This window comes from Amycolatopsis sp. NPDC005003, from assembly GCF_053600695.1.
Map to the genome: position 1 here is coordinate 55,803 of NZ_JBSGAI010000034.1, position 54,881 is coordinate 110,683.

The following is a 54,881-nucleotide window of genomic DNA, read 5'->3' on the forward strand; positions in this document are numbered from 1 at the left end:
TGGCTGTCCAGCGTCCCGTTCCAGCGCGCGGACATGCCCGAGATGCTCGGCCCGATCGGCGCGCGCTACGCGTTCGCGGACGACGCGGACGGCGCCCGCGTGGTGATCACCCAGGAGCTGGTCGACGCGGCGGACCAGCTGGGCGGCGACGTCGGCGTGGCCTGGCTGGAGAACGAGTGGGTCCTGGCGAGCGTGGTCCCGACGGCCGGGCCGTCGCGGCTGGAGCGCCTGCTGCGCGACCTCGGCGAGATCGCGGACATCGTCGACCCGTTCGACGAGGACTACGACGCGGGCCGCCACCAGGCGAGCGCCCCGGTCCCGTCCGAGGCCACGGCGCCGGCCGCCCCCGGCACCCCGGCGGCCGGGACGCCGGTCCAGCAGCCTGCGGACACCGAGCCCAAGCCGAGCGAGGACTAGAGGCCGAGCACCGGCCGGTCGAGGGCGCTGAGTGACGCCGACCGGTCGAGCTTGCCGCGCACCGACGTCGTGCCGCCTTCGGCGTGGACCACGTGGTCCACGTCCAGGTCGCCGCGGATCGACCCCGCCGGTCCGGCCGGCCCCAGTGACTCGCTCGTCGTCACCAGGCTCCAGGCCGGGCCCAGCTCACCGCCCACTTCGTGCGTCTGGCCGACATCCAGGACGCCGGTGATCTGGCCGGTCGCGTGCTGCTCGGACGTCGTGCCGACCGCGCCGAGCCGGCCGAGGTCGACGACCTGGCCCGAGGACCGGCGGGCCGACAGCGCGCCTTGGAGGTCGCCGGTGAAGCTGCCGTGCAGGCCGCTGTCGAGCTGCTCCGCGTTCTGGCTCAGCACGTCGACCCCGTCGGCGAGCCAGACGCCGTGGCCCGTGCTTTCGCCGAGGCCGATCCGGCGCCCGGCGTCACCTTCGAACGGGGACAGCGACAGGTTCCGGGACGCGCCTTGGCCGAGCCGCTGGGTGTTTTCGGTGGCCGCGCGGACGCCGCCGAGGCGCAAGGTGTGCCGTCCGGCGCGGGCGAGCGACTCGGATTCCTGCGCCGCCGCCGACGTCTCCGACTGCCGTTCGTCACGGCTGGTCGTCGCGGACTCGGTGAGGTCGTTGGTGACGACCGCGCCGGCGACCTCCTTCGCGAGGAAGTCGTGGCGGGTCGCCGCCACGGTCTCGCGGACCACCGACGAGCCGTCTTCGCCCGACGTCGAGACGTCGCGGCGGAACGTGCTGTCTTCGCGGTGGTCGAGCGGCAGGGTCAGCTCGGCCGGGCTCGCCAGCGCCGCGGCGGGGGCCGCGAAGAGCAGCGCGACGGGCGCCGCGCCCGCGGCGACCTTGGGCAGATAGCCGCTTTTGCGCCTGCTGTGCTTACCCATGCGGCGGACGATACTTCCCCGCCGAATCGAACGCACGTCCGCCCGTGACCAGCGGGTATGTTCACCCACATGACCACCACCGCTCTCATCACCGGTGCCACGGCGGGCATCGGCGCGCAGTTCGCGCGCACGCTCGCCGCCGAGAAGTACGACCTGGTGCTCGTCGCCCGCGATGCCGCGCGGCTGGAGGCCTACGCCGCTGAGCTGCGGGAAAAGCACGGCGTGGCGGTCGAGGTGCTGCCCGCCGATCTGTCCGAAGTGGACGGCCGGACGGCGGTCGAGGAGCGGCTCGCCGCCGGTCCGGTCGACCTCTTGGTGAACAACGCCGGGTTCGGGCTGAACGGCGACTTCTGGACGATCCCGCCGGACGCGCTGCAGCGTCAGCTCGACGTCAACGTCACCGCGGTCCTGCGGTTCACCCGGGCCGTGCTGCCGGGCATGATCGAACGCGGTCAGGGCGAAATCATCCAGGTCAGCAGCGTCGCGGGCTTCTTCAGCGGCCGCGGTTCGACATACACGGCGAGCAAAAACTGGGTCACGTCGTTCACCGAAGGCATCGCCGCTTCGCTGCCCAAGGGCATCCGGATGATGGCGCTCTGCCCCGGGTTCACGGCGACCGAGTTCCACGAACGGGCCGGCATCGGCAAACCCGGTCCGAAAATCGCCTGGTTGGGTGTCGAACAGGTGGTCAACGAAGCCCTGGCGGACCTGCGGCGCGGCAAGGTGATCTCCGTGCCGAGCCTGCAGTACAAGGTCGTCGTCGCGATCGGCGGCCTCTTGCCGCGTGCGGTGCTGCGCCGGATCAGCGGCGGCCGCGGCCGCACCTGAGGGTGGGGTTTACCCCACCTGAAGACTGCGGTGCTCTTCAATGTGCCGGAAGCCGCGCCGCCCTAGCGTCTTGAGCATGACGACTGAGGCGGTTCGGCTCGAGGCCGTGCGCAAGGAGTACGGCGGTGTGGTCGCGCTGGACGGGGTCTCGATCTCCTTCCCCCGCGGCGGGTTCACCGCGGTGATGGGCCCGTCCGGCTCGGGCAAGAGCACCTTCCTGCACTGCGCGGCCGGGCTCGACCGGCCCACGTCCGGCCGGGTCGTGCTCGACGGCCAGGACCTCGACGGCAAGAACGAGACTTACCTGACGAAGCTGCGGCGCGACCGCGTCGGCTTCGTCTTCCAGGCATTCAACCTGCTCCCGGCGCTGACGGTCGAGCAGAACGTCGTGCTGCCGCTGCAGCTGGCCGGCAAGCGCCCGGACAAGCGGCTGGTGGCGCGGATCCTCGCGCACGTCGGGCTCGACGGGCGCCGCAAGCACCTGCCCGGGCAGCTCTCCGGCGGCCAGCAGCAGCGCGTCGCGATCGCCCGCGCCCTGGTCACCGACCCCGCCGTGCTGTTCGCCGACGAGCCGACCGGCGCCCTCGACACCCGCACCGCCGCCGAGGTGCTCGGCCTGCTGCGCGACTCCGTCCGGGCGTCGGGCCAGACGGTGATCATGGTGACGCACGACCCGGTCGCCGCCTCCTACGCCGACGAGGTCGTGTTCCTGGCCGACGGCCGGATCGCCGGCCGGCTGGCCCGGCCGACCGCGGAAGCCGTCGCCGAGCGGATGACCCACCTCGGGGCCTGGGGCCGGGTGGCTGCCTGATGTTCAAGCTGGCACTGCGGACCCTCCGCCTGCGCAAGGGCGGCTTCCTGGCGACGTTCGTCGCCGTGTTCTTCGGCGCGCTGGTCGTCTCGGCGTGCGGTGGCCTGATGGAGACCGGCATCCGGTCCGAGACGCCGGTGCAGCGGCTGGCCGCGGCGCCGATCGTGGTCGGCGCGCAGCAGACGCTCAAGCTGCCGGAGGACGACCCGGCGACCCTCGAGCCCGACGACAAGCACAAGTTCGAGAACGCGACTCTCCCCGAGCGCGTCCGGCTGGACGCGGCACTCGCTGAGCGCCTGCGCGCGGTTCCGGGCGTCACGAACGTGGTCGGCGAGGTCAGCTTCCCCGCGCAGATCGGGGCCGCGAGCGCGCTGGGCCACGCCTGGGATTCCGCCGCGTTGACGCCGTACGCGCTGCAGGGCACCGCCCCGAAGCCGGGCGAGGTCGTCGTCGACGCCGGGCTCGGGCTCGCCGTCGGGGACACGCTGCCGATCGCCGCGCACGGCAGCGTCAGCCCGTTCCGGATCTCCGGGATCGCCGAGGCGCGGCAGGCCATGCGGGACGCGGCCGTGTTCTTCGCGGCTTCGGACGCGGAACGGTTGTCCGGGCACCCGGGCCGCTTCGACACCATCGGCGTCTTCGGTGGCGAGGTCGCCGCCGTGACCGCGGCCGTCGGCGACGCCGGTGTCGTGGCGACCGGTGCCGACCGCGGTGCCTTCGAGTTCCCCGAGACCGGCAAGAGCGGCGAGAACCTGATCGTGCTGGCCGCCGTGTCCGGCGGGCTCTCGGCGATGGTCATGGTGTTCGTCGTGGCGGGCACGCTGACGCTGTCGACGCAGCAGCGCCAGCGCGAACTCGCGCTGCTGCGCGCGGTCGGCACGACCCCGCGCCAGCTGCGTCGGATGGTGCTCGGCGAGGCGCTGGTCGTCGGGCTGCTCGCGGTCGGCGTCGCGGTGGTGCTCGGCCCGGTGCTCGGCCAGTGGCTGTTCGATCAGCTCGTGGAGCACGACGTCGTCCCCGACGTGCTGCGGTTCGCGCAGGGCTGGGTCCCGGCCGTGGTCGCCGCGGGCGCGTCGCTGCTGGCCGTCGTGGGCGCCTCCTTCGTGGCGGGACGCCGTGCTTCGCGGATCCGCCCCACCGAGGCGCTCGCCGAAGCCGCCGTCGAGCGGCGCTGGCTGACGCCGATCCGGCTGGTCACCGCGATCCTGTGCTTCGGCGGCGGGACGGCGCTGGGCATCGTCACGGTCGCCGTGATGACCGGCCCGGTCGCGGCCAGCACGGCCGGCCCGGCGGTGATGCTGTGGGCGTTCGGGCTCGCGGCGATCAGCCCGGGCGTGACGAAGCTGATGGCCACGCTGCTGCGCTGGCCGGTGGCGGCGCTGACCGGCGTCAACGGCCGGGTCGCGCTGCGCAACACCCGCGTCGGCGCGGTGCGGGCGGCCGGCGCGGTCACCCCGATCATGCTCGCGGTCGGCATCGCGACCGCCAACATCTACCTGCAGACCACCCAGGAAGCCGTCTCGAACCAGGCTTACACCGAGGACCTGCACGCGGACGCCGTCGTGGCCGGCCCGAGCGGGCTCGATCCGGCCGTGCTGGGGCGGGTGCGCGCCACCCCTGGTGTCACCAGCGCGTCGGAGTACGTCACCAGCACGGTGTTCGTCGAGAAGCCGTTCGACCCGGGCCAGCACGACGACGGCCGGCCCGCGCTGGGCGTCAGCGAGCTGACCGGCAACGCCGTCGAGGTGCCTTCGACGCTCGGCCACCGCGTCGGCGACACGCTGTCGCTGCGGCTCGGCGACGGCACGCCGGTGGACGTTCGGGTCACCGCTGTCGTCGACCAGCGCCCCGGCTTCGAACGGCTCGTGCTGCCCGCGGACCTGCTGGCCCCGCACACGACGCTCGGGCTCGCCCCGCAGCTGCTGGTGCGCGCCGCTCCCGGGGTCGACAGCGCGACGCTGACTTCGCGCCTTCGCGAGGCGACCGCCGGCCTGCCGGTGTTCGTCGGCGACCGCGGCACGCTGCTCGCGGCGCACGCGAAGGGCAACGAGGTGGGTGCCTGGGTCAACTACCTGCTCGTCGGGATGATCCTCGCGTACACGGTGATCTCCGTGGTGAACACGCTGGTGACGGCCACCGCACGGCGGCGCCGCGAGTTCGGGGTGCAGCGGCTCAGCGGCTTCACCCGCGGCCAGGTGCTGCGCATGGCCGGTGTCGAAGGCGGCCTGATCGCGACCATCGCGGTGCTGCTCGGGACACTCGTCGCGGCCGGCGCGATCGTGCCGTTCTGCCTGGTGGTGACCGGGTCGGTGCTGCCGTCGGGCCCGGTGACGATCTACCTGGCCGTGCTCGCCATCGCCGTGGTGCTCTCGCTGGTGGCGATCTTGGTCCCGGCCTGGGCCGCGACGCGCGGGCGTGCGGTCGACGCCACATCCGTCGGTGAGTGAACCCGGCCGTGTGTAAGACTCACGGCCGTGGCGAACCCCGGGTTGGATCAAGCGGCGAAACTCGAACTGGCCAGGCTGGTCACCGATCTTTCCGTGGTGCACGGAAAAGTGACCCTGGCGTCCGGCAAGGAAGCCGACTACTACATCGACCTCCGGCGGGCGACGCTGCACCACGCGGCCGCGCCGCTGATCGGCAAGCTCCTGCGCCAGCTCACGGCGGACTGGGACTACGTGGCGGCCGGCGGCCTGACGCTCGGCGCCGACCCGGTGGCGCTGGCGATGCTGCACTCGGCGGCGAACGACGGGGTCGTGCTGGACGCGTTCGTCGTCCGCAAGTCGGTCAAGCAACACGGCATGCAGCGGCGCATCGAGGGCATGGAGGTCCGCGGCCAGCGCGTGCTGGCGGTCGAGGACACCTCCACGACGGGCGGCAGCGTGCTCGAAGCGGTCGCGGCCCTGCGTGAGGCGGGCGCGAACGTGATCGGCGTGGTGACGGTCGTCGACCGCGACACCGGCGCGCGCGAGGCGATCGAGAAGGAAGGCCTGGAGTACCGGTACGTCCTCGGCAAGGACGACCTCGGCCTGGACTGAAACGGAGACCGGGGCGGATCGCGTGGATTCGCCCCGGTGACCACCGTCACCCAGAATCAGCGCGTGACGTTTTCCGCCCGCCGGTGTCCTCCGCCCGAGGAGGTGCCGTGACGACGACTACGCCGCTGGACGACGTGACTCTCGTCAGCCGCGCGCGGGACGGCGACGTCCGGGCGTACGAGCAGCTCGTGCTGCGCTACCAGGGGCCGATGTTCCGGCTCGCCGTCAAGGTGCTCGCCCACCGCGGCGACGCCGAGGACGTCGTGCAGGAAGTCTTCCTCAACGCCTGGCGCAAGCTCGGCCAGCTCACCGACGACGCCGCGTTCGTCGGCTGGCTCTACCGGGCCACCACGAACCGCTGCCTCAACGCGATCCGCTCGCGCAAGCCCCAGGCCGACGTCGATCTCGACACCGCCGAGTCGCCGCGGGGCGATCTTCAGCCGGAGCGGGCCGCCCAGGTGAGCGGCCAGCTCGCGGCGTTGAACGCGGCGCTGGAGCAGCTGACGCCCGAACAACGAGCGTGCTGGCTGCTGCGCGAAGTGCACGGCCGGTCCTACGACGAGATCGGCGAAATCGTCGGTGTGACCGCGACCGCGGTCCGCGGCCGGATCGCGCGCGCCCGGGCTCAGCTGGCGGAGGTGATGAAGCCGTGGCGATGACGGACTACGAGCTGCCCTGCGAGCGCGATGTCGAGCGGGTGTGGGAGCGGCTGGACGCGGTAGCCGACGAACACGAGCTGACCTGCCCGCACTGCCGGGCCGCGCGCGAAAGCCTGCTGGCCCTGCGGGAGGCCACGGCCGAGCTGGCGGCCGAGGAGGACGCGCCGTCGCCGGACCTGTTCGGGCGGATCATGTCGGCCGTGCGGGCCGAGGTGCGGCGCGGCTCGATGGTGCCGCTGCCGACCCCGGAACCCGGGTTCGTCGAGATCAGCGAGCAGGCGGTGGCGGCGGTGCTGCGGTACGCGGCGGACACCGTCGACGGCGTCCGGGCGCGGCGCTGCCGGGTGCGGACCGGGCCGGACGGCGTCGAGGTGGAACTCACCCTCGCGGTGAGCCTGCGGAACGTCGCGGGCGGCGAAGCGTTGGCGAAGGTGCGGGAGCGGGTGACCGCGGCAGCCGCGGCCCGGGTGGGCCTGACACCGGCGAAGCTCGACCTGCTCGTGGAGGACGTGTGGGAATGAGCGTTGACTACGTGGTCGCCGACCCGGTGATCGCGAGCGTGGCGGCGCGGGCGGCGATCACCACACCGGGGGTGGTGCGCCTCGAACCGGGGTTGCGCGGCCTGGTGACGGCGTGGACGCGCGCGGCCCGGCAACGCTGGAAGGGCCTCGACCCGGCACCCTCGGACGGCGTCCGGGTGCGCACCACCGACGGCCGGGTGACCGTCCGGATCGACCTCGTCGCGTCGGCGGCCGACCAGGCGGCGGCGGTGGGCCGGGCGGTCCAGCGCGCGGTGACGCGGTTCGTGGCCGAGCAGACCGGCCTGGTCGTCGACGAGGTGTCGGTGTCCATTATGGACATCGAGCCGGCAGTCCGGTGACCGCGAAGGAAGCCGCCGAGAAGATCGTCGGCGCGCTCGCGGCGGTGGACGGCCTGCGCCCGGCGGTCCCGTCGTTGCCGGTGGAGCGGGACGGCCTGGCGGTGGACCTGAGCCGGGAGGTGGTCCGGATCCGCCTGATCGCGACCCGGCTGCCGATCCCGCCGTTGCTGGACCGGGCGGCCGAAGCCGTCCGCACGGTGCTGGTGGGCACGGAGTGGGAGAACGCGCTGCTGCGCTTGGAGGTCACCGATCTCGACGGCGCCGCGTTCGCGAGACCCACGTCACAGTGAGTGCCTCCTGTCCTTTGTGTCCTTGACTACGAACGAGGCGGAAAGCCTTGTCCCGCAGGACATCCAGGGAGGAAGCCATGACGGAGACCGCGCTCGTCACCAAGCAGGGCACCACGACCATCGCCGACACGGTGGTCCAGAAGATCGCCGGCCTCGCCGCTCGCGAGGTGCCTGGCGTGCACGACCTCGGCGGCGGTGCGGCCCGGGCGTTCGGCGCCCTCCGCGACCGCATCCCGGGCGCGTCGGCCAGCGTCGGCCAGGGCGTCTCGGTCGAGGTCGGCGAGAAGCAGGCCGCGGTGGACCTGCAGGTGCTCGTCGAATACGGCGTCGCCATCGCGGAGCTGGCCCGCTCGGTGCGCCGCAGCGTGGTGACGGCGATCGAGCGGATGACCGGGCTGCAGGTCGTCGAGGTGAACATCAACGTCACCGACGTCCACCTCCCGGAGGACGACGAGCCGGCCGTCAGCGATCGCGTTGAGTGAAATCCGGCTGACCGGGACGTGGTCCGGGCGTACCGTCGGGGTATGGAAGAGCCGCCGGAACCGCAGCGGCCGGCCGACCCGAACCGGACGAAACCGGACGGTGCGCCCGACCAGTACCCGCACGAGGAGCCGACGCAGTACCCCGCGAAGCGGCCGCCGGAATTCCCACCGGGTGTAACTCCTCCGTCACCGCCCAGGTGACGGGGCTGCTCCGCTGGGTTAAAAATCACGGGCCGGGGCACTCTTGGGGGCGGCCGAATCCGCGCAGCGGAGTAAAGTCGCTGGTAGGGGGATCGGTGGAGGGGGTGCGATGGCGAAGTTCCTGGCCGACGTGACCGTCGTGGTGCACATCCTGGCCTTGGTGCTCATCGGCTTGGGCGGCTTCCTCGCCTGGCGGTGGCCGAAGCTGATCTTCGTCCACTTCTTCGCCGCGGCCTGGGGCGTCCTGGTGAACGTCACGCCGGTGCCGTGCCCGCTCACCGCGCTGGAGAACTACTTCCGGCACCAGCAGGGCCTCGGCGACCTGCCGGGCGGGTTCAACGCCTACTACCTCTACGGCACGGTCTTCCCGCAGTCGTGGCTGCCGGCGATCGGGATCATCGCGATCGTGCTGGTCGCGTACTCCTACGCCGGCGTCTACCACCGGTGGCGCCACCGCCACGACGAGGAAACCCACGTGCGCCCGGTCCACCTCGGTTAGGCGACAATCGGCGGGTGAGCACAGTACCCGGACCCACCGAGTGGGTGAGCCGCGAAGAGGTCGGCGTCGGCCCGTGGCCGGGTGAGTGGCCCGCGGACGAGCGGTACGACCCCGAGCTGCTGCGGGACGGCGACCGCCGCAACGTCGTCGACGCCTACCGCTACTGGCGCCGCGAGGCCATCGTGTCCGATGTGGACAGCCGGCGGCACCCGTTCCACGTCGCGATCGAGAACTTCCAGCACGACCACAACATCGGCACCGTGGTCCGCACGGCCAACGCCTTCGCCGCGGCCGAGGTGCACATCGTCGGCCGCCGCCGCTGGAACCGGCGCGGGGCCATGGTGACCGACCGCTACCAGCACCTGCGCCACCACGACGATGTCGCAACCCTGGTCGCCTTCGCGACCGAGCAGGGGCTCGCCGTCGTCGCGGTGGACAACACCCCGGGCTCCCAGCCGGTCGAGACGGCCGAGATCCCGCGCGAGTGCGTCCTGCTGTTCGGCCAGGAAGGGCCCGGGCTTTCGCAGCCTGCGCAGGACGCCGCGTCGCTGGTGGTCTCGATCGCCCAGTTCGGCACGACCCGCTCGATCAACGCCGGGGTCGCGGCCGGGATCGTCATGCACGCCTGGATCCGGCAGCACGCCGATCTCGGCCGCGCCTGGTGACGCCTACAGGCCCCACCCCCAGCGCAGCTGGACCACGCCGGACGCGTTGTTGGTCTCCAGACCGCTGCCGCTCTGCCGCGTGATCGAGTACGTGTCGCCGGACCGCAGGCCGGGCCAGTAGACGACACCGATCTGCCGCGACCGCGCCAGGTCCGTGGTGGCGGCGAAGTACGCGGTGAAGTTGTTGCCGTCCTGGTGCCCGGCCGAGTAGTCGAGTCCGGTCGTCATCGGGGCGCCGGCCTCGTCGATGATCGTCCGTGACGAATACGAGCCGAGCCGGTTGCTGAGGTTCGCGGTCCACGCCGAGCGGGTCGTGTCCGAGGCCCAGTAGCCGTAGAAGTGCAGTGAGAGGAGGGTGCCGTTCAATGCGCTCGCCGCGCCGACGCCCGTCACGTTGTCGTTGTAACCGGTGCCGCTGATCAGCACCCGGCCGCGCGGGATGTTCGAATGCCGGGACAGCCAGGTCGAGCAGAGCGACACCCAGTCGTCGAGGCGGTAGCCGAACGGCTCGTTCATCGGCTCGAAGTAGACGTCCCCGTTGCCGCCGTAGTCGGCGGTCACCTTGTCCCACATGGTGTTCCAGGCGTTCGGGTCGTCGACGAGCCCGTCCTTGTTCGCTTCCCAGTAGCCGAAGATGACCTTCATGCCGTGGGACAGGGCCGAGTCGGCGGCGCCCTTGTACCGCCCCCACCAGTCCGAACTGACGCTCTGCGGGTTGATCGGCAGCCGCACGGTGTTCGCGCCGAGCTTCTGCTGGAAGCCGGTGATGATGCCGTCGGCCTTGCCGCGGACGCTGTCGTAGCTGTCCCCGGCGGTGAGGCCGGTCGGGATCACCCAGCCGTCGACGTAGTTGTCGCGGGCGTCCGCCCAGTTGACGCCGCGGAACGCGTTGGTGGCGGCGAAAGCGCTTTCCGGAACGGCGAAGAGAGGAACGAGCAGCAGGACGAGCAGGCATTGACGAAGAAGACGGGCCATGCGAACTCCGATGTTCACGTAAACATGCCGCGTCGAGAATCCTCGACCGCCCGCCGGACGTCAAGGGTCAGACGGGGGTGACCTCGACCGGGATTCCGTTCAACACCGACGTTCCGGACGGAACGTCCAGCAGCGTCTCGTCGGCGACCAGGTTCGAATTGACGCCGGGGTTCGCGCGGGCCACCCGCGTCCGCGAGCCGTCGACGTCGTGGCCCCAGCCGTGCGGGATGCTGACCACGCCGGGCCGGATCTCGTCGGTGACCTCGACCGGGACCTGCAGTTTTCCGGCGCGGGACGTCACCGAAGCGAGGCCGCCGTCGGTGAGGCCCAGGCGGGTCGCGTCGGCCGGGTGGATCTGGACCGTGCACCGGTTGCCGCCGCGGATCAGCGGTTCGAGGTTGTGCATCCACGAGTTGTTCGAGCTCAGGTGCCGCCGCCCGATCAGCACGAGGCCGTCTTCCGCGGGTTTCGCGAGTTCTTCCCGCAACCGCGGAACGTCGGCGACGACCGGTTCGGGCGCGAGTTCGATCCGGCCGGACGCCGTGCACAGCACCTCGGGGATCCGCGGCTGCAGCGGCCCGAAGTCCATCCCGTGCGGCGCGGCTTCGAGGTCGGCCAGCGTGACGTCGTAGGGGCCGGCGCGCAGCAGCAGGTCGACCAGCCGCGCGGGCCCGGTGCGCTCGCCGGCGACGGCGACGTCGAGCCCGTTGCGGCGTGCGGTCTCCCCGGCGACGAAGTCGTCCAGCGCCGCGACGTCGGCTTCCGGGCCCTGACCGGCGACGATGCCGGTCAGCCGCAGCATGGTCTCCCACTCCTGCGGCAGCGCCGACGGCAGGGTGGCGGGGGTCCAGTTGGCGATGTTGCGGATGGACAGCTGGTAGAAGGCCAGGTCGAAGTGCGGGCGCTCGAGCGGCGACGGGCCGGGCAGGATGACGTCGGCGTGGCGGGACGTCTCGTTGAGGTAGACGTCGACCGAGATCATGAAGTCGAGGCTTTCGAGGGCCGCGGCCAGCCGGCCGGCGTTCGGTGTGCTGAGGCAGGGGTTGCCGCTGACCGTGATCAGCGCCCGGACCTGGCCCTCGCCCGGGGTTTCGATCTCGTCGGCGAGCGTCGCGACCGGCAGTTCGCCGACGACCTCGGGCAGGCCGCGCACGCGGCTGCGCCAGCGCCCGACGGCGAACGGCCGCCGGTTCCCGGTGGGCTGGCACGCGGCCAGCGGGAACATCGCGCCGCCCGGCTCGTCGAGGTGGCCGGTGAGCACGTTGAGGACGTCGACCAGCCAGCTCGCGATGGTGCCGAACACCTGGGTCGTGGTGCCGATCCGGCCGTAGACCACGGCGTTTTCCGCGTCGGCCAGCTCGCGCGCGAGCCGGCGGATCTCCTCGGCGTCGATGCCGGTGCGCGGGGCGACGGCTTCCGGGGTGAACGGCTCGGCCAGGGCGCGGACGTCGTCGAGGCCGTTGAGGTGTTCTCCGAGGCGTCCGGGACTGACCCGGTCTTCCGCGAACAGGACGTGGACCAGCGCGAACAGCAGCAGCGCGTCGGTGCCGGGCCGGATGGCGTGGTGCTCGTCGGCGAACGCGGCGGTGCGCGTGCGGCGCGGGTCGACGACGACGATCTTGCCGCCGCGCTCGCGGATCCCGCGCAGCCGCCCGCGGATGTCCGGCGCGGTCATCAGGCTGCCGTTGGAGACGAGCGGGTTGGCGCCGAGGATCAGCAGGTGCCGCGTCCGGTCGAGATCGGGCACCGGGATGGCGAGCGGGTCGCCGAACATGGTGCCGGCGGAGTAGTGCTTCGGCAGCTGGTCGACGGAGGTGGCGCTGTAGAAGTTCCTGGTGCCCAAGGCTTTGTAGAGCACGCGGCCGTAGAGCGTCAGCGCGATGTTGTGCACGCCGGGGTTGCCCGCGTACACCGCGACGGCGTCCCGGCCGTGCTCCTCGAGGATCGGCGGGAGGCGGCGGGCGATCTCGTCGTAGGCCTCCTGCCAGCTGACCTCGACGAACTCGCCGTCGCGCTTGAGCAGCGGGGCGGTCAGCCGGTCGGGGTCGTGGTGCAGCGCGCCGAGCGACGCGCCCTTCGGGCAGATGTAGCCCCTCGAGAAGACGTCCTTCTCGTCACCTTGGACGCGCGTGACCTGCTGGTTCGCGTCGAGCGTCACTTCGAGCCCGCAGGTGGCTTCGCACAGCGGGCAGGTGACGTGGGCCGTCGTCATGACCACTGAACATACCGAGCGGTATGTGGATGGGCAAGGCACGATTGCGACATGGACGTTTCGGCCGCGGAACACGCGGTGACTTCGCGGCACCTGCGCCGGGTGTGGGCGCTGCCCGGCACGGTCCTGGGTCGCAGCCGCTGGCCGGCTTCGGCGGACCAGCGGCTGCACTGGCACTGGAACTACTGGTGGCAGGCCCACTTGCTGGACACACTCGTCGACGCCCAGCTGCGCGCGCCTTCCCCTGCGCGCCTGGCGTCGATCCGGTCTTTCGTGCGCTCGGTCCGGCTGCGCAACTTCGGCAAGTGGACGAACGACTACTACGACGACATCGCGTGGCTCGGCCTTGCGCTGCAACGGGTTTCGGCGTTGGGTATCGACGTCGGCCCGGCACTGGCGGCGATCGACGCGCAGTTGCTGTCGGGCTGGACGGCGGCCGCGGGCGGCGGAATCTGGTGGCGCCGAGGTGACGACTTCAAGAACGCCCCGGCCAACGGCCCGGCGGCGATCTTCCACGCCCGGTCCGGGAACCTCTCCCGCGCTCGCGAGCTGACCTCGTGGCTGACGTCCACATTGGTCGATCCGGCGTCCGGTTTGGTCTGGGACGGGGTCCGGGCGGACACGGGCGAGCTGGTGAAGCACATCTACACGTACTGCCAAGGGGTGTACCTCGGCGCGTGCCTGGAATTGTCCTCAATGGACGACGCGGCCCGGACCGTGCGGGCGGTGGCGGAGCACCTCGCGCCGGGAGGTGTCATCCGCGGCCAAGGCGGCGGCGACGGCGGGTTGTTCGCGGCGATCCTGGCCAGGTACCTGGCCTTGGCGGCTCGTTCGCTGCCGGATCCGGAAGCCTCGACGGCCCGGTCGCTGGTCCTCATGTCGGCGGAGGCGTGCTGGGCGGGCGCCGCCGAGGGGCCGTTGTTCAGCGCGTATTGGGACCGTCCGGCACCCTGGCCGTTGCCGGAGGACGCCCCGGAGCGGGACCTGTCGGTCCAGGTGGGCGGCTGGATGCTCCTCGAAGCCGCGGCGACGCTGTCGTGAGTGGTAATTCGGGTTAGAACCCTAATTACCACTCACGACGTCAGCAGCCGCAGGAGGCGCCGTGGAGGAATTTCGGGGTCAGCCACACCGACTCCGGCGGCCGGTCCGGGTCCGCCATGCGGGACATCAGCAGCTGTACCGCCCGCCGGCCCATGTCCGCGATCGGCTGGACCAGGGTCGTCACCGCCGGGCTCACGCGGCGGGCCCAGTCCATGTCGCCGTAGCCGACCACCGCGAGCTCCGAGCCGATCCGGATGCCCCGGCGGTGGGCCTCGTACTGGACGCCCACCAGCATCGACTCGTCCGCCACCACGAGCGCCGTCGGGGATGGCCAGCCGTCCAGGAGCTTGGCCGCGGCCCGGGCCGCGCCGCCCGAGTGCGAAAACCCGCTCTCCACCAGCTCGCGGTTGAACCGCAGCCCCGCCTGCTCCAGCCCCAGCCGGTAGCCGCGGATGCGCTCGCGGCTGACCTCCATGCCCTCGTCGCCAGAGACCAGGCCGATCTTGCGGTGGCGGCGGTCGGTCAGGTGGCGGACCAGCGACGCCACCGCGTGCACGTTCTCCGTGCCCACCTGGTCGACGTCGTTGCGCGCGGCCACCCGGTCCACCAGTACCGTCGGCACGCCCATCCGCACCAGGCCGTTGATCACCGCTTCGTCGCCGGCCGAAGGCACCAGCAGCACGCCGTCCACCAGGTCCGCGCGCAGCGCACGGACCACTTCGGCTTCCTCGCCCGCGGTGTTCTCGGTGTCCGCCAGCACGACGTCGCAGCCCGCCTGCGCCGCGGCCGCCCTGATCGCGCGCAGCAGCTCACCGGAGTACGGGTGCGCGTGCACACCCATCGCGACGCCGATCCGGTAGGTGACCGGGGGGTCCCACAACCGGAGGTCCGGCGAAAGTGCGGTCATAAGCCCTCGCAGACGCTCAGCCGGAAACGTATCCGCTGAACGGCCGCGCGGAGGTATCAGGAACCCAGATTCACTGAAGTGAGTGAACCGGTGGGCAGCCGCACGACTCGCGGTGACGCAGAGTGGGTGGCAGCCGGACCGTTTCGGCCTTGCGCCCGGGGTCGTTGATCCGGGCCAGCAGCAGCCGCACGGCCTGCCGGCCGATCTCCTCGATCGGCTGTGCCATCGTCGTCAGCGGCGGGTCGACCAGGTCGGCCCACTCCACGTCGTCGTAGACCACCACCGGCAGGTCGCGCCCGATCCGCAGCCCGCGCCGCCGCGCCTCGTGCAGCACGCCGACCATCATGCTGTCGTTGCCGACCACCAGCGCCGTCGGCGGCTCGGGCAGCGCCAGCAGCGTGCTCAACGCCAGCGCGCCGCCCTCGCGCGAGGAGTTTCCGCAGGCCACGAGGTCGGACGACCAGGTGAGCCCGGACCGGCCGAGTCCCAGCCGGTACCCGAGCACCCGCTCCTCGCTCGTCGACAGCCCGGGCACGCCGCTGATCATCCCGATCCGCCGGTGCCCGAGCGTGGCCAGGTGCGCGGTCAGCGCCGACGTCGCCTGGATGTTCTCCGAGCCGACCTGGTCGACGTCGGTACGGGTGGACAGCCGGTCGATCAGCACGGTCGGCACGTCGAGGGACACCAGCTCGCCGATCACCGGGCCGTCGCCGGGCGCCGGGGTGATCAGCAGGCCGTCGACGCGACGGGAGCGCAGCGCCCGCACGGTGTCACGTTCCGTGTCCGCCGCGTCGTGCGTGTCGGCCAGCAGGACGGTGTAGCCGTGCGCCGACGCCTCCCGCTCGATCGCCTGCATCAGCGTCGCGAAGTACGGGTTCGCCACCAGGGAGATCGCCATCCCGATCGACCGCGTCCCGCCGGTGACCAGCGAACGCGCGATCGCGTCGCCGGTGTAGCCGGTCGTCTCGATCGCCCGCAGCACCGCCGCCTTGGTGTCCTCGGCGACCGCGCGCGTCCCGTTCACGACGTGCGAGACGGTCGTGATCGACACGCCCGCGAGCTCGGCGATGTCCCGCTGGGTCGGCCGCGAAGACTTCGATTGGGGCATACCCATCCTTTCCGGCAAGCGTTTGCGCAAACGCTTGCGCGCAAAGGGCAGTCTGTCTACCTTCCCGACCATCGGCAAGCCTCGACACGAACAAAGGCTGGAATCCATGAGACACCGAAGTCTCACCGCAGTCGTGCTGGCCGCCGTCCTCGCCGCGACGACCGGGTGCACGGTCGAACGCCACTGGGGCGGCAACACCAACACGGGCGGGAGCGGCAAGGCGAAGGTCGGCCTGGTCACCAAGACCGACACCAACCCCTACTTCGTGGAACTCCGCAACGCCGCCAGAGCGGCCGCGCAGGCCAACGGCGCCGACTTCAGCGCGCTCGCCGGCCAGTTCGACGGCGACAACGACGGCCAGGTCCGCGCCATCGAGAACCTCCGCCAGCAGGGCGCGAACACCATCCTGATCACGCCGAGCTCCTCCACCGGCGTGCTCAAGGCGATCAAGGACGCCCGCGACGCCGGGGTCCTGGTGATCGCCCTCGACACCGCCACCGAACCGGCCGACGCCGTCGACGCCACCTTCGCCACCGACAACTTCGCGGCGGGCGAGCAGCAGGGCGCCTACGTCAAGGCCGCGCTGGCCGGCACCCCGCCCAAGCTGCTCATGGTCGACGGCACGGCGGGCAGCACGGTCGACACCCAGCGCCACGGCGGCTTCCTCAAGGGCATCGGGCTCACCGACGGCTCGCCGGAGATCAAGGGCCACACCGCGGCCAACGGCGACCAGAGCCTCGCCCAGCAGGGCATGGAGAACCTGCTGCAGCGCAGCACCGACATCAACGCCGTCTACTCGATGAACGAGCCGATGGGCCGCGGCGCTTATGCGGCGCTGAAGGCGCGCGGGCTCACCGGGCAGATCGTCATGGGCTCGATCGACGGCGGCTGCGAAGGCGTCCAGAACGTCAAGGACGGCCAGTTCGCCGCCACCGTCATGCAGTTCCCCAAGAAAATGGCCGAGCAGGGCGTGCTCGCCGCCGTCGAGTACGCCAAGACCGGCAAGAAGCCGTCCGGCTTCGTGAACACCGGGTCCGCCGTGATCACCGACAAGCCCCTGCCCGGCATCGAGAGCCACGACTCGGCCTGGGGCCTGCAGAACTGCTGGGGAGGCAACAAATGACCACGGCAGTGGCCACGAAGGAACGTGAGTCCCTCGGCGAGTTCCTCCTCCGCGCCCCCGCGGTCGGCCCGGCGCTCGCGCTGGTCGTCGCGATCGTGGTGTTCTCGCTGGCCACGGACACGTTCTTCGACCTCGACAACCTGTCCACAGTGGTCCAGCAGTCCCTGGTCGTCGGGACGCTCGCGCTGGGCCAGACGCTCGTCATCCTCATCGCGGGCATCGACCTCTCCAACGCGGCCTCGATGGTCGTCGCGACGCTGATCATGGCCAAGCTCGCCGCGGCGGGCACGAACGGCTTCGTCGCGCTGCTCGCCGGCGTGGTGCTGACGATCATCGTCGGTATCTTCATCGGCGGGCTGGCCACGAGGATCAAGCTCCCGGCGTTCATCATCACGCTCGGCACGTTCACCATGCTCACCGCGGTGTCCAAGCTGATCGCCGGCGGCCAGGCCGTGCCGGTGACCGACGGGCTGCTGCAGTGGCTCGGCACCAAGCGCTACCTCTTCGGCGGCATCCCGATCACCTACGGCATGACGCTGGCGCTGCTGATGTACCTCGGCATCTGGTACGCGCTGACGAAAACCGCGTGGGGCAAGCACGTCTACGCGGTCGGCAACGCGCCGGAGTCCGCGCGGCTGTCCGGCATCAAGGTCAACCGCACGGTGCTGTCGGTGTACATCGTGGCCGGGCTGACCTTCGGCATCGCCGCGTGGCAGGCGCTCGGCCGGACGCCGAACGCCGACCCGAACCAGTTCCAGCTCGGCAACCTCGACTCGATCACCGCGGTCGTCCTCGGCGGGACGAGCCTCTTCGGCGGCCGCGGCTCGGTGCTCGGCACGCTGATGGGCGCGCTGGTCGTGGCGGTGCTGCGGTCGGGGCTGACGCAGATGAACGTCGACGGCAACTACCAGGACCTCGCCACCGGCGCCCTGCTCATCGCCGCCGTCGTGGTGGACCGGATCGCGAGGAGGCAGCAGCAGTCATGACCGAACCGATCCTTTCCGCGAGGGGACTCGTCAAGCGCTACGGCCGGGTGACCGCCATCGACGGCGCCGACTTCGACCTGTTGCCCGGCGAAGTGCTCGCCGTGGTCGGTGACAACGGTGCCGGGAAGTCGTCGCTCATCAAAGCCCTGTCCGGGGCGGTGATCCCGGACGATGGTGAGATCAAAGTGGACGGACAGGCCGTCCACTTCAAGTCTCCTTTGGACGCTCGGCACTACGGCATCGAGACGGTGTACCAGGACCTCGCCGTCGCGCCCGCGCTCGACATCGCGTCGAACATGTTCCTGGGCCGGGAAAAGCGGCTCAAGGGGCCGCTCGGGCTGTTCCGCAAGCTCGACACCGGCACCATGCGGGCCGAGGCGCAGCGGATCCTCGACGAGCTGGGCATCAACATCAAGTCGATCAGCCAGCCCGTCGAGACGCTCTCCGGTGGTCAGCGCCAGGGTGTCGCGGTGGCCCGCGCGGCCGCCTTCGGCACCAAGGCCGTGATCATGGACGAGCCCACCGCCGCCCTCGGCGTCGCCGAGTCCGGCAAGGTGCTCGACCTGATCGGCCGGATCCGCGACCGCGGCCTGCCGGTGGTGCTGATCAGCCACAACATGCCGCACGTCTTCGACATCGCCGACCGCATCCACGTGCACCGCCTCGGCAAGCGCGTCGCGGTCGTCTCGCCGAAGACGCACACGATGAACCAGGTCGTCGGCCTGCTCACCGGTGCCCTGCGGCTCAACGAAAACGGTGAAGTGGAAGAAGCCGCCGCCGCGACGCACGTGGCCGGTTTGAGTTGAGAGTGCTGCTGGCGGGCTTGTGCACCGTGGACCTGGTGCAGCGGGTCGAGGAGCTGCCGGCGCCGGGCGAGAAGGTGCAGTCGCTGCAGGTGGACGTCGCCGCGGGTGGGCCCGCGACGAACGCCGCGGTGACGGCGGCCGCGCTCGGCGCCGAAGCCACCCTGCTGACCGTCCTCGGCGCACACCCGCTGGCGGCGCTCGCCCGCGCCGACCTCGAAGCCCACGGGGTCCGGGTCGTCGACCTCGACCCCGGCCGGGCCGCGCCACCGGCGGTCAGCGCTGTCGCCGTCCGGGACCGGGACGGCGAGCGCACGGTCGTCTCGCGCAACGCGGCCGGGTCCGAAGCCACCTGGAGCGGCACGGTCGACGCGGACGTGGTGCTCGTCGACGGCCACCACCCGAACCTCGCGCTGTCGGTCGCCCGTGCGGCCGGGGACCTCCCGGTCGTGCTCGACGCCGGCAGCTGGAAGCCCGTGCTCGACGAGCTGCTGCCCCTGGTCGACGTGGCCGCCTGCTCCGCGCACTTCAGCGCGCCTGGACCCGGCCTGCACGAGCGCGGCGTGCCGACCGTGATCACCACCGCGGGGGCGCACCCGGTGCGCTGGTCCACTGCGGACGGCGGCTCGGGTGAGGTGCCTGTCGCGGACGTGGAAGCGCGGGACACACTAGGGGCGGGCGACGTCTGGCACGGCGCGCTCGCTGTAGCCGTGGTGCGCGAACCGACGGTGACGGACCGGATCCGCTTCGCCAACGAGGTGGCCGCCGAACGGGTGCGGCATGTGGGACCGCGGTCGTGGACGACCGCGATCGCAGGAAGGAACAGGACATGACGGCGTTCGACGACCTGCTGGCCAGGGCCGAGGGGCTGACCGTGCGCGGGCAGCGCAACGTGCTCGGCATCATCGGCTCGCCCGCGTCCGGCAAGACCACGCTCGCCTGGGCGCTGGCCAACGCGCTCGGCTCACGCGCGGCCGTGGTCGGCATGGACGGCTTCCACCTCGCGCAGGTCGAACTGCGCCGGCTGGGCCGCACCGAGCGCAAGGGCGCCCCGGACACGTTCGACGCCGCGGGCTACTACCACCTGATCCGCCGCCTGGCCGAAGGCCGCGAAACGGTGTACGCGCCGGAGTTCCGCCGCGAGATCGAGGAGCCGATCGCCGGGGCGGTCGCGGTGCCGCCGGAGGTCCAGCTGGTGATCACCGAGGGCAACTACCTGCTGCTCCCGGACGACCCGTGGAGCGCGATCCGGCCCCTGCTCACCGAGGCCTGGTTCCTCGCGCCGGACGAGCCCGAGCGCATCGAGCGGCTCGTGTCGCGCCACCGCCGCTACGGCCGTTCGCTGGTCGAGGCCCGGCAGCGGGCCCTCGGCTCGGACCAGCGCAACGCCGACCTCATCTCGCAGACGCGGGACCGGGCCGACCTGGTGCTGGAGAACCTGCCGCTGGCGAACTTCGCGATTTGACCCTCATCGTCACGGGCGGCAGCCGCGGGATCGGCGCGGCGATCTGCGAGCTGGCCGCCCACCGCGGTTACGACGTCGTGGTCAACTTCTCCGGCGATCCCGCGCCCGCTCGCGAGGTGGCCGAGCGGGTGCGCGCGGCGGGACAGCGGGCGCTGCCCTTCCGCGCGGACGTCTCCAGCGAGGAGGACGTCCGCGCCCTGTTCGACGCGGCGGCCGAGCTGGGTCCGGTCACCGCGCTGGTCAACAACGCGGCCATCGTCGGCAACACCCCCGGCCGGCTCGAGGACTACGAGGTCGACGTCGTCCGGCGCACCCTCGACGTCAACGTCACCGGGGTGTTCCTGTGCTGCCGGGAGGCGGTCCGCCGGATGTCGGTCCGCCACGGCGGCGATGGCGGCGCCATCGTGAACATCTCCTCGACGGCCGCGCGCACCGGCTCGGCCGGGGAGTGGGTGCACTACGCCGCGTCGAAGGCGGCCGTGGACACGCTGACCTTCGGGCTGGCGCAGGAAGTCGCGGCCGAGGGGATCCGCGTCAACGCGGTGCGGCCGGGCATGATCCACACCGGGCTGCACGCGGCCGCGGGCCTCCCGGACCGGATGGCGAAGTACGCACGGCAGATTCCGATGCGGCGGGCGGGGCAGCCGACGGAAATCGCAGAAGCGGTGTTGTTCCTGCTCTCGGAGGCGTCGTCGTTCACGACGGGCGCGGTCCTCGACGTCGGTGGCGGCCGCTGATCCTTGTGAACCGGCATTTCCCGGCTTTCGTGTGGTGAGCGTTCCCGGAACCGCGCGAAAGGTGAACAACAATGCGTACCTTCGAGCTGCCCGAATCGGTGGGCGGGGCGACAGTCGATCGGATACTGGGCAGACAGCTGGTCCGGACCTGGGAGGAAGACGGGATCTTCCAGGTCGCCGCCACGCCGGAGCAGGCCCGGATCACCGGCGAAGCGCTCGCCGAAAGCCGCCGGTTTTTCGCGAAATCCCTGCCCGAGAAAGCGAAGTTCGTCAGCGACCTGACCTACAGCGGTTACATCGCCTCCGGTGAGGAAGTGACCGCGGGCGAAGCCGACTATTCCGAGATCTTCACGGTGTGCCCGGACATCCCGCGCACCGACAGCCGCGTCACCGAAGGCATGCCGTGCCACGGACCGGTCCCGTGGCCGGACGAGGGCTACCGGACGGCGATGGAAGCCCACCTCCGCGAGGTCGGCGAGATCGGTGAGAAGCTCCTGCGGCTCGTCGCGCTCGGGCTGGGCGAGGAGATCGACCGGCTGACCACGCTCACCCGGGACGGCTGGCACCACATGCGCGTGCTGCGGTTCCCGGCCCGGTCCGCGACGACCGAGCGCGGGATCGGCGCGCACACCGACTACGGCCTGCTCGTGATCGCCGCGCAGGACGACGTCGGCGGGCTCTTCATCCGGCCGCCGGTGCCCGGCGAGCCGCGCCGCCGCAACTGGCTGCCGGACGAGAGCACGGCCGGGATGTACCAGGACGACGAACCGTGGCACTTCGTCGAACCCGAGCCGGCGGTGTTCACCGTCTTCCCCGGCGACATCCTGCAGTTCCTCACCGGCGGCCGGCTCCTGTCGACGCCGCACAAGGTCCGGCTCGCGGACCGGGAGCGGTACACGCTGGCGTACTTCCACGAGCCGTCGTTCACCGCCACCGTCCGCCCGCTGGCCGGCGGCGACGAGCACATCCACTACGGCACGCACTTCACGAACATGTTCATGCGCTGCTACCCGGACCGGGTGACGACCAAGCGCATCCACGAGGAAGGCCGGTTGCGGCTGCTCGACCAGTGAGAATCACCGGCGGTCACCACCTGTAAGACGGGCGTGACCGCCGGTAGGTTCCGTCCGCCTGCTGGGACGGCCGGAGACGGCGAGATCACGATTGGCCGGGGAATTGGTCACCTCGGTTTCGGCGGTCGAACGCTGTGCAACTCTGGGGAGCCGCACCGAGAAAGGACGGCTTCGGAAGCCATGGCGAAACTGATGTCCGTGCACCACCTCGCGCTCACCGTGACCGACGTGGACCGCAGCGTGCCGTGGTACGTGCGTGTCCTCGACCTCGAGGAGGTCACCCGGCGCGAAGAGCCGGACACGGGGCTGCGCAAGGTCGTGCTGCGGTCCGCCGGGGACGAGTTCTCGGTGGTCCTGGTGCAGCACGCGGACACCGGGCGGCGCGGGTTCGACGAGCGCCGGACCGGCCTCGACCACGTCGCCTTCCGGGTGCACTCGGCCGCCGAGCTGGCGGAATGGGAGTGCCGGCTGCAGGAGTTCGGGGTGTCGTACACGCCGGTCGCGCCGTCACGCACCTTCGAAGGCTCGCGCGTGATCGTGTTCCGCGACCCGGACGGCATCCAGCTCGAAATCTGGACCGACCCGCAGCTCTGAAGGTGCCTTTCAGCGCGCGGGGGTCAGGCGCGGGCGTTGCTGTCGTCCGGCTCGTCGACCGGGCGGCGCATCTCCTGGCGGTACCGCAGCACACCCCACCCCGTGCCGACCACGAAGAACGCGATGCTGGCCCACAAAGCCGCCGTCTTCAGCCACGGCAGGGCGTCCAGCAATCCCGCGCCGTAGTACCCCAGCAGGACCAGCGTCGGTACCCACAGCAGGCCGCCCAGGGCCGTCGCCGCCATGAACCGGCGCGGGTCCATCCGGGCCGCGCCCGCGATCAGCGGGGCCAGCGTGCGGATCCACGGGATCCAGCGGGCCGCCACGATCGCGAAGAAACCCCGGCGGTCCAGGAACCGCTGCGCGCGTTCCAGGGCCTGCCGGTTCAGCACCTTGCCGTCGCGCCTCGCGATCAGCTTCGTGCCGCCCGTGCGGCCGATGTAGTAGCCGATCTGGTTGCCCAGGACCGCGACGATCAGCGCGGCCCCCGACAGGAACCACGCGTTGGCGTCCGAGCCGTGCTGGGCCAGCACCACGCCCGCCCCGAACAGGAGCGAGTCACCGGGCAGGAACAGCCCGATGATCAGCGCGCACTCGACCAGCACGAAGCTCAGCACGATCACCCAGACGAGCAGCGGGCCGGCGGTGTCCAGCCAGCTCACGCCGACGCCCGCGGCCTCGAGGCTCACGACGTTCACACCGCGAGCCTACGTGGCCCGGGTGAACGGGCCGCGGCTAACGGTCAAATCGAGCTTCCCGGAAGTTTCACCTTTCACCAACGGTGAAGGCCCCCTCACCCAGTGGTGAGAGGGCCTCCGGTCCGGGCACTCAGAACTGCGGCAGGGACTCGCCTTGCACCGCTTCGATGTCCAGCTCCACCTTCACCGTCGTGCCGACCACCGCGACGCCGGCGCGGGCCAGCGCGCTGTAGTTGATCGCGAAGTCGTTGCGGTGCAGCGTCGTCTCGGCGTGGAACGCGGCGCGCACGCCGCCCCACGGGTCCGGGCCCCAGCCGCCGTAGCCGAGCTCCAGCTCGATCTCGCGGCGCTCGCCGTGCAGCGTGAGCTCGCCCTGCAGCGTCCACGAGTCCACCCCGCGCTGCCGCATTCCCGTGCTGGCGAACGTGATCACGGGATGCACGTCGACGTCGAGGAAGTCCGGCGAACGGAGGTGGTCGTCGCGCATCTTGATACCGGTCTCGACGCTCGCCGCCTTGATCTCCGCGTGCACCGAGGACCGCTCGGCGGGCCGGCCGATCTCGATCCGGCCCGACAGGTCCGGGAACCGCGCCTTGATGCTCGCGATGCCCATGTGCCGCGCGGTCGCGACGACCGACGAGTGCACCGGGTCGATCACCCACGGCCCGGCGGGTGGCAGGTCGACCGCCTCGGCGACCGGGGCCAGCACGACGTCGCCGAGCGAGCCGCTGCCGTCCGAGGCGATGTGCGTCGTCCGGGCGACCGGGGTGTACCCGGCCGCGGTCACGACGGCGGTGTACGTGCCCGCCGGGAGGGCGCCGGTGACGACCTCCCCGCGGACGTCCGCCGCCTCGCGGGCGACCTGCCGCCCGGCCGGGTCGGTGACGGTGAGCACCGCGTGCTCCACCGCCCAGCCCTCGGCCGTGCGGAAGGCCGCGCGCAAGCCGGTCATGACCGGTCGGCCAGCTCGTCGAGGGCCTGGTCGTAGCTCAGCCGGACGTCGTGGCCCGCCTCGCCGCCGGTCAGCTCCACCTGGCTGGTCGCCGGCGGGTAGCCGCTCGCGACCACGGTGTACGCGCCCGCGGGCAGATCGCTGACCACGTACCGGCCTTCGCCGTCGGTCCGCGCGACCGCGGCCACGTTGCCTTCGGCGTCGAGCACGGTGATCCGGGCGTCCGGCACGATCCGGTCGCCCTCGGTCCGCGCGGTGCCGCGGAGCAGCACCGAGCTGGCCAGCTCGACGTCGTGGCGCAGCACGCCGCTGTCGGGCACGGTGAGCGTCACCGCGAAGGGCCGGTAGCCCGCGCCGCTGGCGACCAGGGTGTACGCCCCGGCGCCGACCCCGACGAAGGCGTAGGTGCCGTCCGTGGTGGTGATGAACGCGCCGTTCACCTCGCCGCGGCTGTCGGTCAGCGTCACGGTCACGTTCGGCAGCGGGTCCCCGGTCGCAGCCGCCCGCACGGTACCGGTCAGCTCGCCGGACCCGGTGAGCGTGACGTCGACCGTCGCCGGCCCGTTGCTGATCACGACGCTGGAGGCCTGCGGCTGGTGGCCGTGCGCCGACACGATGAGCACGTACGCGCCCGGGCCCTGGCTGGGCACCGAGTAGCTGCCGTCGGCGGCGCCGGTGGCCCGCGCGACCTGGCGGCCGCGCTGGTCGATGAGGGTCAGCGCGGCGCCCGGGACCTGGCTGCCGTCCTGCCGCCGGACGTGGCCGGTCACCGGCACGCCACCCGCGCCGACCGGGGCGTCGACCTCGGACTCCGCGACGGAGTTCGTGATCGGCAGCGCACCCGAGACAGCCTGGTAGTCGCCGTGCCCGTTGGTGCTCAGCGCGTGCTTGCCGCCGCCGACGAGGGCCGGTTCACGGTCGACCGGACGCACCGGCTCGACGATCTCGGTGGGTTCGTCGGCGTGGTCTTCGAGCAGCGCCTCGCCGCCCTCCACGGCCGCCGCGGCCGGGGCCGCGTTGGTCAGCGGGATCTCCTTCATGAACAGCAGCACCAGCGTGGCCAGCAGGGCCACCGCACCCGCGATGTAGAACACCGTGGTGATCGAGTCGGTGAAACCGACCAGGATCGGCGTCTTGATCGCGTCCGGGAGGGACTGGATCACGCTGGTGTTCTCGGACAGGTTCCCGACGCTCGCGCCGGCGCCGGCCGGCAGCTGCCCGCCGAACGCCTTCGTGATGTTCGGCATCAGGGTGTTGAACAGGACCGTCAGGAAGATCGCGACACCGGCGGTACCACCGATCTGGCGGAAGAACGTCGCCGACGCGGTCGAGACACCCATGTCGCTGCGCGGGCCCGCGTTCTGCACCGCGATGATCAGCGTCTGCATGCACTGGCCGAGGCCGAGGCCGATGATGGCGGCGGCGACCAGCGGGTGCCACAGCGCCGAGTCGTACTTGACCTGGGCGAAGAAGAACGCGCCGCCGGCGATCATGACGGTGCCGATGATCGGGAAGATCTTGTAGCGCCCGGTCTTCCCGGTGATCCGGCCGGAGACGATCGAGCTGAACATGATGCCCGCCATCAGCGGCAGCATCAGCAGCCCGGACTCGGTCGGCGTGTAGCCCTGCACGACCTGCATGAACTGCGGGATCATGGTGATCGCGCCGAACATCGCGACACCGACGATGACACCGCCGATGATCGCCACGGTGAAGGTCGAGTTCTTGAACAGCCGCAGCGGGATCAGCGCGGCGTCCTTCATCCACCGTTCGACCACGATGAAGGCGATCACGCCGACGCCGCCGATGACGTAGCAGAGGATCGACTTCTGGTCGCCCCAGCCCCACTTCTGGCCCTGCTCGGCGACGATCAGGAACGGCACGACCGCGACGACCATCGTCAGCGCGCCCCACCAGTCGATCTTGTGCTTGTGCGGCGTGTGCGGCACGTTCAGCACCCGGGCCACGACGAACAGCGCGATGACGCCGATCGGGACGTTGATCAGGAAGACCCAGCGCCAGCCGTGCAGGCCGGCCAGCGAGTCGATGCCCGCGAAGAAGCCGCCCAGCACCGGGCCGAGCACGGTCGACAGGCCGAAGACGGCCAGGATGTAGCCCTGGTACTTCGCGCGCTCACGCGGCGGCACGATGTCGCCGAGGATGGTCATGGCCAGCGACATCAGGCCACCGGCGCCGAGGCCCTGCACCGCGCGGAACGCGGCGAGCTGGTACATCGACGTCGCGAACGTCGAGGCGAGCGAACCGGCGACGAAGATGGTGATCGCGGTGAGGTAGAACGGCTTGCGCCCGTAGATGTCGGAGAGCTTGCCGTAGATCGGCGTGACGATCGTCGAGGTGATCAGGTACGCCGTGGTCGCCCAGGCCTGCAGGTCGAAGCCGTGCAGGTCGTTGGCGATCTTGACGATCGAGGTACCCACGATCGTCTGGTCGAGCGCGGCCAGGAACATGCCGCACATCAGGCCGCTCAGGATCGTGACGATCTGGCGGTGGCTCAGCCGTGGTGGTTCCTTCGCCACGGGTTGGTCGACGGTGGTGGTGCTCATGCGTTGGCCCCCTTGGCCGGTGCACCGGCGGACGCGTGGGCGTCGGCCAGCTGTGGAGAGTGGTTCTCGATACCTGTGTTGAGCCGGCCGAAGAGGCGGTTCAGGGTCTGGATGTCCCCGTCGCTCCAGTCCCCGAGCACCTCGGCCAGCCACTGGTTGCGCAGCTTGCGGTTCTCTTCGAACACCCGCATGCCTTCGCTCGTCGGCGCGAGCAGGCAGGCACGCCCGTCTTCCGGGTCGGCCTGGCGCTCGACCAGGCCGTGCTGCACGAGCGAGCTCGACTGCCTGCTGATCGTGGAGATCTCGGAGTGGAGCGACTCGGCCAGCTTGCTGGTGCGCTGCGGGCCCTCGTGGATGAGGGTGAAGAGGATCGCGTACGCCGCCCGCTCGATGCCGTCCGGACCCTGCTTGGAGACCTGCGACTTCGCCTTGTTGATCAGGCGGACCAGGCGGACGAGCTCGTGCCCGAGCTGGTCGGCGAGATCCAGCTCGGCCTTGGGCCGGGTGGCGGAGTTGTTCGGTGCCATGGTCATCCTTCACGGCGTTGGTTGGCGGCTGCAACTAGTTGCCTCAGGCAAGGATGTGCCTTCATCAGCGGTTGTGCAAGCGGGATACCTCGTGATGTGGCAGAACACACTTTAGTTGCCGTATGCAAGCACATTTCTCCGGGGTTGCTGCCGGAACAACCGCGCCCGTGGCGGGTTGAGAAGGGTATGACCGACGACACAGCGTTGAAGGACTTCCTGGCCGCCCGCCGCCACGGCGTCCTCGCCACGATCCGCCGCGACGGCCGGCCGCAGCTGTCCACGATCACCTACCTGTACGACCCGGCGTCGGCGAAGTTCATCGCCTCGATCACCGAGACGCGGGCGAAGACGAAGAACATGCGCCGCGACCCGCGGGTGACGTTCCACGTGGGCAGCGAGGACGGCTGGAGCTACGTCGTCGCCGAGGGGCGCGCATCGCTCACGGCGCCGGCCGCGGCACCTGACGACGACACGGTGGAAGCGCTGGTCGACTACTACCGCCGCGCGGCGGGTGAGCACCCGGACTGGGCCGAGTACCGCGAGGCGATGGTCGCCGACCAGCGGGTGCTGCTGACGGTGCACGTCGAGAAGCTGCTGGGGCTGGTCCGCTGACGCACTGCTCCGTTTCGGCTGGTTTCGAAAGAAGATTTCCGCACTGCGGACTGTTCGGGCTTACGATGAGGCCATGGGCAACGAAGCTTTGGTCACCCGGCTCCGGGACCTGCTCGGCAAGAGCGCCGTGCTCACCGACACCGACGTCACGGCGTCCTATGCGCGCGACATGATGCCGCTGGCGCCGTCGGGCACGCCGCTCGCGGTGGTGCTGCCCGCGAACGCCGCCGAGGTGCAGGCGGTGGTGAAGGCGTGCGCCGAGGCCAAGGTGCCGATCGTGCCGCGCGGGGCGGGCAGCGGCCTGTCGGGCGCGGCGAACGCGATCGACGGCTGCGTCACGCTGTCGCTGACCAAGCTGAACGAGATCGTCGAAATCGACGCGGGCAACCGGCTGGCGGTGGTCCAGCCGGGTGTGGTCAACCTGGACTTCCGCAACGCGGTGGAGAAGCACGGGCTGTTCTACCCACCGGACCCGTCGAGCTACGACTGGTGCACGATCGGCGGCAACTTGTCGACGAACGCCGGCGGCCTCTGCTGCGTGAAGTACGGCGTGACCACGGACTCGGTGCTCGGCCTGGAGGTCGTCCTGGCCGACGGATCGCTGCTGAAGACCGGCCGCCGCACGGTGAAGGGTGTCGCGGGCTACGACCTGGCCCGGCTGTTCGTGGGCAGCGAGGGCACGCTCGGCGTGATCACCCAGGCCACGGTCCAGCTCAAGCCGCTGCCCCGGGCCCCGGCGACGCTGGTCGCGGGCTTCGGCACGACGGAAGCGGCCGGGGAGGCCGTGGCCCGGGTGGTCCGCGAAGGTCTCGTGCCGTCGTTGCTGGAGATCATGGACGCATCGTCGATCAAGGCGTCCGAGGCGTACCTGAAGACGGACCTCGGCGCGGGATCGAACTGCCAGGCGCTGCTGCTCGGCCAGTCGGACGCGGGCGGCGAGGTGGCCCGCCGCGAGCTGGCGGCGCTCGAGCAGATCTGCGTCGACTGCGGGGCGGACCTGGCGTACACGACGGAGGACCTCGAAGAGGGCCGGATGCTGCTGCAGGCCCGCCGGGTGGTGCTCACGGCGCTGGAGACGTACGGGCTCTGGCTGACCGACGACGTCTGTGTGCCGCGCACGCGGATCGCCGAGCTGATCCGCGGCTGCGAGAAGATCAGCTCCGAGGTCGGGCTGCGGATCGCGGTGGTCGGCCACGCCGGCGACGGCAACATGCACCCGACGATCGTGTACCAGCCGGACGACCCGTCGGAGTTCGAGCGGGCGCAGCGGGCGTTCGACGAGATCCTCGAGGTCGGGCTGTCGCTCGGTGGGACGGTGACCGGGGAGCACGGGGTCGGGAAGATCAAGCGCGAGTGGCTGGCCCGGGAGATCGGGCCGGTGGGGCTGCGGGTGCACCAGCAGATCAAGCGGGCGCTGGACCCGGAGAACCTGTTCAACCCGGGCTCGATGTTCTCGATGACCTGAGCCGCGCCCGCAGGGGTCCCCGCCCGGGGGACCCCTGCTTTCACGTTACCGCGAGGGTCCGACAGTTTCGGGCGGTTCAGTCCTTGATCCGCGGGATCCGCTGCGTGACCTCCGGGTCCGCCTCGGCCAGCGCCTTCTTCTGGCGCCGCGACTTCAGGTACTCCAGCCCGATCGGCAGCACCGAAACCAGCGCGATCAGCACGAAGATCGCTTCGACGTTGTCCCGGATGAACCCGATGTTGCCCAGCAGCGAGCCCAGCACCGTGATACCCGCGGCCCACAGGATGCCGCCGATCACCGTGTACGTGAAGTAGCGCTTCGGGTTCATGCGGCCGATGCCCGCGATCCACGTGATGAACGTGCGGACGAACGGGACGAACCGGGCCAGCACCACGGCCCTTGGGCCGTGCTTCTCCAGGAACTCGTGGGTCTTGTCCACGTGCTCGCGTTTGAAGAACTTCGAGTCCGGGCGGTTGAACAGCTTCGGCCCGACGAAGTAGCCGATGTAGTAACCGACCACGTTGCCGAGCAGGGCCGCCGCCGTCACCAGGACGCAGACCAGCCACAACGAGGCGTCCAGCGTGCCGTTCGCGATGAACAGGCCCGCCGTGAACAGCAGGGAGTCACCCGGGAGGACCGGGAAGATGCTGCTCTCGATGAAGATGATCAGGCACAGGATCGCGATGACCGGTGTCGTCAGACCGCTCAGCAGGTGCTGCGGGTCGAGCCATGACGGCAGCAGCGACATCGTGTTGACCGTGCTCTGGGCGAGAATCACCCCAAAAACGGTACAGGGTCACCCTGAGTCGTGACCGAGACCCGGTCAGACCAGCGTCAGCAGGCCCACCACGGACCCCGCGGCGAGCCCGAGCAGCACCGCCAGCAACAAGATCCAGTACGCGGGAAGCTGGGCGGACGTCCGCACCGGCTCCGGCGGGCGCGGAGCGAACGTCGTCGGCGCCTCCGCGTCCAGGGCCGCGCGCTCGCGCTCCAGCGAGTCCGCGCTCGCGCCCGACAACAGGCCGTACGCCGAGGGCAGCTCGTCGATCGCGCTGGTCGGAACCGCGTCCGTGGCCGGCTCGGCCGGAGCCGGAGCCGACGCCGGAACCGAAGGCGACGACGCCGTGGAAGACGGCGACACCTGCGGCGCGAAGACGGCCTGCGCGCGAAGGGCGTCCGCCAGCAGCTGCTCGGGGTCCTTCGGCTCGCTCATCTCCGCCCGTCTCCATCAAGTGGGGATGCCCCCACGCCCCGCCGGGGCTCTGCCCCGGAGCCCCGGGGTTCGCACGAATCTACGTACTCAAGGTAGCCGTTCCCACCTCGGCGACCCATTCTCCCCGGCGCAGCACCTTCGCCGGCCGCAGGTCCTGGTCGAGGACCACGATGTCGGCCTGGTAACCGGAGCACAGCATGCCGGTGCGGTCCGCGATGCCGAGCAGCTCCGCCGGCCGCTGCGACGTCGCGTGCACCGCGTCGAGGATGCCGAGTTTCGCACCCCGGACCAGATTGCGGAAGGCGGTGTCCATCGTCAGGGTGCTGCCGGCCAGCGAGCCGTTGTCGGCGAGCGTGGCGACGCCGTCGTGCACGTCGACCTCGAGGCGGCCCAGCGTGTAGCGGCCGTCCGCCGCGTCCGTCGCCGACATCGCGTCGGTGATCAGGACCGTCCGGTTGCGGCCCGCGTGCTTCGCCGCCAGCCGGACGACCGTCGGGTGCAGGTGGACCAGGTCGCAGATGAGCTCGATGGTGATGCGCTCGTCGTCCAGCAGGGCACCGATCGGGCCGGGCTCGCGGTGGTGCAGCGGCCGCATGCCGTTGAACAGGTGGGTCGCCACCGTCGCGCCCGCGTCGATCGCCGGCAGCAGCTGCTCCTCGACGCCGTCGGTGTGCCCGATGGCCGCGATGACGCCGGACTCGGCCAGCTGCCGGACGGCCTTCACGCCGCCGTGCAGCTCGGGGGCGATGGTGACCATCCGGATCGCGCCCTGGCCCGCGCGCAGCAGCTTCTCGACCGTGCCGGTGTCCGGTTCGAGGAGGGTCTCGGGGTCGTGCGCGCCGCAGCGGGCCTTCGAAATGAACGGGCCCTCCAGGTGGATGCCCGCGACCTCGCCGTCCTGGACGAGCTCACGCAGCGCCGCCACCTGCTCGCGCAGGATGTCCACCGGGTCCGAGACCAGGCTGGCCAGCATGGTCGTGGTGCCGTGACGGCGGTGCGCCCGCACCGCCGTCAGGAGTTCCTCGGGATCGAGGGAGGTGAACGAACCACCTCCCCCGCCGTGGCAGTGGGTATCGACGAAACCAGGCACGACCAGTGCCCCGCCGACGTCCACGTGCTCGCCGGACGGCGGGGTCCCGGAACCCACGCCGGCGATCCGCCCGTCGGAGACGGCCACCCAGCCGTCGTCGAGTACACGGTCCGGGGCGGCGACCCGGCCGCCCATGATCACGAAATCTCCGGCGCCTCTCACGCACCCCAGCATATATTGGTCTGGACCAAGCATGGTGATACGACTCAGTGATCGGAATGGTCCACCCGGGTCACTGTGGGGCTTGCATGGCCTTCTGGAGTGCCTCGAGCGCCCGGCTGGCGGTCGATTTAACGGTACCCTTGGAGATGCCTGCGGCCTCAGAGATCTCGGCCTCGCTCAGCCCGCCGTAGTACCGCAGCACCAGCACTTCGCGCTGGCGGGGCGGCAGCTTCGACAGTGCGCTGACCACGGCCTGGTGCTCACTGGAGAGCATCGCGAGGCTCTCCGCGGAGCGCGCGTTCACCGCGTGCGGCGGCACGTACTCACGGGCGGTCTTCCGGCGGCGCAGCACGCTGCGCGACCCGTTGACCACCGCGGTGCGCAGGTAGCCGACCGCGGCGGCGGCGTCACGGAGCCTGCCCCAGTTGCGGTGCAGGCCGGTGAAGGCCTCCTGGACCACGTCTTCCGCCGTCGCGGGCTCGTCGACCAGCAGAATCGCCAGCCGGACCAGCCGCATGCGGTGCTGGCGGTAGAGGTCTTCGAGGGTCAGGGGTGCGGCGGTCTGCGCCGGAGCCGGACCGTCCATGACCCGCAGGTGGCCGAGGGTCGCCTCGACACTGCGCTCCGCATTGCCCTCGAGCATGAACCCCTGCCTGTTCTCGACCCCGGCTTGCACGGTGTGCCGCGTCAGCAGGTTCACGGTATTCACAGCGCTCACACAGGTACTGACGCATCCCCAGCCTATCGGGTTCAGATGCCGGTGCCACAGATCGGATGCTGGTACAGAACCGTGACACGGGTAGCGTCGGATCCGTCCCGCCCGCGCCCGACCCCGGAGATCCACATGGCCTGGTTCCTCGTCGAAATCACCTACGTCCAGGAGAAGATGCCGGACGTCCGGCCCCGCCACCGCGAGTTCCTGTCGAAACTGGCCGAGCAGGGCCGCGTCGCGGTCGCCGGGCCGCTCGGGGACGGCACCGGCGGCATCACGCTGTACCAGGCCGACGACGAGGCGCACCTGAAGGAGACGATCGACCAGGACCCGTACTTCCTGGAAGGGGTCATCGCCGAGCGCAGCGTCCGCGAGTACAAGCCGGTGATCGGCGCCTGGCTGCCCCAGGAGTCATAGGTCGAGCACGGTGGTGCCGCGGTCGACGCAGATCCGCATCGACCCGCCGTCGGCCGTCGGCACCGCGCAGGTCCCGCAGAAACCCTGGCGGCACGAGTACGGCGTGCCGGGGCGCGCCTCGCGCAGGACGTCGAGGGCGCTCCGGTCGCCCGGTACCGCCAGCACCTGCCCCGACCTGCGCAAAGTCAGCCGGAACGGCTCTCCGGCGACGATCGGCGGCGGGGTGAACCGTTCGAAGTGGACGGCCTTCGCCGCGGTCAGCGCCAGCTCGGCGCGAACGCCGGTGATCATCGGCGGCGGGCCGCAGCAGTAGACGGACGCGCCTTCGGGGAGCCCTTCGAGGAGCTCGGCGCCGGAGGCCGGGATGCCGTACTCGGTGTCCGGGCGGATCCACACGCGGTCGTCGTCCGGCAGCTCGCCGAGGAACGGCATCGACGCGCGGCCGCGGCCGGTGTAGACCAGCCGCCAGTCCGCGCCCCGCGCGATCGCCTGGCGCACCATCGGCAGGATCGGCGTGATCCCGATGCCGCCGGCGACGAAGAGGAACGGCCCGGCGCCGACGAACGGGAAGGCCGTCCGGGGGCCGCGGGCGGTGACGCGGGTGCCCGGTACCAGCGCGTGGACCTCGGCCGAGGCAGCGCCGATCTTCCGGACGGCGATCCGGTAGTGCGAGCGGTCGCTCGCGTCGCCGCAGAGCGAGTACTGCCTGGTCAGCCCGGAGGGGAGCACCAGGTCGACGTGCGCACCCGGCCGCCAGGACGGCAGGGGGACGCCGGTGGCGAGCCGCAGGCTCACCACGTCCTCGGCTTCGGGCCGGATCGTTTCGACCACCAGCGAAAGGTTGCGGTCCACAGTGCGCACGGGCGGCCGCCGCCGGCCGCTCGATTGCGACAACCGCCGGTAAACGCCCACGACGCCGACCAAAGTGGACATCAGGTGGTCGGTGCGTGCGCTGCCGTCGAGCCGGGTGGGCCGCCCCAGCGCGGCAGTCGCCCGGGAAAGCGCGGGTTCCCGCGCGGTCACCGGGGGACGTCCGCCGCCCGGGCGGCCGGTGAGCTCGCCAGGTAGGCGATCGCCTGCTCGGTGTTCCCGGTCTCCGCCGGGTGGTAGCCGCGGCGGAAGTACGGCCGGATCTCCCGCAGCAGCTGCCGCCCGGTCGGCAGCAGCCCCCGCTTCGCCGCCCGGCGGTAGCTCCGCAGTGACGCGCGGCCGGGCGTGGCCGGGTCGTTGCGCAGCAGGTATCGCGTCCCTCGGGCGAAGATCCAGGCCAGCACCGGCGTCACCGCCGCCATGCTGCGGACCCGGCGGGTGTACCGCCCGTCGAGGTGCACGAACAGGTCGAACGCCACCGACCGGTGCTCGACCTCTTCGGCGCCGTGCCAGCGCAGCAGGTCCAGCATCACCGGGTCGGCGCCCGCGTCTTCCAGGGGCGCGTCGAGCACCCACTGGCCGAGGAATGCCGTGTAGTGCTCGATCGCCGCGATGATGCCCAGCCGCTCGACCAGCCACTCCTCGGCCGCGCGCCCGGTCAGGCCGCGGTCGCCGAGCAGCTTCCGGAACAGCCACTCCATCTGCGCGACGAACGGCCGCACGCGCACGCCCGCCGCTTCGAGGTGTGCGGCCGCGCCGTCGTGGGCCTCGGCGTGCACCGCCTCCTGGCCGATGAAGCCGAGGACGTCTTGCTCGAGCCGCTCGTCGCGGATCAGCGGGAGCGCCTGCTTGAACACTTCGACGAACCAGCGCTCGCCCTCCGGCAGTGCCAGGTGCAGCACGTTGATGGTGTGCGTGGCCTGCGGTTCGCCGGGGATCCAGTGCATCGGCAGCGCCGCCCAGTCGAACCGCACGTCCCGGGCGTGCAGCACGAGCTGCTCGTCCGGCGAGGTCATGACGCCCGGCCGGACAGCTCGTAGTCGGCCGGGTCGACCTTGCGGGTCTGGAGCCAGTAACGCCAGGTGAAGCCCGGCCAGATCGTCCGGTTGACGCCCTGGGCGTCGAGGTACCAGCTCTTGCAGCCGCCCTGCGTCCAGACGCCCTTGACCAGCTTGTCCTGGATCTCGCGCTGGAACTCGTCCTGCACGCCAGGCCGGACGTCGAGCGCCGCGGCCCCGCGCGAATCGGCGAGCTTGATGGCGTCGACGACGTACCGCGCCTGCGATTCGATCATGAAGACCACGGAGTTGTGGCCGAGCGCGGTGTTCGGCCCGAGCAGGAAGAACAGGTTCGGGAAACCGGAGACGGTGATGCCCTTGTGCGTCCGCATGCCCGCGGTCGCCCACTCCTTGGCGAGGTCGCGGCCGTCGACGCCGGTGATGTCGAGGTACTCCAGCGCGTCGGTGACCTTGAAGCCGGTGCCGTAGATGATCGCGTCGACCTCGTGCTCGACCCCCGCGGAGTCGACGATCGAGTGCGCCTTGACCTCCTTGACGCCGTCGGTGACGACATCGACGTTCGGCCGGGCCAGCGCCGGGTAGTAGTCGTTGGAGATCAGGACGCGCTTGCAGCCCATCGTGTAGTCCGGCGTGACCTTCTTGCGCAGGGCGGGGTCCTTGATGCCCTTCGCGATGTTCCGCTTCGCGATCAGCTCGCCGGCCTTCATGATCGCCGGGTGGCCGTTGAAGCCGATGGCGCGCGCTTCGAGCAGCCAGTACAGCGCGTTGCGGTAGAGGCGCTGGGTGCCGGGCACGCGCTTGAACAGCGTCTGCGCCCAGCCCGGCATCGCGTGGTCGGGCTTGGGCATGATCCACGGCGGCGTGCGCTGGAACAGCGTCAGCTCGGCGACGTCGGGGGCGATCTTCGGGACGAACTGGACGGCGCTGGCGCCGGTGCCGACCACGGCGACCTTCTTGCCGCGCAGGTCGTACTCGTGGTTCCAGCGCGCGGAGTGCCAGGTCTGGCCCTTGAAGTTCGCGATGCCGGGCAGCTCGGGGACCTGCGGGATGTGCAGGCCGCCGACACCGGAGACGAGGAATTGCGCGACGAACTCGCGGCCGTCCCTGGTCGTCGCCGTCCAGCGGCGCTCGCCTTCGTCCCAGTGGGCGCCGGTCAGCTCGACGCCGAAGCGGATCTTCTCGCGCAGCCGGTACTTGTCGGCGACGCCCTTGAGATAGGCGAAGATCTCCGGCTGCGGGGAGAACGACCGCGACCAGCCCGGGTTCTGCTCGTACGAGAACGAGTACATGTGCGACTGCACGTCGCACGCGCACCCGGGGTAGGAGTTGTCGCGCCAGGTGCCGCCCACCTCGTCGGCCTTCTCCAGGATCACGTAGTCCCGGATGCCGGCCTTCTCGAGCTGGATCGCCTGGCCGAGCCCGGAAAACCCGGTGCCCACGATCACGACCTTGAACCGCTCGGTCATCTGCCGGCCTCCGCTGCGTCGGGGATCCTGTCCAGATAACGTTACCTCAGGTAACAGTTACTTGGAAGTACTCCCTACCGATCAGTACGTTCCGCCGAGCTTGCCGTGGTCCCAGCTGACGACCTTGGTCGGCCGGAAGATCAGCCCGACGCGTTTGGCGGCCTGACCTGCGATGAAGGCGCTCATTTCGGCCGGCGCCGGGTCGCCCGGTTTGGCGCCCGAATACCGCTGCAGCAGCGCGGTACCGATCCGGGTGACCTCGGCGGTGTCCTCGACGATCTCGACATCGGCCTCGAACGAGACGCCGCGGAGCTTCTCGTAGCTCTCGCCGTCCTCGACCAGCACGCTCGCCTCCGGCAGGCGCCGGAGGTTCTTCGCCTTCTGGGACGTGCCGTACGTCCAGGTCGCGACGCCGTCCTCGTGCGGGAAGTACCAGAGCGGTGCGAGGTGCGGGCGGCCGTTCGGGCCGATGCTGGCGACGTTGATGACCTTCTGCTCGGCGAGGTACGCGCGCACCTCGTCCTCGGTCATCCTGATCTGGTCGCGACGGGACATGGTCACCCCTTGGTGGCGGCTCGCCCGCCGTGGCCGGTGACCGCCGACTCGAACGCGCCGCGCGCCTCGATGTCGGCCAGCGCGGCCTTGTCCGCCGACGGTACCCGGCTGCGCGAGCCGAGCTCGATGACCGGCGGCAGGAACGCGCGGAGCAGCTTGAGCCCGCCGACCCAGCGCGGCACGTGGATGGTCCGGGCGCGCTTGAGGATGCCCGCCTCGAGGTCGTCCAGGGCCACGTCCAGCGGGTACGTCTTGCCGATCAGGCCGGGCATCGACGCGCGGAGCTTGCCGAACACCGGGTGCGCGTCGGCGCTCTCGACGAGGTCGGTGCGGATCCACGTCGGGTGCGCGACGCCGACCTTGACGCCCAGGTGGGCGACCTCGGCGCGGAGGCTGTTCGAGAAGGCTTCGACGCCGGCCTTGGCGGCGGCGTAGTTCGCCATGCCGGGTGCGTGCGTGATGGCGGCGAGGCTGGAGATGGCGAGCAGGTAGCCCTTGTGTTCGATGACGTGCGGGAGCGTGACGCGGAACGTCCGCCAGACGCCGAGCAGGTCGACCTCGATGACCTTCTCGAACGCGACCCGGTCGACCGAGCGGACGAAGCCCGCGGTCGCGATGCCGGCGTTCGCGATGACGATGTCGATCCCGCCGAAGTGCTCGACGACACCGGCGGTGGCTTTCTCCAGCGCTTCCCAGCTCGTGACGTCGGCTTCCCAGGCGCGGGCGTTCGGCCCGATCCGGTCGGCGACCTTCTGCTGCTCGTCGGCTTCGAGGCCGACGAGGGCGACCTTCGCGCCGCGGGCGGCCAGCCGCTCGGCCAGGCCCGCGCCGATGCCGCGGGCCGCGCCGGTGATCAGCACGACCTTGCCGTCGACCTTCTTGGTGCCGCTGAGCAGCGAAAACGGGTTGGCCACGGTGCCCTCCTAGTGTCACTTGAGGGCACCGTACCTCAACTTACCCGCAGTAAGCTACCCATGAGTATGTCAGCCGGCGGCCTCACTCAGAGCGGTGAGTTCCGTTTCGGTGAGCTCGAGGGAGACCGACGCGACCAGGTCGGTGAGCTGCTCGGGCGTCCGCGCGCTGGCGATCGGGGCGGCGACTGTCGGCTGCTGCCGCAGCCACGCGAGCGACACCGTGGCGACCGAAACCCCGTGCGCCTGCGCGGCTTCGTCGAGCGCGGCGAGGACGCGCTCGCCACGAGTGTCCAAATAGGACGCGGCACGGGCGGCGCGCGGGCTGTCGCCGAGCTCGTCCTTCGTGCGGTACTTGCCGGTGAGGAAGCCCTTCGCGAGGGAGAAGTACGGCAGTGTCGCGAGGCCTTCGCGCGCGACGAGCGGCGCGAGGTCGCGCTCGTAGTCCCGCTCGACGAGGTTGTAGTGCGGCTGCAGCACGGCGTACCGCACGAAGCCGTTATGGTCCGAAATGGACAGTGCGGCGGCGAGCCGCTCGGCGGTGTAGTTGGACGCGCCCAGGTAGCGGACCTTGCCCGCTCGGACCAGCGCGTCGAATGCTTCCAGGGTCTCCTCGAGCGGGGTTTCCGGGTCGTCGACGTGGGCGTAGTAGAGGTCGATGTGATCGGTCTTGAGGCGCCGCAGCGAATCCTCCGCCGCGGCCTGGATGTTCTTCGCCGACAGGCCCGGCCGGCCGTCCCACATGCCGACTTTGGTCGCGACGACGACGTCGTCGCGGTTGCCGCGCGCGGCCAGCCAGTTGCCGATGATCGTCTCGGAGCCCCCGCCGCCGCCGTAGAGGTCGGCGCTGTCCAAGAAGTTGCCGCCGGCCGCGGTGTAGGCGTCGAGGACGGCGAAGGACTGCGGCTCGTCGGCCGTCCAGCCGAAGACGTTGCAGCCGAGGTTGAGGCCGTACACGTCGAGGTCGGTATTGCCCAGCTTCGTCATGGTTCCGAGACTAATTCTCCGGACCCGGGAGGAAAATCGCCGTCTCACGCGTTGGGGTGTTCCATGGCAATCGAACTGGGCAAGATCGGTATCTGGCGGCACTACGCGCAGGTCGACGCGAGCTTCGCGGCCGAGGCGGAGAAGCTCGGCTACACCGCGATCTGGCTGGGTGGCTCACCCGGCGGCGACCTCGAATACGTCGACGACCTGCTCGGCGCGACGGACTCCCTGGTCGTCGCGACCGGCATCGTGAACATCTGGCAGGACGAACCGGCCTCGATCGCGAAGGCGTACGAGCGGATCGCCGGGAAGTACCCGGACCGCTTCCTGCTCGGCATCGGCGCGGGCCACCCCGAGCACACGCAGGAGTTCAAGAAGCCCTACGCGGCGATCGTCGAATACCTGGACGGCCTGGACGCGGCGGGTGTCCCGGCGGCCGGCCGCGCACTGGCGGCCCTCGGGCCCAAGGTCGTCAAGCTGTCCGCCGACCGCACCGCGGGCGCACACCCCTACCTGGTGACGCCGGAGCACACGCGCGACGCCCGGGAGATCCTCGGCGCGGGCAAGCTGCTGGCGCCGGAGCACAAGGTCGTCCTGGGGACCGACGTCGACGAGGCCCGCGCGATCGGCCGGAACACCGTGAAGTTCTACCTCGGGCTGTCGAACTACGTCGCCAACCTGCGGAAACTCGGCTTCACCGACGAAGACCTCGCGGGCGAGGGCAGCGACCGCCTGGTGGACGCGCTGGCCCTGCACGGCGACGCGGCGACAATCGCGACCGGCCTGCGGGCGCATTTCGAGGCGGGGGCGGACCACGTCAACATCCAGGTCCTGAACGAGGACCCGTGGCCGGCGTACCGCGCGCTGGCGGCCGAGCTGCTGTGACGTCCGTCCGGCCGCCGGCGCGCCCCGGCGGCCGGGCGCACTCCTTCTGAACCGATCCCACGTGCGGAGAAGTTTCTTCCCGGGGACCGGTGTGCCGCGGCGGTCCACCTCGTACGATGCGGTCGGGACCACCCTGTGCCAAGGAGGAGTAACGATGCCCATCGCCACCCCCGAGGTCTACGCGGAGATGCTCGACCGGGCCAAGGCGAACGAGTTCGCCTACCCGGCCATCAACGTGACCTCGTCCGAGACCGTGAACGCCGCCATCCGCGGCTTCGCCGAGGCGGAGAGCGACGGCATCATCCAGTTCTCCACGGGCGGTGCGGAGTTCGCGTCCGGCCAGAAGGTCAAGGACATGGTGACCGGCGCGACCGCGCTCGCGGAGTTCGCCCAGGTCGTCGCGGCGAAGTACGACGTGAACGTGGCGCTGCACACCGACCACTGCCCGAAGGACAAGCTGGACGGCTTCGTCCGCCCGCTGATCGAGATCTCGGCCGAGCGCGTGAAGAACGGCCAGAACCCGCTGTTCCAGTCCCACATGTGGGACGGCTCGGCGATCGACCTCGACGAGAACCTCGAGATCGCCCAGGAGCTGCTGGCCAAGACGGCGGCGGCCAACATCATCCTCGAGGTCGAGATCGGCGTCGTCGGCGGCGAGGAGGACGGCGTCGAGGCGGAGATCAACGAGAAGCTGTACACCGCCGAAGGCGACTTCCTGAAGACGATCGACGCGCTGGGCGCGGGCGAGAAGGGCCGCTACCTGCTGGCGGCGACGTTCGGCAACGTCCACGGCGTGTACAAGCCGGGCAACGTGAAGCTGCGCCCGGACGTGCTGAAGGGCGGCCAGGAGGCGGCGGCGAAGAAGCTGGGCCTGGACGCCGGCTCGAAGCCGTTCGAGCTGGTCTTCCACGGCGGCTCGGGTTCGCTCCCGGAAGAGATCCGCGAGGCGGTGTCCTACGGCGTGGTGAAGATGAACGTGGACACGGACACGCAGTACGCGTTCACCCGGCCGATCGTCGACCACTTCTTCAAGAACTACGACGGGGTTCTGAAGATCGACGGCGAGGTCGGGAACAAGAAGGTGTACGACCCGCGCTCGTACCTCAAGGCCGCCGAGGCCGGCATGGCCGCCCGGGTGGTCGAGGCCTGCCAGGCGCTGGGCTCGGCGGGCACGAAGCTCAAGTAGGTCTTTTCGCGCGCAAGGGGCGGCACTTTCACGGTGAAAGTGCCGCCCTTTGGTCTGTTCAGACTGTTTCGGGAACCCGCCGACGAGCGGACCAGCGGCGCGAAGCCGGGCCGGCCGCCGCCCACAGGGCGAACACCCCGCCCAGCACCACCAGAGCCGTCCAGTACGCCGCCGGGGGTGCCGACTCCGTGTGCGCGTCACCCAGCACCCACGGGCGGAACTGCGACTGCAGCCAGAACGCCCCGTACCCGAACGCCGTCACCAGCAGCGCCCCCGCGCCGGCCTGGAGCAGGCCGGAACCGATCGCGAACGCCAGGTCGACCGCCAGGCCCACGAACAACAGGTAGAACGGCACCGTCGAGACCGGGAACCCGAGCCCGAGCAGCAGCGGCCACATCACCGACCGGTAGGCCACGTACGCCAGCGCCACCGAAGTGGCCGCCCAGCGGAAACCCAACGTCTTCCGAGCCAGAGCCAAGATCAACGCCATCACCCCGATGCCCCACAGCGGGTACACCCACGAAGGAATGGGCATCGTGAAGTGCAGCACCGCCGTCCGGTCGACCGGGTGGCCGATCTGGTTGGCCGCGAAGTCCAGCAGCGACTTCTCCGCCTCCGGCTCACCGCGCTCCCACGCGCGCAGCCCCAGGATGCCGTACTCCTGCTGGCCGTTCGGGAAGAACGTGTTCTCCAGGAAGAACGCCCACAGCGCGAGCAGCACGCCCGTGCGGAAGCGGCCCGGCGGCGCAAACCGCAGCCAGCCCAGCAGCACGCCCGCCTGCATGATGCCCGTGCCGAGGTAGAGCATCATGTGGGACGGGCTCCACGCGGTCAGGTCGAGGCCGTTCACGCGGTGGTTGATCACGTCCAGCGGGGCCGCGATCAGGAACGTCAGCAGGCCGATCTGCATCAGGCGCAGCGACCGCTTGTCGCAGCCAAGGCCCGTGTAGCTGTGGATCGCCACCAGCACCACGATGATCACCGTGCCGACGGTGTTGATCAGGTGCGGCGGGGCCAGGTCGTCGCGCAGCCACATGAAGTGCCACGACATGTCCCACGACGAGCCGACCAGCTTGAACGCGAACGCCGCCAGCCACATCCCGTAGCAGAACCGGAGCACCCAGTCCGGGGTCGGCTGCCCGGGGGCGCCGCGGTGCCAGTGCCGCGTGAAGAACAGCCGCGTCTTGGCGACGGGGCTGCGCGGGATCACGTCCACCGGGACGTCGACTGCCTTGGCCATGCCGGACATCATGGCCGGTCATGGTCACGAGTGGGCCAAGACCGTGGCAAACGACGCGAAAATCCGGGTTCACCCCTACGGGTGGACGACTTGCCTCAGGCGGGCCCGGCTTGGCAGGGTGTCGCGCCATGATGCCGAAACGAGTTGTCGCGGCCGTGCTCGTCGCCGCGCTGGTGCTGGCCGGCGGCGGGATTCTCGCGGGCTTGTTCTTCTGATCCGGGGGCGTGGGCAGAATGGGGTCATGACGCACAACCTGCTCGGCCCCGAGCCGACGCTGCTGCCCGAGCACACCGCCGCCCAGGCCGCGCTCGACGCCGGGACCGACCCGGCCACCGTCGCCGCCGAACACCCCGACTACAGCGAGGCGTGGGCCTCGCTCGCCGAGAAGGCCCTGGACGCGGGCGAGACCGTCGCCGCGTACGCCTACGCCCGCACCGGCTACCACCGGGGTCTCGACCAGCTGCGCCGCGCGGGCTGGAAGGGCTTCGGCCCGGTGCCGTGGTCGCACCGCCCCAACCAGGGGTTCCTCCGCGCCCTCGCCGTGCTCGGCAAGGCCGCCGGCAAGATCGGCGAGACCGAGGAGCACGAGCGGTGCAAGACGTTCCTCGCCGACTCCGACCCCGCCGCCGCGGAAGCCACCGGCCTCAAGTAACCCCCGCCTCGTGAGTGGTAATTCGGGTTCTAACCCGAATTACCACTCACGACGGGCTGCGGCAGACCTCAGAACCAGCCGCAGTTGACCGGCGCCTGCCGGCCGGCGAAGCGGCCCTCGAGCCAGGCGAACGCCTCCGGGAACGCCCGCACCGCGGCGAGCACGTGCGTCGGGATCAACGTGGTGCTGAACTGCACCTTCACGCCCTTGCCGCACCACGTCCGGCCCAGGTCGCGGTCCTGCGCGTAGGGCACGATGTCGTCGAGCGCGCTGTGCACGATCAGCACCGGCGCCGTCGGCTTCAGCGTCCCGATCTTCTGCTCGCCCACCCGCGAGGCGTACGGCTCCTCGCCGAGGAACCCGGTCACCGGCCGCCCGTCGGCGGTCAGCGTCTCCGAGTGCGTGAACGCGTGCGCGGCGATCGCCTCGACCGTGCACTCCGTGCGGACCTGCTCGAACAGCTGCTTGCCGCGGGCGTTGAGCAGGCCGGGGATGTTCAGCTCCGGGTAGGCGTAGTTCATGCTCACCATCGCGAACGCCAGGAACCCGAACGCGTAGTGCCCGTCGAGGTTCTTGGCCACCTCGGCGAGGTCCGCCGGCACCGCGCCCGCGTACGCGCCCTTCAGCTTCAGCTCGGGCGCGTAGCTCGGCTGCAGTTCGGCCGCCGCGGCCGACGCCCCGCCGCCCTGGGAGTAGCCGGCGATCGCGACCGGGCCGTCGTCCGGCAGCCCCGCCTCCGGCAGCCGCTGCGCCGCGCGGATCGCGTCGAGCACCGCGTGGCCCTCCGACGCGCGGTTGACGTAGGTGTGGTCCCCGGGCGTGCCCAGCCCCTCGTAGTCGGTGACGACGACGCCGTAGCCCCTGGTCAGCAGCCCGGCGATGAACGGCCCTTCGTACTCGAAGCCGGCGGCAAGCGCTTTCGAGGGAGCGCAGTCGTCGCCTTCGCCCTGCGTGCCGACGGCGTAGGAGACGATCGGGCGCACCCCCGCGCCGTGCCACGCCGAGCGCGGGGTCAGCACCGTGCCGGTGACGGCGATCGGCGAGCCGTGCGTGTCGGTGCTGCGGTACATGATCCGCTGCACGTTCGCGTCGGCCTTGATCAGCTGGATCGGATCGATGTAGAACGTCGACGTCTCGTGCCGGATGACGTCGCCGTTGCCGCCCGCCGGCAGGGGCGAAGGCGGGTCGTAGAAGGACGCGGCGGAGGCCGGCGGCGGGCCGAGCGTCGCCAGCGCGAGAACGGAAACCGTGGCGACGGCCGCGGAGCGGGCGCGGCGGGGGAAGATACGCATGCTTGCTCCTCGTTGAGCAGGTCGAGTGCGCGGGGACACCTTTTTTAGACAGAGGTGTCGGAAAAAGAGTCACGTGAGGTGGACCACATGTCAAGCCCCGCTCCGCGCGGGCGGCCGCGCAAGCTCCCGCTTTCGGAGCAGCGCGCCCGCGTCGTGCACGCGACCGCGCGGGTCGTCGCGCAGCACGGGATGCAGGGTGCGACGATCGAGCAGATCGCGCGGGAGGCCGGCGTCTCGCGTCAAGCCGTCTACGAGCAGTTCGGCGATCGCGCGACCCTGTTCGCCGAGGTCGTGGCGGAGACCGAAGAGAAGGCTTTCACGGCCATCGCGGGGCCGTCGGTGGCCGACACCCAGCACGGTCTGCGGGCCTGGGCGCGGGCGAACTACGCCAACATGGTCACCTACGTCGCCGACCACCCCGAGGGCTACGGCGTGCTCCGTGCGGCCGAGCGCGCGGGCGACCCCGCTCTCACCCGGTTGAGGGAGCGGCTGGCCGTCGTCTACGCCGAAGCCAGCCGCAAGCGGTGGGCCGCGCACGGCATCGACTCCGGCCGGGCGGACCGCGCGCTCGTCACGCTCTTCTTCGCGATGACCGAGTCACTGGTCCAGGCCACCTGGGACGGCGAGCCGCCGGACCAGGACGCCCTGATCGACCTGCTCACCGAATTCACCGTGGGCGGCGTCGCCCGCCTGCAGACCAAGGCGAGCGACGTCATCGACCGGTTGCGGTAAGGGCGCTAAGCCGCGGCCAAGGCCGCCGCGGCCGAGCCCACCACCCGGTTGCGCCCGCCGTGTTTGGCCGCGTACACGGCCGCGTCGGCGGAGGCCATGACCTCCTCGATGGACGAACCGTCCAGCGGGTAGGCGGCGACGCCGATGGACGCGGTCTGCCGTTCGATGTCGACGGCGGCGCCTTCGTTGGTCGTGGTGCTGATGATCAGCTCACTGACCCGTTGCCTGATCCGCTCCGCCGTGACGATCGCATCCTCTTTGGACGTCGAAGGCAGCAGCGCGACGAACTCCTCGCCACCGAACCGGCCGACCAGGTCGTGCGCCCTGGTCTCCTGCTTGACCACGGCGGCGACCGCCTTGAGCACGTCGTCCCCCGCGAGGTGCCCGTAGGTGTCGTTGATCCGCTTGAAGTGGTCGAGGTCGATCATCATGGCGCCGAAGCTGCCGTTTTCCCGCTCCGCGCGCGAAATCTCGCGCTGCGCGCCGTCCTGCCAGGTGGTGGCGTTGAGCAGCTGCGTCTTCTGGTCCGTGGTGGCCAGCTCCTCCAGCCGCTTGATCAGCACGGACCGCTGCAGCACGTACAGCGGCAGGATCACCAGCACCGAGAGCAGCGGCTCCTCGTTGAGCACCATCACCAGCAGCGCGCCGACGCACAAAGTGGACAGTTCGAGCAGGTTGTCGTCCATGTTGCCGAGGCACGACACCGGGGTCGCGTTCTTCGGGTCGGCGAGGTAGAGGTCGAGGCCGGTCAGTGCGGTGTTGACCGTGAAGAAGGCCAGCGCGGCGAGCGTCACCGTGGCCACGCCGCTGCCGATGGTCATGTGACCGACGACACCCGCGGAGAAGGCCGAGAGGATCATCGTGGTGGCGTTCGCGGCCACGCGGTGAAATTCACCCGGACGGGTGCCGGACCAGCTACGGAACGCAAGGTAGACGTACAGCACGACACCGAGCGCGGCGATCAGCTGGGCCGGCAAGAGCAGGCCGGCGGGCAGCAGCCACACCGAAGTCATCGAGATGTAGGGCCCGTTGCTGAGGATGCGGCGCTGCCGCTCGAGCCGCCTGCTGACCTCCGTCTGCGCCACGGCCAACGCTGTGAGCAGCGCAAACGTGCCCAGCTGGGCGACGGTGACCGGCACGGTCAACAGCGAAACGGCCGTCCAGCTCAGCATGACCGCGATGGCGGTCAGCGTCGCGATGATCCAGTCGCGGGGGCGGGTCCACAGTGCCCACCCCTGAACGCGAGAAATCAAGTCCTGGCCGCGCTGTTCCCCCGATGTGACCATTTTTCCCCCAGACCCTTGCGTGGTTGTACGGTGACAAAGTACTCACGGACAGTTTCAGACCGTTCGCGTGCTGTCCACAAGGGCTTTCGGTGTGTACTTTTTCTTTGACACCGGAACGAGAGGTGGCCAGCGATGCGCGGCAAAGAACAGTGACCGCACAGCGCACCGCAAGGTCGCGCAGGTCGAGCCCACGCGCCGGGGCATGTCATGCATGTTCGGCGCGTGCGGCTTCTTTGTCGATCCACCGGTCCGGCTCGCCCGACAGCGCCCGGCTCCACAGCACCGCCAGCGGCAGCGTGAGCAGGATCCCGGCGAGGCCGAAAATCCCGACCGTCCCGTGCGGGGTCAGCTGATCCGCGAGCACGCCGCCGATCAGCGGGCTGATGCCCATCATCGTGGTCAGGCCGGTGTTGGACAGGCCCATCACCTGCGCCCGCTGCTCGTCGGGCACGGCCAGGGTCAGTGATGCCGTCGCCTGCAGCAGGCAGACCGTGCCCAGGCCGCCCGAGATGATGAACAGCGCGATCGACGAGACCGGGCCGGGGTTCAGGAAGCAGAGCACCAGCGGCACGGCGCACAGCGCCGACAGCGGGCCGATCAGCTTCGGCCGCAGCCGCGCGGGCACCCAGCGCGTGTAGGCGAAGGTCGCGATGACGCTGCCGATCGGGTCGGCCGCGAGCAGCAGGCCGATCGCCTCGGGGCCGCCGCCCGCCGCGGTGACGTACGGCGCGGCGATGCCCTCGTACACGGGCAGCAGCCCCATCAGCCAGGTGAACAGCACCAGCGTCCGCAGCGGCGAGCTCGCGAACGCCGTCCGGCCACCGCCGCCGAGCGTCGCGAAGAAGGACTTCCGCTGCTCGCCGGTCGCCGCGGCCGGCCGGGCGCGGACGCCGAAGCGCACGAAGAGGGCCGACAGCACGAACGTGGCGGCGTCGACGACCAGCGCCACGTGCGGGTCGAGGGCGATCAGCAGCGCGCCGCCGCCGGCGAAGCCGAGCAGCTGGGCGGTCTGCACGGTCATGCTCCGGATGCCCATCCCGACGACGAACCGGTCGCCTTCGAGCACCTGCGGCAGCAGCGCCAGCTGGGACGCCTTGAACGGCGGGTTGACCAGGGAAACGCCGCCGACCAGCACGCACATCAGCCAGAACGGCATGCCGGGCAGGGCGACCAGCAGGATCAGGCCGGCGCGCAGCAGGTCGACGAGCACCATCACGCTGCGGCGCGGGAACCGGTCGGCGAAGCCGGTCAGGAAGATGCCGCCCAGTAGCGACGGCGCGTAGGTCAGGGCGTACGTGAGGCCGGTGAGCGTCGCGGAGTTCGTCCCGGTGAACACGAGGATGGACAGCGCGACCCTGGCCAGCTGGTCGCCGGCGATCGAGAGCAGCTCGCCGAACCACAGCGCGCGGAACTCGGCGATCCCGAACACCTCGCGGAACGTGACGCGATCCGGCGGTGCTGCCATGCGTTTTCTCCCGACCTCTTGTGCAGACCGAGTCCGTCCCATGACCTCCGGTGACGAGACAACCAGTGGGTCATGAGGCAGTCACGGTACGTGAGTTACCTCAGCCAGTGTCCCGTGACTGTTGGTAAATCTCTAGGTTCTTTCGCTGGTATCGAAGGTGTCACGGATCTTCCCGAACGGGTCAGACGATAGCCCGCAGTGTCTGACCGGTGGCTCAGGAGTCACCAATCGATCATTCCGTACCGCTTGGTCGGTCGCCAGGGGCAAAAGTAGCCACCTCGCGTTCGCGAGGTGGCTACCGGGGAAACGCGAGGTCAGCCGTCGACGGCGAGGGCGTCCTCCGCGGGCTTCCGGAGGGCCTCGGCGGCGCGGCCGGCGTCGCGCTTGGCCACCTCTTCGCGGACGATCGGGATGACGTACCGGCCGAAGTCGATCGTGTCGCCGAGCATGTCGTAGCCGCGGGCGGACAGGATCTCCACGCCGAGGTCGTAGTAGTCGAGCAGGGCCTGCGCGACCGTCTCCGGCGTCCCGACCAGTGCGTTCGAATTGCCCGCGCCGCCGGTCGCGGCCGCGGTCGGCGTCCAGAGCGCGCGGTCGAACCGCTCGCCGTTCGCCGCGATCTCCAGCAGCCGCTGCGAGCCGGTGTTCTCGGGTTCGGTGAGCTTGTGCCGCCGGGTCAGCGGCTGCCCGCCCTTGGTGCGGTCCTTGATCGCCCCGACCGTGGCGTACGCCTTCTCCCAGGCCAGCTCCTCGGTCGGCGCGATGATGGGCCGGAACGCGACCTGGATCCGCGGCACGTCGGTGCGGCCGGCGGCCGCCGCGGCGGCCTTGACCGACTCGATTTGCTCCGCGGTCTGCGCCAGCGGCTCGCCCCAGAGGCAGTAGATGTCCGCTTCGGCACCGCCGGCGGCGTATGCGGCGGGCGACGAGCCACCGAAGGAGACGTTCGGCCGCGGCTGCTGCACGGGCTTGATGTCGCTGACGTAGTCGGCGAAGCGGTAGTGCTCGCCCTCGAAGTCGAAGGGCTCGTCCGACGTCCAGGCCTTCTTGATGATCTGGATGGCCTCGCGGGTGCGCGCGTAGCGCTGGTCCTTCGTCAGGTAGTCGCCTTCGCGCTGCTGCTCGTGGTCGTTGCCGCCGGTGATGAAGTGCACGGTCAGCCGGCCGTCGGAGATCTGGTCGAGCGTCGCGAACGTCTTCGCGGCGAACGTCGGGTACGAGACGTTCGGGCGGTGGGCGAGCAGGATCTGCAGCTTGTCGAGCTTCGTGGCGACGTACGCGGCCGCCTGCGCGGGGTCGGGCGAGCCGGAGCCGTAGGCGAACAGCACCCGGTCCCAGCCGAAGTCCTCGTGCGCGCGGGCCAGGCGCAGCGTGTACTCCTTGTCGAACACCCCGCCGGAGCGGGCGTGCGTCTCCGACCCGTCGTGCGTGCCCCCGATGCCCAGGAACTCCACCGGCATTCCGCCCACCTTCTCTCGCCTCGGTACCACCCACGGCTACGCCTGGCGCGCGGTGGGCGGCAACGACGTCCGCAGGGTGGAACTACCGCCGGTGCGCCTCGATGACCTCGATCGACGCGCGGACCTGCTCGAAGGTGGGCGGGCTCGCCCGGTTGAACACGACGGTCAGGGACCGGCGCGGGATGACCACGAACTCGACGTCGACCCCGGCCGCCTCCGCGGCGGCCTCGACGACGTCCCGCCAGTGCTCGGGGTCGATCCCGTCCGGATCGGCCCATTCGTGGGCGAAGATCGCCCAGTTCCCCCGTAGGAGGGTGCCGACCACGTCCTGCGCGGTGTGGACGCGGTGCGGCGAACCGATCTCATCGGGCAAGTATTCGCAGGTGGGCTGGCTGTGGCAGCCGTGGCTCCGCCGCGGGCCGGTGGCTTCGCCGCCCGGACCCCCGCAGGAAGCTGGCAGAGGCCCGGGCGCCTCGGTGGACGAAGGTCAAGTCCGCTCCTTTCGCCGGCGTACCCCAGGGCTTCGGAGCCGCGCGCGGCCTGGATGGGTTCCGCTCTGTGGGAAGGACTCCCGGCCGCGAAAGCCCGGCGTAGCTTCGGATCCGTGGCCGATCTCCCGCCGTTCACCCTGGTCGTCGTGGGCGCCGGACCCCGCGGGGTCGGCGTCCTCGAACGGCTCGGCGCGAACGCGGGCGAACTGCCCGGCGGCCGTCGGCTCGAGGTGCACCTGGTCGACCCGTTCCCGCCGGGGCCCGGCCGGGTGTGGCGCTACGACCAGTCACCGCTGCTGCGGATGAACTCCATGCCCGAGGACGTCACGATGTTCACCGACGACTCGGTGACGATGGCGGGCCCGGTGCGGCCGGGGCCATCGCTGCTGGAGTGGGCCCGGCAGGTGCGGGACGGCGGCCTCGACGCCGACGTGCCGGCCGACGTCGTCGCCGAGCTGACCGCGCTCGGCCCCTTCCACTTCCCCACCCGGCGCCTGCAGAGCGCCTACCTGACCTGGGTGTACCGGAAGGTCGTCGAGGACCTGCCCGACGGCATCGACGTCGTCGAGCACGCGGCCCGCGCGACCGGCGTCGACGGGTACACCGTCCACCTGTCCGACGGAACGGCGGTCGTGGCGGACGCGGTCGTCTTCACCGTCGGCCACCTCGACGCCGAACCGGACGAGCGGGAGCGCGAGCTGGTGGCGTTCGCCGCGCGGCACGGGCTGGCCTACTACCCGGCCGGCTACACCGCCGACGTCGACTACTCGGCTGTCGCACCGGGCGAAACCGTGCTGGTGCGCGGGTTCGGGCTGGCGTTCGTCGACCTGATGCTGCTGCTGACCGAGGGCCGCGGCGGCCGGTTCGAGGACCTCCCGTGCGGCGGCCTGCGCTACCACCCGAGCGGCGCCGAGCCGGTGCTGCACGTCGGCTCCCGGCGCGGGGTGCCCTACCACGCGAAGATCGGCTACCGGCTGCGCGGGAAACCGTTGCGGCTGCCCAGGTTCTTCGACGCCTACGCCATGGACGCGCTGCCGGGGGACGCGCTCGACTTCCGCGCCGACGTCTGGCCGCTGGTCGCGAAGGAACTGGCCTGGGGCTACTACAGCGAGCTGTTCACCGGGCACCCCGAGCGCGTCCGGATGGACTTCGCCGTGTTCGCCGACGCCTTCGCCGACCTGGCCTGGGATTCGCCCGCCATGCGGGACCTCGTCGCGCGGGCGGTGCCCGCCGAGGCCGACCGCCTCGACCTCGACCGGCTGGACCGGCCGATGGCGGGCCGCGCCTTCGGCACGGCGGAGGAGTTCGGCAAGGAACTGCGCAAGTACGTCGAGGCCGACCTGGCGCGCCGGGCGGACCAGGAGTTCAGCGCGGACCTTGGTGCCTTCATGGCGCTGCTGTCGGTGTACGGCCAGCTGCCCACGCTGGTCCAAAAAGGACGTATGGCCGCCGCCTCCCAGGTGTCCGATATGGACGGCTGGTTCCACGGGTTCTTCTCCTACTACGCCAGTGGTCCGCCGCCGCGCCGCCTGGAGGAGCTGCTGGCCCTGCACGAGGCGGGGATCGTTTCCTTCGCCGGCGCGGAACTGCGGGTGACGGCGGAGCGCGGCGTCTTCGTGGCGACGTCGGCGAGCCACCCGGAAACCGTCGAGGCCCGCACGCTGATCGAGGCGCGGCTGCCGGACCCGAGCGTGACCCGCGCGGCCGACGGCCTGCTCCGGCAGCTGCGCGACACCGGCGAGCTGGCGGAGGAGACGGTGGCGGACCCGGCCACGGGCGCCTTGCTGCCGTCGGGCCGCATCCACACGCGGGTCTCGGACTCGCGCCTGCTCGACGGCACCGGACGTCCGCACCCGCACCGGTTCGCGGTGGGCCCGCACACGAGCGCCCGCTCGGCGGCGGCGTTCACCCGGCCGCGGACGAACGCGCTGTCCTTCCGCCAGAACGACGCCGTAGCCCGCGAAATCCTGGCCCTCGTGAGTGGTAATTAGGGTTCTAACCCGAATTACCACTCACGAGGCCCAGGTGACCAGTTCGCTGAGAACCTGCTCCGGGGTGGGCATGCCGGCGATCTCGGCCGCGATCCCCTGGGCGACCTTCCGCGCTGCCGAGCCTTCCAGCAGTTCGCGGGCCGCCGCCTCGATCGCGGGGATGCGGACGGCGTCGCCGACCAGGGCCTTCGCCGCGCCGAGGGCCGACAGCGTCTCGGCGTTGGCGAACTGGTCGGCGCCCTGGGGCAGGACCAGCTGCGGCAGGCCCGCGGCGAGCGAGCCGAGCACCGTCCCCGTGCCGCCGTGGTGCACCACCAGCCCGGCGTGCTTCAGCACCTCGGCCTGCGGCACGAACCCGGCCACCCGCACGTTTTCCGGCACCGGGCCCAGCGCCGCGGGGTCGCCGGGGCCGACCGCCACCAGCACGTCCACCGGCAGCCGCGACAGGGCGGCGATCGCCCCGCGCAGCACCTGCGTTGCGCCGAAGACCACCGTGCCCAGCGTCAGGTACGCGAAGCCGTCTTCCGGGAGCGGGGGCAGCGGGACGTCGGCGTCGTACTGCGTCGGGCGCATCCGGAACACCGTCGGCACGGCTGCCGTTCCCGGGTCGCGGACGCTGCCCGGCCAGATGTCGACGCAGGCGTCGCCGAGCATGGCGTCCGCGGGCGCCGTGCCCCAGAGCGGGGCCAGCCGTTCGGCCGCGATGGCGAGGGCTTCCGGTGGCAACGACCCGATCACGTGCGAGACGGCCGGGACGCCCGCCTGCCGCGCCAGTGCGCCGGCGCCGACGTCGCTCTGTTCGTGGACCACCAGGCCGGGACGCAGCTCGGGGAGCAGCGGCCGCAGGTCGGCCATCGTGGCCTGCGGCAGCAGCTCGGCGAACGTCGTGATCCCGACGTCGACGAAGCCGGCGTCCGGGCCGTGCCGCCGCCGGGCCTCGGCCTCGGCGTCGCTGATGGAGATGCCCACGCGGTGGGTCTCGAAACCGAGCTCACGCACCTTCGGCACGAACGCCTCGCCGGTGCCGAAGACGACCTCGTGCCCGGCCGCGCGTGCCGCGTTCGCCAGCGGGAGCAGGGGGAAGAGGTGGCCGTACGCCGGGCGGCACGTGAAGAGGATCCGCACCGCCCGAGCGTACCGGCGTCAGCAGCGGTTGAGCATGTCCGTCAGCGCGGTCTTCTCGGCGGAGTTGACGGTCAGCTTGAACTTGTACTTCACCGCGACCCACATCTTCGCGTAGGTGCACCAGTAGCCGACCAGCGGCGGCTTCCACTGGTCGGGCGACTTGTCGCCCTTCTCCTGGTTGACGTTGTCGGTCACGGCGATCAGCTGCGGGTCGCTGAGGTCGTTCGCGAACGCCTGGCGCTGCGCGGTCGTCCACGACGACGCGCCGGTGCGCCAGGCGTCGGCCAGCGGCACGACGTGGTCGATGTCCACATCGGACGCCGCGGTCCAGGTCGCGCCGTCGTACGGGCTGACCCACTTGCCGGAGGTCGCGGCGCAGCTCGAATCGGTCACCACGTTCGTGCCGTCGCGCTTGAGCACCACTTCGCGGGTGTTGCAGCTGTTGCCCTGGTCGATCCAGTGCGGGAACTTGTCGCGGCTGTAGCCGGTCTGCGAGCCGTCGGCCTTGACGGTCAGGGCCGCGAGCTCGGACTTCGCCGTGGTGGCCGACGGGATGCCCGGCGGGGTCGCGTCCGCGACGCCGGCCAGGGTGCCGGACAGCGCCGCGGTGACCGCGAGGACAGTGAACGTATGACGAACAGCGCGCCTGGTTGGCATTTTGCTGCCTCCGGGTAGTGGGGACAGCTAACCCTGAAGCACCGGAGTGGCGGGTACAACACGTATAGGTGACAGCTTGCTGCTGGGCAATGAACAGCGGGTTACTCGCGGGTCACCGTACAGTTTGTTCAGACGGCGCCCCGGACCAGCCTCAGGTCTTCGGTGTGCCGGTACCAGGTCCACTTGTTCACCGCGCGCTCGTAGACGACGTCGTCGCGCACCGGCCGGGTCGGGATGCAGCCGATCTGGAACGCCCGCGAGTACAGCGTCGACGGCCGCTTGAAGATCGTGCCCTTCACCACGCGGACGGCCATGCCGGGCCCGCCGGGGTCCGGCGTCACCTCGATCGACGCGGCCGGCCCGCGCAACGCCACCTGCTCGTCGGCGTAGGCCACGCCGCGGACCAGCCGCAGCTGCCCGCGCCCGACGAGCACGCCGCCGACGTCGTCGCGGATCAGCGGCACCGGGTCGACCTCGCCGCGCAAGGCCAGCGCGAGTGCCCGCAGCGGCGTCTTCGGCAGCCCCCAGAGCGCGCCGACGACCGAATCCGGCGACGACGGCACGAACCCGACCGACACGCCGGAGAGCGCGTCCTTCCGGAGCAGGCGCAGCACGACCGCGGCGAGGTCGGCGTCCGTGCCCGAGACCACCAGGTGATCGTGTTCGCCCAGCAAGGGGTCGATTTCCGCCTTGCCGGGACGGCTCGGCACGCGGACCGACTCGACGTCGTCGACCTCTTCGAAGCCGGCCGCGTCGGCACCACATGCCACCACGATTCCGCGCACCCGCATGTCCTCCGTTACAGTCATGCACCGGCATTTAGCAGCGCCACCGGTGTCCGTCCGGGACACTAAACCTCACGTCGTCGAACACCTGGAGTGTCACATGCCGGCCATCGTGCTCATCGGTGCCCAATGGGGAGACGAAGGCAAGGGCAAGGCCACCGACCTGATGGGTGACCGTGTCCAGTGGGTCGTCCGCTACCAGGGTGGCAACAACGCCGGCCACACGGTCGTCCTGCCGAACGGCGAGAACTTCGCCCTGCACCTCATCCCGTCCGGCATCCTCACGCCGGGCGTGACGAACGTCATCGGCAACGGCGTGGTGGTCGACCCGGGCGTGCTGCTGGAGGAGCTTTCCGGCCTCGAAGCGCGGGACGTGGACACGTCCAAGCTGCTGATCTCGGCCGACGCGCACCTGATCATGCCGTACCACGTGGCCATCGACAAAGTCACCGAGCGGTACCTCGGCAGCCGCAAGATCGGCACCACCGGCCGCGGCATCGGGCCGTGCTACCAGGACAAGATCGCCCGCGTCGGCGTCCGCGTGCAGGACCTGCTCGACGAGAAGATCTTCCGCCAGAAGGTCGAAGCCGCGCTGGAGTTCAAGAACCAGGTGCTGGTGAAGGTCTACAACCGCAAGGCCCTCGACGCCGACCAGGTCGCCGACGAGGTGCTGGCGGCGGGCGAGAAGTTCGCG

Annotated in this window: 58 protein-coding genes (2 of these 58 cut by a window edge); 30 read left to right on the plus strand and 28 right to left on the minus strand. The window is 70.9% G+C overall.

Features of this window, described 5'->3' with window-relative positions:
- On the plus strand, positions 1-417 hold the 3' portion of the coding sequence (locus ACWED2_RS32820; RefSeq protein ID WP_449694378.1) for a hypothetical protein. 357 nt of this gene lie to the left of the window's left edge; only the last 417 of its 774 coding nucleotides appear in the window; the start codon falls outside the window, past its left edge; its stop codon occupies positions 415-417.
- On the opposite strand, the gene ACWED2_RS32825 is transcribed toward ACWED2_RS32820, so the two are convergent.
- On the minus strand, positions 414-1,343 hold the full coding sequence (locus tag ACWED2_RS32825; protein WP_449694379.1) for a hypothetical protein: 930 nt from the start codon (positions 1,341-1,343) through the stop codon (positions 414-416). The two genes, ACWED2_RS32820 and ACWED2_RS32825, sit on opposite strands and share 4 nt — an antisense overlap.
- 69 nt (positions 1,344-1,412) lie before the next feature.
- On the opposite strand from ACWED2_RS32825, the gene ACWED2_RS32830 reads away from it, so the two are divergent.
- The 11 genes from ACWED2_RS32830 to ACWED2_RS32880 all read left to right on the plus strand — a co-directional run bounded on the left by ACWED2_RS32830 (position 1,413) and on the right by ACWED2_RS32880 (position 9,696).
- Positions 1,413-2,171, plus strand: coding sequence for an SDR family NAD(P)-dependent oxidoreductase (locus ACWED2_RS32830; RefSeq protein WP_449694380.1), 759 nt, complete (start codon positions 1,413-1,415; stop codon positions 2,169-2,171).
- A gap of 76 nt (positions 2,172-2,247) precedes the next feature.
- The gene (locus ACWED2_RS32835) at positions 2,248-2,982 is read left to right on the plus strand and encodes an ABC transporter ATP-binding protein (protein ID WP_449694381.1); all 735 of its coding nucleotides are present in this window, start codon (positions 2,248-2,250) and stop codon (positions 2,980-2,982) included.
- Complete coding sequence (locus ACWED2_RS32840; RefSeq protein WP_449694382.1) at positions 2,982-5,429, plus strand: ABC transporter permease; 2,448 nt, start codon at positions 2,982-2,984, stop codon at positions 5,427-5,429. Before ACWED2_RS32835 ends, ACWED2_RS32840 begins: the two co-directional genes overlap by 1 nt.
- A gap of 27 nt (positions 5,430-5,456) precedes the next feature.
- Positions 5,457-6,020: an orotate phosphoribosyltransferase gene (gene pyrE, locus ACWED2_RS32845; RefSeq protein ID WP_449694383.1), complete on the plus strand. Its 564-nt coding sequence runs from the start codon at positions 5,457-5,459 to the stop codon at positions 6,018-6,020.
- A 107-nt stretch (positions 6,021-6,127) separates the two neighbouring features.
- Positions 6,128-6,679: an RNA polymerase sigma factor gene (locus tag ACWED2_RS32850; protein WP_449694384.1), complete on the plus strand. Its 552-nt coding sequence runs from the start codon at positions 6,128-6,130 to the stop codon at positions 6,677-6,679.
- Positions 6,670-7,200 carry an Asp23/Gls24 family envelope stress response protein gene (locus ACWED2_RS32855; protein ID WP_449694385.1) on the plus strand — a complete coding sequence of 177 codons (531 nt, stop codon included), beginning with the start codon at positions 6,670-6,672 and terminating at the stop codon, positions 7,198-7,200. Before ACWED2_RS32850 ends, ACWED2_RS32855 begins: the two co-directional genes overlap by 10 nt.
- On the plus strand, positions 7,197-7,559 hold the full coding sequence (locus tag ACWED2_RS32860; protein WP_449694386.1) for an Asp23/Gls24 family envelope stress response protein: 363 nt from the start codon (positions 7,197-7,199) through the stop codon (positions 7,557-7,559). The genes ACWED2_RS32855 and ACWED2_RS32860 overlap by 4 nt, the downstream gene beginning before the upstream one ends.
- Positions 7,556-7,849 (plus strand): hypothetical protein, encoded by a 294-nt coding sequence (locus ACWED2_RS32865; RefSeq protein WP_449694387.1) that lies wholly within the window; start codon positions 7,556-7,558, stop codon positions 7,847-7,849. The genes ACWED2_RS32860 and ACWED2_RS32865 overlap by 4 nt, the downstream gene beginning before the upstream one ends.
- 77 nt (positions 7,850-7,926) lie before the next feature.
- On the plus strand, positions 7,927-8,331 hold the full coding sequence (locus ACWED2_RS32870; RefSeq protein WP_449694388.1) for an Asp23/Gls24 family envelope stress response protein: 405 nt from the start codon (positions 7,927-7,929) through the stop codon (positions 8,329-8,331).
- 310 nt (positions 8,332-8,641) lie between these two features.
- Positions 8,642-9,031, plus strand: coding sequence for a DUF2784 domain-containing protein (locus ACWED2_RS32875; protein ID WP_449694389.1), 390 nt, complete (start codon positions 8,642-8,644; stop codon positions 9,029-9,031).
- Positions 9,032-9,045: 14 nt separating this feature from the next.
- Positions 9,046-9,696 (plus strand): TrmH family RNA methyltransferase, encoded by a 651-nt coding sequence (locus ACWED2_RS32880; protein WP_449694390.1) that lies wholly within the window; start codon positions 9,046-9,048, stop codon positions 9,694-9,696.
- A gap of 3 nt (positions 9,697-9,699) precedes the next feature.
- On the opposite strand, the gene ACWED2_RS32885 is transcribed toward ACWED2_RS32880, so the two are convergent.
- Both ACWED2_RS32885 and ACWED2_RS32890 read right to left on the minus strand, forming a co-directional pair.
- The gene (locus tag ACWED2_RS32885) at positions 9,700-10,671 is read right to left on the minus strand and encodes a cellulase family glycosylhydrolase (RefSeq protein WP_449694391.1); all 972 of its coding nucleotides are present in this window, start codon (positions 10,669-10,671) and stop codon (positions 9,700-9,702) included.
- A 67-nt stretch (positions 10,672-10,738) separates the two neighbouring features.
- Positions 10,739-12,883: a molybdopterin-dependent oxidoreductase gene (locus tag ACWED2_RS32890; protein WP_449694392.1), complete on the minus strand. Its 2,145-nt coding sequence runs from the start codon at positions 12,881-12,883 to the stop codon at positions 10,739-10,741.
- 51 nt (positions 12,884-12,934) lie between these two features.
- On the opposite strand from ACWED2_RS32890, the gene ACWED2_RS32895 reads away from it, so the two are divergent.
- Entirely contained in the window at positions 12,935-13,924 is a 990-nt protein-coding gene (locus tag ACWED2_RS32895) for a glycoside hydrolase family 76 protein (RefSeq protein ID WP_449694393.1), read from the plus strand.
- 40 nt (positions 13,925-13,964) lie between these two features.
- Here the strand turns inward: ACWED2_RS32895 and ACWED2_RS32900 are convergent, their stop codons facing one another.
- Together ACWED2_RS32900 and ACWED2_RS32905 are read right to left on the minus strand one after the other, a co-directional pair.
- A complete protein-coding gene (locus ACWED2_RS32900; RefSeq protein ID WP_449694394.1) occupies positions 13,965-14,831 on the minus strand; it encodes a LacI family DNA-binding transcriptional regulator in 867 nt (288 codons plus the stop codon).
- Between the two features lie 70 nt (positions 14,832-14,901).
- Positions 14,902-15,939 (minus strand): LacI family DNA-binding transcriptional regulator, encoded by a 1,038-nt coding sequence (locus ACWED2_RS32905; protein ID WP_449694395.1) that lies wholly within the window; start codon positions 15,937-15,939, stop codon positions 14,902-14,904.
- Positions 15,940-16,045: 106 nt separating this feature from the next.
- Between ACWED2_RS32905 and ACWED2_RS32910 the strand changes: the two genes are divergently transcribed.
- From ACWED2_RS32910 to ACWED2_RS32945, 8 genes are all read left to right on the plus strand, one after another.
- Positions 16,046-17,062 (plus strand): substrate-binding domain-containing protein, encoded by a 1,017-nt coding sequence (locus ACWED2_RS32910; RefSeq protein WP_449694396.1) that lies wholly within the window; start codon positions 16,046-16,048, stop codon positions 17,060-17,062.
- Positions 17,059-18,048 carry an ABC transporter permease gene (locus ACWED2_RS32915; RefSeq protein ID WP_033262941.1) on the plus strand — a complete coding sequence of 330 codons (990 nt, stop codon included), beginning with the start codon at positions 17,059-17,061 and terminating at the stop codon, positions 18,046-18,048. The genes ACWED2_RS32910 and ACWED2_RS32915 overlap by 4 nt, the downstream gene beginning before the upstream one ends.
- Positions 18,045-18,854 carry an ATP-binding cassette domain-containing protein gene (locus ACWED2_RS32920; protein WP_449694397.1) on the plus strand — a complete coding sequence of 270 codons (810 nt, stop codon included), beginning with the start codon at positions 18,045-18,047 and terminating at the stop codon, positions 18,852-18,854. Before ACWED2_RS32915 ends, ACWED2_RS32920 begins: the two co-directional genes overlap by 4 nt.
- A 2-nt stretch (positions 18,855-18,856) precedes the next feature.
- Positions 18,857-19,684: a PfkB family carbohydrate kinase gene (locus tag ACWED2_RS32925; protein ID WP_449694443.1), complete on the plus strand. Its 828-nt coding sequence runs from the start codon at positions 18,857-18,859 to the stop codon at positions 19,682-19,684.
- Positions 19,681-20,316, plus strand: coding sequence for a nucleoside/nucleotide kinase family protein (locus tag ACWED2_RS32930; protein ID WP_013230842.1), 636 nt, complete (start codon positions 19,681-19,683; stop codon positions 20,314-20,316). The genes ACWED2_RS32925 and ACWED2_RS32930 overlap by 4 nt, the downstream gene beginning before the upstream one ends.
- A complete protein-coding gene (locus ACWED2_RS32935; protein ID WP_449694398.1) occupies positions 20,313-21,053 on the plus strand; it encodes an SDR family oxidoreductase in 741 nt (246 codons plus the stop codon). The genes ACWED2_RS32930 and ACWED2_RS32935 overlap by 4 nt, the downstream gene beginning before the upstream one ends.
- Before the next feature lie 71 nt (positions 21,054-21,124).
- Positions 21,125-22,126 carry an isopenicillin N synthase family dioxygenase gene (locus ACWED2_RS32940; RefSeq protein ID WP_449694399.1) on the plus strand — a complete coding sequence of 334 codons (1,002 nt, stop codon included), beginning with the start codon at positions 21,125-21,127 and terminating at the stop codon, positions 22,124-22,126.
- A 180-nt stretch (positions 22,127-22,306) separates the two neighbouring features.
- Complete coding sequence (locus ACWED2_RS32945) at positions 22,307-22,720, plus strand: VOC family protein (RefSeq protein WP_449694400.1); 414 nt, start codon at positions 22,307-22,309, stop codon at positions 22,718-22,720.
- A 23-nt stretch (positions 22,721-22,743) separates the two neighbouring features.
- Here the strand turns inward: ACWED2_RS32945 and ACWED2_RS32950 are convergent, their stop codons facing one another.
- From ACWED2_RS32950 to ACWED2_RS32965, 4 genes are all read right to left on the minus strand, one after another.
- Positions 22,744-23,418: a DedA family protein gene (locus ACWED2_RS32950; RefSeq protein WP_449694401.1), complete on the minus strand. Its 675-nt coding sequence runs from the start codon at positions 23,416-23,418 to the stop codon at positions 22,744-22,746.
- Positions 23,419-23,548: 130 nt separating this feature from the next.
- Entirely contained in the window at positions 23,549-24,370 is an 822-nt protein-coding gene (locus tag ACWED2_RS32955; protein WP_449694402.1) for a YceI family protein, read from the minus strand.
- Positions 24,367-26,934, minus strand: coding sequence for an MFS transporter (locus ACWED2_RS32960; RefSeq protein ID WP_449694403.1), 2,568 nt, complete (start codon positions 26,932-26,934; stop codon positions 24,367-24,369). The genes ACWED2_RS32955 and ACWED2_RS32960 overlap by 4 nt, the downstream gene beginning before the upstream one ends.
- A complete protein-coding gene (locus ACWED2_RS32965; RefSeq protein WP_449694404.1) occupies positions 26,931-27,461 on the minus strand; it encodes a MarR family winged helix-turn-helix transcriptional regulator in 531 nt (176 codons plus the stop codon). The genes ACWED2_RS32960 and ACWED2_RS32965 overlap by 4 nt, the downstream gene beginning before the upstream one ends.
- 186 nt (positions 27,462-27,647) lie before the next feature.
- Here ACWED2_RS32965 and ACWED2_RS32970 point away from each other — a divergent pair, with 186 nt between their 5' ends.
- Together ACWED2_RS32970 and ACWED2_RS32975 are read left to right on the plus strand one after the other, a co-directional pair.
- A complete protein-coding gene (locus ACWED2_RS32970; RefSeq protein ID WP_449694405.1) occupies positions 27,648-28,073 on the plus strand; it encodes a PPOX class F420-dependent oxidoreductase in 426 nt (141 codons plus the stop codon).
- Between the two features lie 73 nt (positions 28,074-28,146).
- Entirely contained in the window at positions 28,147-29,538 is a 1,392-nt protein-coding gene (locus tag ACWED2_RS32975; RefSeq protein ID WP_449694406.1) for an FAD-binding oxidoreductase, read from the plus strand.
- A 76-nt stretch (positions 29,539-29,614) separates the two neighbouring features.
- Here ACWED2_RS32975 and ACWED2_RS32980 read toward each other — a convergent pair whose 3' ends face one another.
- The 4 genes from ACWED2_RS32980 to ACWED2_RS32995 form a co-directional block, all read right to left on the minus strand.
- The gene (locus ACWED2_RS32980) at positions 29,615-30,316 is read right to left on the minus strand and encodes a DedA family protein (RefSeq protein ID WP_449694407.1); all 702 of its coding nucleotides are present in this window, start codon (positions 30,314-30,316) and stop codon (positions 29,615-29,617) included.
- A 45-nt stretch (positions 30,317-30,361) separates the two neighbouring features.
- Positions 30,362-30,751, minus strand: a complete 390-nt coding sequence (locus tag ACWED2_RS32985; protein ID WP_449694408.1) for a hypothetical protein — start codon at positions 30,749-30,751, stop codon at positions 30,362-30,364.
- 79 nt (positions 30,752-30,830) lie between these two features.
- A complete protein-coding gene (nagA, locus tag ACWED2_RS32990) occupies positions 30,831-31,982 on the minus strand; it encodes an N-acetylglucosamine-6-phosphate deacetylase (protein WP_449694444.1) in 1,152 nt (383 codons plus the stop codon).
- 91 nt (positions 31,983-32,073) lie between these two features.
- Complete coding sequence (locus ACWED2_RS32995) at positions 32,074-32,646, minus strand: RNA polymerase sigma factor (protein WP_163046624.1); 573 nt, start codon at positions 32,644-32,646, stop codon at positions 32,074-32,076.
- A 201-nt stretch (positions 32,647-32,847) separates the two neighbouring features.
- Between ACWED2_RS32995 and ACWED2_RS33000 the strand changes: the two genes are divergently transcribed.
- The gene (locus tag ACWED2_RS33000) at positions 32,848-33,132 is read left to right on the plus strand and encodes a YciI family protein (RefSeq protein ID WP_449694409.1); all 285 of its coding nucleotides are present in this window, start codon (positions 32,848-32,850) and stop codon (positions 33,130-33,132) included.
- Here ACWED2_RS33000 and ACWED2_RS33005 read toward each other — a convergent pair.
- The 6 genes from ACWED2_RS33005 to ACWED2_RS33030 all read right to left on the minus strand — a co-directional run bounded on the left by ACWED2_RS33005 (position 33,127) and on the right by ACWED2_RS33030 (position 38,940).
- Entirely contained in the window at positions 33,127-34,065 is a 939-nt protein-coding gene (locus ACWED2_RS33005) for a PDR/VanB family oxidoreductase (protein WP_449694445.1), read from the minus strand. The two genes, ACWED2_RS33000 and ACWED2_RS33005, sit on opposite strands and share 6 nt — an antisense overlap.
- An 86-nt stretch (positions 34,066-34,151) precedes the next feature.
- Positions 34,152-35,018 (minus strand): metal-dependent hydrolase, encoded by an 867-nt coding sequence (locus tag ACWED2_RS33010; protein ID WP_449694410.1) that lies wholly within the window; start codon positions 35,016-35,018, stop codon positions 34,152-34,154.
- Positions 35,015-36,487 (minus strand): flavin-containing monooxygenase, encoded by a 1,473-nt coding sequence (locus ACWED2_RS33015; RefSeq protein ID WP_449694411.1) that lies wholly within the window; start codon positions 36,485-36,487, stop codon positions 35,015-35,017. Before ACWED2_RS33015 ends, ACWED2_RS33010 begins: the two co-directional genes overlap by 4 nt.
- Before the next feature lie 81 nt (positions 36,488-36,568).
- On the minus strand, positions 36,569-37,042 hold the full coding sequence (locus ACWED2_RS33020) for a pyridoxamine 5'-phosphate oxidase family protein (protein ID WP_449694412.1): 474 nt from the start codon (positions 37,040-37,042) through the stop codon (positions 36,569-36,571).
- Positions 37,043-37,044: 2 nt separating this feature from the next.
- The gene (locus ACWED2_RS33025; protein WP_449694413.1) at positions 37,045-37,956 is read right to left on the minus strand and encodes an SDR family oxidoreductase; all 912 of its coding nucleotides are present in this window, start codon (positions 37,954-37,956) and stop codon (positions 37,045-37,047) included.
- A gap of 69 nt (positions 37,957-38,025) precedes the next feature.
- A complete protein-coding gene (locus ACWED2_RS33030; RefSeq protein ID WP_449694414.1) occupies positions 38,026-38,940 on the minus strand; it encodes an aldo/keto reductase in 915 nt (304 codons plus the stop codon).
- A gap of 63 nt (positions 38,941-39,003) precedes the next feature.
- Between ACWED2_RS33030 and ACWED2_RS33035 the strand changes: the two genes are divergently transcribed.
- Entirely contained in the window at positions 39,004-39,825 is an 822-nt protein-coding gene (locus ACWED2_RS33035; protein WP_449694415.1) for an LLM class F420-dependent oxidoreductase, read from the plus strand.
- A gap of 154 nt (positions 39,826-39,979) precedes the next feature.
- Positions 39,980-41,011, plus strand: coding sequence for a class II fructose-bisphosphate aldolase (gene fbaA / locus ACWED2_RS33040; RefSeq protein WP_449694416.1), 1,032 nt, complete (start codon positions 39,980-39,982; stop codon positions 41,009-41,011).
- 58 nt (positions 41,012-41,069) lie between these two features.
- Here the strand turns inward: fbaA and ACWED2_RS33045 are convergent, their stop codons facing one another.
- Positions 41,070-42,251 (minus strand): hypothetical protein, encoded by a 1,182-nt coding sequence (locus tag ACWED2_RS33045; RefSeq protein ID WP_449694417.1) that lies wholly within the window; start codon positions 42,249-42,251, stop codon positions 41,070-41,072.
- 241 nt (positions 42,252-42,492) lie between these two features.
- Here ACWED2_RS33045 and ACWED2_RS33050 point away from each other — a divergent pair, with 241 nt between their 5' ends.
- The gene (locus ACWED2_RS33050) at positions 42,493-42,903 is read left to right on the plus strand and encodes a DUF3151 domain-containing protein (RefSeq protein WP_449694418.1); all 411 of its coding nucleotides are present in this window, start codon (positions 42,493-42,495) and stop codon (positions 42,901-42,903) included.
- A 68-nt stretch (positions 42,904-42,971) separates the two neighbouring features.
- Here the strand turns inward: ACWED2_RS33050 and ACWED2_RS33055 are convergent, their stop codons facing one another.
- Positions 42,972-44,195 (minus strand): lipase family protein, encoded by a 1,224-nt coding sequence (locus tag ACWED2_RS33055; RefSeq protein ID WP_449694419.1) that lies wholly within the window; start codon positions 44,193-44,195, stop codon positions 42,972-42,974.
- An 87-nt stretch (positions 44,196-44,282) separates the two neighbouring features.
- On the opposite strand from ACWED2_RS33055, the gene ACWED2_RS33060 reads away from it, so the two are divergent.
- Positions 44,283-44,927, plus strand: coding sequence for a TetR/AcrR family transcriptional regulator (locus ACWED2_RS33060; protein WP_449694420.1), 645 nt, complete (start codon positions 44,283-44,285; stop codon positions 44,925-44,927).
- Between the two features lie 5 nt (positions 44,928-44,932).
- Here the strand turns inward: ACWED2_RS33060 and ACWED2_RS33065 are convergent, their stop codons facing one another.
- From ACWED2_RS33065 to ACWED2_RS33080, 4 genes are all read right to left on the minus strand, one after another.
- Positions 44,933-46,096, minus strand: coding sequence for a GGDEF domain-containing protein (locus ACWED2_RS33065; RefSeq protein WP_449694446.1), 1,164 nt, complete (start codon positions 46,094-46,096; stop codon positions 44,933-44,935).
- Between the two features lie 322 nt (positions 46,097-46,418).
- Complete coding sequence (locus ACWED2_RS33070) at positions 46,419-47,678, minus strand: MFS transporter (protein ID WP_449694421.1); 1,260 nt, start codon at positions 47,676-47,678, stop codon at positions 46,419-46,421.
- Between the two features lie 314 nt (positions 47,679-47,992).
- Positions 47,993-49,138 carry an LLM class flavin-dependent oxidoreductase gene (locus tag ACWED2_RS33075; protein WP_449694422.1) on the minus strand — a complete coding sequence of 382 codons (1,146 nt, stop codon included), beginning with the start codon at positions 49,136-49,138 and terminating at the stop codon, positions 47,993-47,995.
- 82 nt (positions 49,139-49,220) lie between these two features.
- Entirely contained in the window at positions 49,221-49,511 is a 291-nt protein-coding gene (locus ACWED2_RS33080) for a hypothetical protein (RefSeq protein ID WP_449694423.1), read from the minus strand.
- A gap of 231 nt (positions 49,512-49,742) precedes the next feature.
- On the opposite strand from ACWED2_RS33080, the gene ACWED2_RS33085 reads away from it, so the two are divergent.
- On the plus strand, positions 49,743-51,620 hold the full coding sequence (locus tag ACWED2_RS33085; RefSeq protein ID WP_449694424.1) for an FAD/NAD(P)-binding protein: 1,878 nt from the start codon (positions 49,743-49,745) through the stop codon (positions 51,618-51,620).
- 21 nt (positions 51,621-51,641) lie between these two features.
- On the opposite strand, the gene ACWED2_RS33090 is transcribed toward ACWED2_RS33085, so the two are convergent.
- The 3 genes from ACWED2_RS33090 to ACWED2_RS33100 form a co-directional block, all read right to left on the minus strand.
- A complete protein-coding gene (locus ACWED2_RS33090; protein WP_449694425.1) occupies positions 51,642-52,745 on the minus strand; it encodes a glycosyltransferase in 1,104 nt (367 codons plus the stop codon).
- 18 nt (positions 52,746-52,763) lie between these two features.
- Positions 52,764-53,402, minus strand: coding sequence for an HNH endonuclease family protein (locus ACWED2_RS33095; protein ID WP_449694426.1), 639 nt, complete (start codon positions 53,400-53,402; stop codon positions 52,764-52,766).
- A 128-nt stretch (positions 53,403-53,530) separates the two neighbouring features.
- Positions 53,531-54,193: a hypothetical protein gene (locus ACWED2_RS33100; protein ID WP_449694447.1), complete on the minus strand. Its 663-nt coding sequence runs from the start codon at positions 54,191-54,193 to the stop codon at positions 53,531-53,533.
- 94 nt (positions 54,194-54,287) lie between these two features.
- Here ACWED2_RS33100 and ACWED2_RS33105 point away from each other — a divergent pair, with 94 nt between their 5' ends.
- On the plus strand, positions 54,288-54,881 hold the 5' portion of the coding sequence (locus ACWED2_RS33105) for an adenylosuccinate synthase (RefSeq protein WP_093946017.1). Its footprint extends 693 nt past the window's final position; only the first 594 of its 1,287 coding nucleotides appear in the window; it begins with the start codon at positions 54,288-54,290; the stop codon falls past the right edge of the window.

Coding starts and splice junctions, on each gene's coding strand:
- ACWED2_RS32825 (WP_449694379.1), bottom strand. CDS start 1,343: ATGGGTAAGCACAGCAGGCGCAAAAGCGGCTATCTGCCCAAGGTCGCC.
- ACWED2_RS32830 (WP_449694380.1), top strand. CDS start 1,413: ATGACCACCACCGCTCTCATCACCGGTGCCACGGCGGGCATCGGCGCG.
- ACWED2_RS32835 (WP_449694381.1), top strand. CDS start 2,248: ATGACGACTGAGGCGGTTCGGCTCGAGGCCGTGCGCAAGGAGTACGGC.
- ACWED2_RS32840 (WP_449694382.1), top strand. CDS start 2,982: ATGTTCAAGCTGGCACTGCGGACCCTCCGCCTGCGCAAGGGCGGCTTC.
- ACWED2_RS32860 (WP_449694386.1), top strand. CDS start 7,197: ATGAGCGTTGACTACGTGGTCGCCGACCCGGTGATCGCGAGCGTGGCG.
- ACWED2_RS32870 (WP_449694388.1), top strand. CDS start 7,927: ATGACGGAGACCGCGCTCGTCACCAAGCAGGGCACCACGACCATCGCC.
- ACWED2_RS32875 (WP_449694389.1), top strand. CDS start 8,642: ATGGCGAAGTTCCTGGCCGACGTGACCGTCGTGGTGCACATCCTGGCC.
- ACWED2_RS32885 (WP_449694391.1), bottom strand. CDS start 10,671: ATGGCCCGTCTTCTTCGTCAATGCCTGCTCGTCCTGCTGCTCGTTCCT.
- ACWED2_RS32890 (WP_449694392.1), bottom strand. CDS start 12,883: ATGACGACGGCCCACGTCACCTGCCCGCTGTGCGAAGCCACCTGCGGG.
- ACWED2_RS32895 (WP_449694393.1), top strand. CDS start 12,935: ATGGACGTTTCGGCCGCGGAACACGCGGTGACTTCGCGGCACCTGCGC.
- ACWED2_RS32900 (WP_449694394.1), bottom strand. CDS start 14,831: ATGACCGCACTTTCGCCGGACCTCCGGTTGTGGGACCCCCCGGTCACC.
- ACWED2_RS32905 (WP_449694395.1), bottom strand. CDS start 15,939: ATGCCCCAATCGAAGTCTTCGCGGCCGACCCAGCGGGACATCGCCGAG.
- ACWED2_RS32910 (WP_449694396.1), top strand. CDS start 16,046: ATGAGACACCGAAGTCTCACCGCAGTCGTGCTGGCCGCCGTCCTCGCC.
- ACWED2_RS32915 (WP_033262941.1), top strand. CDS start 17,059: ATGACCACGGCAGTGGCCACGAAGGAACGTGAGTCCCTCGGCGAGTTC.
- ACWED2_RS32920 (WP_449694397.1), top strand. CDS start 18,045: ATGACCGAACCGATCCTTTCCGCGAGGGGACTCGTCAAGCGCTACGGC.
- ACWED2_RS32930 (WP_013230842.1), top strand. CDS start 19,681: ATGACGGCGTTCGACGACCTGCTGGCCAGGGCCGAGGGGCTGACCGTG.
- ACWED2_RS32940 (WP_449694399.1), top strand. CDS start 21,125: ATGCGTACCTTCGAGCTGCCCGAATCGGTGGGCGGGGCGACAGTCGAT.
- ACWED2_RS32945 (WP_449694400.1), top strand. CDS start 22,307: ATGGCGAAACTGATGTCCGTGCACCACCTCGCGCTCACCGTGACCGAC.
- ACWED2_RS32955 (WP_449694402.1), bottom strand. CDS start 24,370: ATGACCGGCTTGCGCGCGGCCTTCCGCACGGCCGAGGGCTGGGCGGTG.
- ACWED2_RS32960 (WP_449694403.1), bottom strand. CDS start 26,934: ATGAGCACCACCACCGTCGACCAACCCGTGGCGAAGGAACCACCACGG.
- ACWED2_RS32965 (WP_449694404.1), bottom strand. CDS start 27,461: ATGGCACCGAACAACTCCGCCACCCGGCCCAAGGCCGAGCTGGATCTC.
- ACWED2_RS32970 (WP_449694405.1), top strand. CDS start 27,648: ATGACCGACGACACAGCGTTGAAGGACTTCCTGGCCGCCCGCCGCCAC.
- ACWED2_RS32975 (WP_449694406.1), top strand. CDS start 28,147: ATGGGCAACGAAGCTTTGGTCACCCGGCTCCGGGACCTGCTCGGCAAG.
- ACWED2_RS32985 (WP_449694408.1), bottom strand. CDS start 30,751: ATGAGCGAGCCGAAGGACCCCGAGCAGCTGCTGGCGGACGCCCTTCGC.
- ACWED2_RS32995 (WP_163046624.1), bottom strand. CDS start 32,646: ATGCTCGAGGGCAATGCGGAGCGCAGTGTCGAGGCGACCCTCGGCCAC.
- ACWED2_RS33000 (WP_449694409.1), top strand. CDS start 32,848: ATGGCCTGGTTCCTCGTCGAAATCACCTACGTCCAGGAGAAGATGCCG.
- ACWED2_RS33005 (WP_449694445.1), bottom strand. CDS start 34,065: ATGTCCACTTTGGTCGGCGTCGTGGGCGTTTACCGGCGGTTGTCGCAA.
- ACWED2_RS33010 (WP_449694410.1), bottom strand. CDS start 35,018: ATGACCTCGCCGGACGAGCAGCTCGTGCTGCACGCCCGGGACGTGCGG.
- ACWED2_RS33015 (WP_449694411.1), bottom strand. CDS start 36,487: ATGACCGAGCGGTTCAAGGTCGTGATCGTGGGCACCGGGTTTTCCGGG.
- ACWED2_RS33020 (WP_449694412.1), bottom strand. CDS start 37,042: ATGTCCCGTCGCGACCAGATCAGGATGACCGAGGACGAGGTGCGCGCG.
- ACWED2_RS33030 (WP_449694414.1), bottom strand. CDS start 38,940: ATGACGAAGCTGGGCAATACCGACCTCGACGTGTACGGCCTCAACCTC.
- ACWED2_RS33035 (WP_449694415.1), top strand. CDS start 39,004: ATGGCAATCGAACTGGGCAAGATCGGTATCTGGCGGCACTACGCGCAG.
- fbaA (WP_449694416.1), top strand. CDS start 39,980: ATGCCCATCGCCACCCCCGAGGTCTACGCGGAGATGCTCGACCGGGCC.
- ACWED2_RS33045 (WP_449694417.1), bottom strand. CDS start 42,251: ATGGCCAAGGCAGTCGACGTCCCGGTGGACGTGATCCCGCGCAGCCCC.
- ACWED2_RS33050 (WP_449694418.1), top strand. CDS start 42,493: ATGACGCACAACCTGCTCGGCCCCGAGCCGACGCTGCTGCCCGAGCAC.
- ACWED2_RS33055 (WP_449694419.1), bottom strand. CDS start 44,195: ATGCGTATCTTCCCCCGCCGCGCCCGCTCCGCGGCCGTCGCCACGGTT.
- ACWED2_RS33060 (WP_449694420.1), top strand. CDS start 44,283: ATGTCAAGCCCCGCTCCGCGCGGGCGGCCGCGCAAGCTCCCGCTTTCG.
- ACWED2_RS33070 (WP_449694421.1), bottom strand. CDS start 47,678: ATGGCAGCACCGCCGGATCGCGTCACGTTCCGCGAGGTGTTCGGGATC.
- ACWED2_RS33075 (WP_449694422.1), bottom strand. CDS start 49,138: ATGCCGGTGGAGTTCCTGGGCATCGGGGGCACGCACGACGGGTCGGAG.
- ACWED2_RS33095 (WP_449694426.1), bottom strand. CDS start 53,402: ATGCCAACCAGGCGCGCTGTTCGTCATACGTTCACTGTCCTCGCGGTC.
- ACWED2_RS33100 (WP_449694447.1), bottom strand. CDS start 54,193: ATGCGGGTGCGCGGAATCGTGGTGGCATGTGGTGCCGACGCGGCCGGC.